This is a genomic window from Paraburkholderia lycopersici (assembly GCF_900096975.1).
Taxonomy (GTDB): domain Bacteria; phylum Pseudomonadota; class Gammaproteobacteria; order Burkholderiales; family Burkholderiaceae; genus Paraburkholderia; species Paraburkholderia lycopersici.
In genome coordinates, this window is record NZ_FMYQ01000016.1 from 55,562 (window position 1) to 111,604 (window position 56,043).

General features: G+C 68.7%; 53 protein-coding genes, 2 pseudogenes and 1 riboswitch (2 of these 56 only partly in view). Of the genes and pseudogenes, 19 read left to right on the forward strand and 36 right to left on the reverse strand.

The features are described 5' to 3' along the window. The 5 genes from metF to BLU17_RS18030 all read right to left on the reverse strand — a co-directional run. Positions 1-456 carry the 5' portion of a methylenetetrahydrofolate reductase [NAD(P)H] gene (gene metF / locus BLU17_RS18010; protein WP_091999105.1) on the reverse strand. The gene continues 375 nt to the left of window position 1, outside the view, so only the first 456 of its 831 coding nucleotides appear in the window; its start codon is at positions 454-456; its stop codon lies beyond the left edge, outside the window. Between the two features lie 31 nt (positions 457-487). Further along, complete coding sequence (locus tag BLU17_RS18015; protein WP_091999108.1) at positions 488-841, reverse strand: phage holin family protein; 354 nt, start codon at positions 839-841, stop codon at positions 488-490. Positions 842-977: 136 nt separating this feature from the next. Then, positions 978-2,396, reverse strand: coding sequence for an adenosylhomocysteinase (ahcY, locus tag BLU17_RS18020; RefSeq protein WP_091999110.1), 1,419 nt, complete (start codon positions 2,394-2,396; stop codon positions 978-980). Between the two features lie 33 nt (positions 2,397-2,429). Beyond that, positions 2,430-2,534, reverse strand: a riboswitch (S-adenosyl-L-homocysteine riboswitch). Positions 2,535-2,580: 46 nt separating this feature from the next. After that, a complete protein-coding gene (locus BLU17_RS18025) occupies positions 2,581-3,303 on the reverse strand; it encodes an LrgB family protein (protein ID WP_091999113.1) in 723 nt (240 codons plus the stop codon). Positions 3,304-3,337: 34 nt separating this feature from the next. After that, complete coding sequence (locus tag BLU17_RS18030; RefSeq protein WP_091999116.1) at positions 3,338-3,817, reverse strand: CidA/LrgA family protein; 480 nt, start codon at positions 3,815-3,817, stop codon at positions 3,338-3,340. A 153-nt stretch (positions 3,818-3,970) separates the two neighbouring features. Here BLU17_RS18030 and BLU17_RS18035 point away from each other — a divergent pair, with 153 nt between their 5' ends. Beyond that, the gene (locus BLU17_RS18035) at positions 3,971-4,918 is read left to right on the forward strand and encodes a LysR family transcriptional regulator (RefSeq protein WP_091999304.1); all 948 of its coding nucleotides are present in this window, start codon (positions 3,971-3,973) and stop codon (positions 4,916-4,918) included. Between the two features lie 144 nt (positions 4,919-5,062). Here BLU17_RS18035 and BLU17_RS18040 read toward each other — a convergent pair whose 3' ends face one another. Continuing rightward, entirely contained in the window at positions 5,063-6,691 is a 1,629-nt protein-coding gene (locus tag BLU17_RS18040; protein ID WP_091999307.1) for a GMC family oxidoreductase, read from the reverse strand. 390 nt (positions 6,692-7,081) lie between these two features. Between BLU17_RS18040 and BLU17_RS18045 the strand changes: the two genes are divergently transcribed. Continuing rightward, positions 7,082-8,854, forward strand: a complete 1,773-nt coding sequence (locus tag BLU17_RS18045) for an isovaleryl-CoA dehydrogenase (protein WP_091999119.1) — start codon at positions 7,082-7,084, stop codon at positions 8,852-8,854. Beyond that, the gene (locus BLU17_RS18050; protein WP_091999121.1) at positions 8,851-10,302 is read left to right on the forward strand and encodes a coniferyl aldehyde dehydrogenase; all 1,452 of its coding nucleotides are present in this window, start codon (positions 8,851-8,853) and stop codon (positions 10,300-10,302) included. The genes BLU17_RS18045 and BLU17_RS18050 overlap by 4 nt, the downstream gene beginning before the upstream one ends. Here BLU17_RS18050 and BLU17_RS18055 read toward each other — a convergent pair. From BLU17_RS18055 to fliE, 5 genes are all read right to left on the reverse strand, one after another. Further along, positions 10,280-10,693 (reverse strand): EscU/YscU/HrcU family type III secretion system export apparatus switch protein, encoded by a 414-nt coding sequence (locus tag BLU17_RS18055; RefSeq protein ID WP_091999124.1) that lies wholly within the window; start codon positions 10,691-10,693, stop codon positions 10,280-10,282. The two genes, BLU17_RS18050 and BLU17_RS18055, sit on opposite strands and share 23 nt — an antisense overlap. Then, complete coding sequence (fliK, locus tag BLU17_RS18060; protein ID WP_091999126.1) at positions 10,693-12,141, reverse strand: flagellar hook-length control protein FliK; 1,449 nt, start codon at positions 12,139-12,141, stop codon at positions 10,693-10,695. Before fliK ends, BLU17_RS18055 begins: the two co-directional genes overlap by 1 nt. Before the next feature lie 67 nt (positions 12,142-12,208). Continuing rightward, positions 12,209-12,541 (reverse strand): flagellar protein FliT, encoded by a 333-nt coding sequence (locus tag BLU17_RS18065; RefSeq protein WP_091999310.1) that lies wholly within the window; start codon positions 12,539-12,541, stop codon positions 12,209-12,211. After that, positions 12,538-12,984 (reverse strand): flagellar export chaperone FliS, encoded by a 447-nt coding sequence (fliS, locus tag BLU17_RS18070; protein ID WP_091999128.1) that lies wholly within the window; start codon positions 12,982-12,984, stop codon positions 12,538-12,540. Before fliS ends, BLU17_RS18065 begins: the two co-directional genes overlap by 4 nt. Before the next feature lie 144 nt (positions 12,985-13,128). Continuing rightward, positions 13,129-13,464: a flagellar hook-basal body complex protein FliE gene (fliE, locus tag BLU17_RS18075; protein ID WP_091999131.1), complete on the reverse strand. Its 336-nt coding sequence runs from the start codon at positions 13,462-13,464 to the stop codon at positions 13,129-13,131. A gap of 274 nt (positions 13,465-13,738) precedes the next feature. Between fliE and fliF the strand changes: the two genes are divergently transcribed. The 13 genes from fliF to fliR all read left to right on the forward strand — a co-directional run bounded on the left by fliF (position 13,739) and on the right by fliR (position 25,829). After that, positions 13,739-15,541, forward strand: a complete 1,803-nt coding sequence (gene fliF / locus BLU17_RS18080; protein ID WP_091999134.1) for a flagellar basal-body MS-ring/collar protein FliF — start codon at positions 13,739-13,741, stop codon at positions 15,539-15,541. Then, positions 15,531-16,526, forward strand: coding sequence for a flagellar motor switch protein FliG (gene fliG / locus BLU17_RS18085; RefSeq protein WP_091999136.1), 996 nt, complete (start codon positions 15,531-15,533; stop codon positions 16,524-16,526). Before fliF ends, fliG begins: the two co-directional genes overlap by 11 nt. Continuing rightward, positions 16,519-17,196: a flagellar assembly protein FliH gene (fliH, locus tag BLU17_RS18090; protein WP_091999139.1), complete on the forward strand. Its 678-nt coding sequence runs from the start codon at positions 16,519-16,521 to the stop codon at positions 17,194-17,196. The genes fliG and fliH overlap by 8 nt, the downstream gene beginning before the upstream one ends. After that, the gene (gene fliI / locus BLU17_RS18095) at positions 17,190-18,872 is read left to right on the forward strand and encodes a flagellar protein export ATPase FliI (RefSeq protein WP_091999142.1); all 1,683 of its coding nucleotides are present in this window, start codon (positions 17,190-17,192) and stop codon (positions 18,870-18,872) included. The genes fliH and fliI overlap by 7 nt, the downstream gene beginning before the upstream one ends. After that, positions 18,869-19,321 (forward strand): flagellar export protein FliJ, encoded by a 453-nt coding sequence (fliJ, locus tag BLU17_RS18100; RefSeq protein ID WP_091999146.1) that lies wholly within the window; start codon positions 18,869-18,871, stop codon positions 19,319-19,321. Before fliI ends, fliJ begins: the two co-directional genes overlap by 4 nt. Before the next feature lie 21 nt (positions 19,322-19,342). Beyond that, positions 19,343-20,869 carry a flagellar hook-length control protein FliK gene (locus tag BLU17_RS18105; protein WP_091999149.1) on the forward strand — a complete coding sequence of 509 codons (1,527 nt, stop codon included), beginning with the start codon at positions 19,343-19,345 and terminating at the stop codon, positions 20,867-20,869. A gap of 314 nt (positions 20,870-21,183) precedes the next feature. Then, positions 21,184-21,693 carry a flagellar basal body-associated protein FliL gene (fliL, locus tag BLU17_RS18110; RefSeq protein ID WP_091999153.1) on the forward strand — a complete coding sequence of 170 codons (510 nt, stop codon included), beginning with the start codon at positions 21,184-21,186 and terminating at the stop codon, positions 21,691-21,693. A gap of 76 nt (positions 21,694-21,769) precedes the next feature. Beyond that, positions 21,770-22,768, forward strand: a complete 999-nt coding sequence (gene fliM, locus BLU17_RS18115; RefSeq protein ID WP_091999313.1) for a flagellar motor switch protein FliM — start codon at positions 21,770-21,772, stop codon at positions 22,766-22,768. Next, positions 22,761-23,225: a flagellar motor switch protein FliN gene (fliN, locus tag BLU17_RS18120; protein ID WP_091999156.1), complete on the forward strand. Its 465-nt coding sequence runs from the start codon at positions 22,761-22,763 to the stop codon at positions 23,223-23,225. Before fliM ends, fliN begins: the two co-directional genes overlap by 8 nt. After that, positions 23,222-23,875, forward strand: a complete 654-nt coding sequence (gene fliO, locus BLU17_RS18125) for a flagellar biosynthetic protein FliO (RefSeq protein ID WP_176929128.1) — start codon at positions 23,222-23,224, stop codon at positions 23,873-23,875. The genes fliN and fliO overlap by 4 nt, the downstream gene beginning before the upstream one ends. A 102-nt stretch (positions 23,876-23,977) precedes the next feature. Next, complete coding sequence (gene fliP, locus BLU17_RS18130) at positions 23,978-24,721, forward strand: flagellar type III secretion system pore protein FliP (RefSeq protein ID WP_245746914.1); 744 nt, start codon at positions 23,978-23,980, stop codon at positions 24,719-24,721. 10 nt (positions 24,722-24,731) lie between these two features. Then, positions 24,732-25,001, forward strand: a complete 270-nt coding sequence (fliQ, locus tag BLU17_RS18135) for a flagellar biosynthesis protein FliQ (RefSeq protein ID WP_091999162.1) — start codon at positions 24,732-24,734, stop codon at positions 24,999-25,001. Between the two features lie 36 nt (positions 25,002-25,037). Next, complete coding sequence (gene fliR / locus BLU17_RS18140) at positions 25,038-25,829, forward strand: flagellar biosynthetic protein FliR (RefSeq protein WP_091999165.1); 792 nt, start codon at positions 25,038-25,040, stop codon at positions 25,827-25,829. A 100-nt stretch (positions 25,830-25,929) separates the two neighbouring features. Here fliR and flgL read toward each other — a convergent pair whose 3' ends face one another. From flgL to BLU17_RS18200, 12 genes are all read right to left on the reverse strand, one after another. Further along, on the reverse strand, positions 25,930-27,168 hold the full coding sequence (flgL, locus tag BLU17_RS18145; RefSeq protein ID WP_091999167.1) for a flagellar hook-associated protein FlgL: 1,239 nt from the start codon (positions 27,166-27,168) through the stop codon (positions 25,930-25,932). Between the two features lie 11 nt (positions 27,169-27,179). After that, positions 27,180-29,216: a flagellar hook-associated protein FlgK gene (gene flgK, locus BLU17_RS18150; RefSeq protein WP_091999170.1), complete on the reverse strand. Its 2,037-nt coding sequence runs from the start codon at positions 29,214-29,216 to the stop codon at positions 27,180-27,182. Between the two features lie 162 nt (positions 29,217-29,378). Beyond that, positions 29,379-30,140, reverse strand: coding sequence for a flagellar brake protein (locus tag BLU17_RS18155; RefSeq protein WP_091999172.1), 762 nt, complete (start codon positions 30,138-30,140; stop codon positions 29,379-29,381). Positions 30,141-30,370: 230 nt separating this feature from the next. Then, the gene (gene flgJ, locus BLU17_RS18160; RefSeq protein ID WP_091999174.1) at positions 30,371-31,360 is read right to left on the reverse strand and encodes a flagellar assembly peptidoglycan hydrolase FlgJ; all 990 of its coding nucleotides are present in this window, start codon (positions 31,358-31,360) and stop codon (positions 30,371-30,373) included. A gap of 10 nt (positions 31,361-31,370) precedes the next feature. After that, on the reverse strand, positions 31,371-32,531 hold the full coding sequence (locus BLU17_RS18165) for a flagellar basal body P-ring protein FlgI (RefSeq protein WP_091999319.1): 1,161 nt from the start codon (positions 32,529-32,531) through the stop codon (positions 31,371-31,373). A 32-nt stretch (positions 32,532-32,563) separates the two neighbouring features. Further along, positions 32,564-33,277: a flagellar basal body L-ring protein FlgH gene (locus BLU17_RS18170; RefSeq protein ID WP_091999176.1), complete on the reverse strand. Its 714-nt coding sequence runs from the start codon at positions 33,275-33,277 to the stop codon at positions 32,564-32,566. A gap of 35 nt (positions 33,278-33,312) precedes the next feature. After that, complete coding sequence (gene flgG / locus BLU17_RS18175) at positions 33,313-34,101, reverse strand: flagellar basal-body rod protein FlgG (RefSeq protein ID WP_091999178.1); 789 nt, start codon at positions 34,099-34,101, stop codon at positions 33,313-33,315. Positions 34,102-34,174: 73 nt separating this feature from the next. Continuing rightward, a complete protein-coding gene (flgF, locus tag BLU17_RS18180; RefSeq protein ID WP_091999180.1) occupies positions 34,175-34,933 on the reverse strand; it encodes a flagellar basal-body rod protein FlgF in 759 nt (252 codons plus the stop codon). Between the two features lie 27 nt (positions 34,934-34,960). Then, positions 34,961-36,214, reverse strand: a complete 1,254-nt coding sequence (gene flgE / locus BLU17_RS18185) for a flagellar hook protein FlgE (protein WP_091999182.1) — start codon at positions 36,212-36,214, stop codon at positions 34,961-34,963. A gap of 26 nt (positions 36,215-36,240) precedes the next feature. Next, positions 36,241-36,885: a flagellar hook assembly protein FlgD gene (locus BLU17_RS18190; RefSeq protein ID WP_091999323.1), complete on the reverse strand. Its 645-nt coding sequence runs from the start codon at positions 36,883-36,885 to the stop codon at positions 36,241-36,243. A 190-nt stretch (positions 36,886-37,075) separates the two neighbouring features. After that, positions 37,076-37,501, reverse strand: a complete 426-nt coding sequence (flgC, locus tag BLU17_RS18195) for a flagellar basal body rod protein FlgC (protein WP_091999186.1) — start codon at positions 37,499-37,501, stop codon at positions 37,076-37,078. Positions 37,502-37,575: 74 nt separating this feature from the next. After that, positions 37,576-38,094 carry a flagellar basal body protein gene (locus BLU17_RS18200; RefSeq protein WP_091999189.1) on the reverse strand — a complete coding sequence of 173 codons (519 nt, stop codon included), beginning with the start codon at positions 38,092-38,094 and terminating at the stop codon, positions 37,576-37,578. 246 nt (positions 38,095-38,340) lie between these two features. Between BLU17_RS18200 and flgA the strand changes: the two genes are divergently transcribed. The 3 genes from flgA (at position 38,341) to BLU17_RS18215 (ending at position 40,666) form a co-directional block, all read left to right on the forward strand. Continuing rightward, complete coding sequence (flgA, locus tag BLU17_RS18205) at positions 38,341-39,642, forward strand: flagellar basal body P-ring formation chaperone FlgA (RefSeq protein WP_176929129.1); 1,302 nt, start codon at positions 38,341-38,343, stop codon at positions 39,640-39,642. Between the two features lie 158 nt (positions 39,643-39,800). Then, positions 39,801-40,172, forward strand: coding sequence for a flagellar biosynthesis anti-sigma factor FlgM (gene flgM / locus BLU17_RS18210; protein ID WP_091999195.1), 372 nt, complete (start codon positions 39,801-39,803; stop codon positions 40,170-40,172). Positions 40,173-40,222: 50 nt separating this feature from the next. Next, a complete protein-coding gene (locus tag BLU17_RS18215; protein WP_091999198.1) occupies positions 40,223-40,666 on the forward strand; it encodes a flagella synthesis protein FlgN in 444 nt (147 codons plus the stop codon). A gap of 166 nt (positions 40,667-40,832) precedes the next feature. Here the strand turns inward: BLU17_RS18215 and BLU17_RS18220 are convergent, their stop codons facing one another. The 13 genes and pseudogenes from BLU17_RS18220 to BLU17_RS18280 form a co-directional block, all read right to left on the reverse strand. Beyond that, positions 40,833-41,564 (reverse strand): RNA polymerase sigma factor FliA, encoded by a 732-nt coding sequence (locus tag BLU17_RS18220; RefSeq protein WP_091999326.1) that lies wholly within the window; start codon positions 41,562-41,564, stop codon positions 40,833-40,835. Between the two features lie 367 nt (positions 41,565-41,931). After that, positions 41,932-42,714, reverse strand: a pseudogene (locus tag BLU17_RS18225) (MinD/ParA family ATP-binding protein); the annotation flags it as partial. Next, a complete protein-coding gene (gene flhF / locus BLU17_RS18230; RefSeq protein WP_091999201.1) occupies positions 42,707-44,779 on the reverse strand; it encodes a flagellar biosynthesis GTPase FlhF in 2,073 nt (690 codons plus the stop codon). The pseudogene BLU17_RS18225 and the gene flhF, both read right to left, overlap by 8 nt. Positions 44,780-45,124: 345 nt before the next feature. Next, on the reverse strand, positions 45,125-47,224 hold the full coding sequence (gene flhA, locus BLU17_RS18235; RefSeq protein ID WP_091999204.1) for a flagellar biosynthesis protein FlhA: 2,100 nt from the start codon (positions 47,222-47,224) through the stop codon (positions 45,125-45,127). A 128-nt stretch (positions 47,225-47,352) separates the two neighbouring features. Then, positions 47,353-48,546, reverse strand: a pseudogene (gene flhB / locus BLU17_RS18240) (flagellar biosynthesis protein FlhB); the annotation flags it as partial. Between the two features lie 271 nt (positions 48,547-48,817). Continuing rightward, positions 48,818-50,086: a DUF3443 domain-containing protein gene (locus BLU17_RS18245; RefSeq protein WP_245746912.1), complete on the reverse strand. Its 1,269-nt coding sequence runs from the start codon at positions 50,084-50,086 to the stop codon at positions 48,818-48,820. 16 nt (positions 50,087-50,102) lie between these two features. After that, entirely contained in the window at positions 50,103-50,594 is a 492-nt protein-coding gene (locus BLU17_RS18250) for a DUF2844 domain-containing protein (protein WP_245746915.1), read from the reverse strand. 314 nt (positions 50,595-50,908) lie between these two features. Then, complete coding sequence (gene cheZ / locus BLU17_RS18255) at positions 50,909-51,610, reverse strand: protein phosphatase CheZ (RefSeq protein WP_091999335.1); 702 nt, start codon at positions 51,608-51,610, stop codon at positions 50,909-50,911. Positions 51,611-51,713: 103 nt separating this feature from the next. After that, positions 51,714-52,109 carry a chemotaxis response regulator CheY gene (gene cheY / locus BLU17_RS18260; RefSeq protein ID WP_042268995.1) on the reverse strand — a complete coding sequence of 132 codons (396 nt, stop codon included), beginning with the start codon at positions 52,107-52,109 and terminating at the stop codon, positions 51,714-51,716. Between the two features lie 130 nt (positions 52,110-52,239). Then, positions 52,240-53,370, reverse strand: a complete 1,131-nt coding sequence (locus BLU17_RS18265; protein ID WP_091999209.1) for a protein-glutamate methylesterase/protein-glutamine glutaminase — start codon at positions 53,368-53,370, stop codon at positions 52,240-52,242. Beyond that, positions 53,367-54,167: a chemoreceptor glutamine deamidase CheD gene (cheD, locus tag BLU17_RS18270; RefSeq protein WP_091999212.1), complete on the reverse strand. Its 801-nt coding sequence runs from the start codon at positions 54,165-54,167 to the stop codon at positions 53,367-53,369. The genes BLU17_RS18265 and cheD overlap by 4 nt, the downstream gene beginning before the upstream one ends. Continuing rightward, entirely contained in the window at positions 54,164-55,111 is a 948-nt protein-coding gene (locus BLU17_RS18275; RefSeq protein ID WP_091999214.1) for a CheR family methyltransferase, read from the reverse strand. The genes cheD and BLU17_RS18275 overlap by 4 nt, the downstream gene beginning before the upstream one ends. Before the next feature lie 227 nt (positions 55,112-55,338). Then, positions 55,339-56,043, reverse strand: the 3' portion of a protein-coding gene (locus BLU17_RS18280) for a methyl-accepting chemotaxis protein (RefSeq protein ID WP_091999216.1). It continues 1,167 nt past the right edge of the window; 705 of the gene's 1,872 nt are visible here — the last part of the coding sequence; its start codon lies off the right edge, out of view; its stop codon occupies positions 55,339-55,341.

The following is a 56,043-nucleotide window of genomic DNA, read 5'->3' on the forward strand; positions in this document are numbered from 1 at the left end:
CGCTTCGAGGTCGTGGCGCGGCGAACGCGCCTGCGGGTGGTACTCGGGATACGCGGCCACTTCGATGTGGAACGCGTCGCCGGTTTCCTCGCGGATGAACGCGACGAGTTCGGACGCATAGCGCAGTTCGCCCACCTCGCCCATGCCCGAGGGCAGGTCGCCGCGCAGCGCGACGATGTGGCGGATGCCATGCGCGCGGTACGCCCCGAGGATCTCGCGCAGGCTCTCTTTCGAGGAGCCGATGCACGAGAGGTGCGGCGCGGCCTCGACGCCTTCCTTCGCGATGTCGAGGACCGTATCGAGCGTGCCTTGCTGCGTCGAGCCGCCCGCGCCGAACGTCACCGAGACGAACTTCGGCTTGAGCGTCGCGAGCTGGGCGCGCGTGGCGCGCAGCTTCTCGACGCCGTCCGGCGTCTTCGGCGGAAAGAATTCGAATGAGAGTTCGATCGGTTTCATGTTGATGAGGCCTCAACGGCCTTTGCCCGCGTCAGCCGAGGCTGCGGTTGCCGAAGATCAGCGCCGAGAGCAGCCACGACACGATGCTGTACAGGATCGAGCCGAAGAACGCCGACCAGAAGCCCGACACCTCGAAGCCCTTCAGCAGCGACGCGGCGAGCCAGAAGCACAGCGCGTTCACGACGAGGATGAAGAGGCCGAGCGTGAGGATCGTCACGGGCAGCGTGAACAGGATCAGCAACGGCCGCAGCACGGCGTTGATGAGGCCGAGCACGACCGCCACGATCAGCGCGGTGCCGAAGCTGCGGATGTGGATCGACGGAACGAGCCAGGTGATGATCAGGAGCGCGAGCGCGTTGATGAGCCAGGTCAGCAGCACGGTCATGGTTGTTGGTCCTCTTGCGTCGTTGATAGGCGGGCCGCCCGCGCGCGAAAAAACGCGCGGGCGTTCCCGCAGCATCGGGCTGATCGCTTAACTGCGGCTTAAAGCTTCAAGCCGCTTTGTATCTTCCTGTATCGGCTTAGTAACGATAGTGGTTCGGCTTGAACGGACCGTTCTTGTCGACGCCGATGTACGAAGCCTGGTCGTCGGACAGCACGGTCAGGTTCGCGCCGATGCGCGCGAGGTGCAGGCGCGCGACCTTCTCGTCGAGGTGCTTCGGCAGCACGTACACCTTGTTCTCGTACTTGTCGCCGCGCGTGAACAGTTCGATTTGCGCGAGCGTCTGGTTCGTGAACGAGTTCGACATCACGAACGACGGATGGCCCGTCGCGCAGCCGAGGTTCACGAGGCGGCCTTCGGCCAGCAGGATCACGCGCTTGCCGTCCGGGAAGATGATGTGGTCGACCTGCGGCTTGATGTTTTCCCACTGGTACTGGCGCGTGGAAGCAACGTCGATTTCCGAGTCGAAGTGGCCGATGTTGCAGACGATCGCGTTGTGGCGCATCGCCTTCATGTGGTCGTGGCCGATCACGTGGAAGTTGCCGGTGGCCGTCACGAAGATGTCGGCCTTGTCGGCGGCGTATTCCATCGTCACGACGCGGTAGCCTTCCATCGCGGCCTGCAGCGCGCAGATCGGATCGATTTCCGTGACCCACACGGTCGCGCCGAGGCCGCGCAGCGACTGCGCGCAGCCCTTGCCCACGTCGCCGTAGCCGGCCACGACGGCGATCTTGCCCGCGATCATCACGTCGGTCGCGCGCTTGATGCCGTCGACGAGCGACTCGCGGCAGCCGTACAGGTTGTCGAACTTCGACTTCGTGACCGAGTCGTTCACGTTGATGGCCGGGAACGGCAGGCGGCCGTCCTTTTCCATCTGGTACAGGCGGTGCACGCCGGTCGTGGTTTCCTCGGTCACGCCCTTGATCTGCGCGAGGCGCTTCGAGTACCACGCCGGGTCGATGTCGAGGTGCTCGCCGATCGACTTGTAGAGCGCGATTTCCTCTTCGTTGGTCGGCTTCGCGATGACCGAGCGGTCCTTCTCGGCCTTTGAGCCGAGGATCAGCAGCAGCGTGGCGTCGCCGCCGTCGTCGAGGATCATGTTGGCGAACTCGCCGTTCGGCCACTCGAAGATGCGGTGCGTGAAGGCCCAGTATTCGTCGAGCGATTCGCCCTTGAACGCGAACACGGGCGTGCCGCCCGCGGCGATCGCGGCGGCGGCGTGGTCCTGGGTCGAGAAGATGTTGCACGAGGCCCAGCGGACGTCGGCGCCGAGCGCCGTGAGCGTCTCGATCAGCACGGCGGTCTGGATCGTCATGTGCAGCGAGCCCGCGATGCGCGCGCCCTTGAGCGGCTGCTGCGCCTTGTACTCTTCGCGGATCTGCACGAGGCCGGGCATTTCGGTCTCGGCGATGTTCAGTTCCTTGCGGCCCCAGCCGGCAAGCGACAGATCGGCGACGACGAAATCCTGGGCTTGATCCTGCGGAATTGCGGCGTTCATCACGCCCTCCTTTCTAAAAGTGACTAGAAATTAAAGACGTGAGCGCCGTTTCAGTGCGATTGATTCAGTGGATTCAACCGGATTGAAGCGCCTTCGAGCCTGGCGGGCGTGAAGCCCGTCGCAACGCTCCTCGAAGACGAGGCGTGATTGTAGCAAATCGGGATGACGGCGGCGCGCGCGCACCTCAGATCGGCAGGAATCCCAGGGCGGGCGCGAGCAGGACCATCACCACGCCTGCGATCATCATCGTGAGGCTCGCCACCACGCCCTCTTCGCTGCCGAGTTCGCGGGCCTTCGCGGTGCCCACGCCGTGCGCGGCCGCGCCGAACAGCGCACCGCGCGCGAGCCGCGTGCGCAGCGGCACGAGCCCGAGCACAAGCTCGCCGAACAGCATGCCGCACACCCCCGTGGCGATCACGAAAAGCGCGGTGAGATCGCGCGGCGCGTGAATCTTGTCGGAGACGGCGAGCGCGAACGGCGTCGAGATCGACCGCGTCATCAGACAGCGCTGCAGGTCGGGCGAGAGGTGCAGCAGCTTCGCGAGCGCCAGCGACCCGCCCACCGCCACGACGATGCCGACCGTCACGCCCACCGCAAGCGAGATCCAGTGGCGCTTGAGCAGGTCGCGATATTCGTGGATCGGCACCGCGAACGCCACCGTGGCCGGCCCGAGCAGCCACATGAGCCAGCGCGTGTCCTGAAAATAGACGGGATACGGAATATGGAGCACCAGAACGATCGCGCCGAGCACCACCGGCACCGCGACGAGCGGCGTGAGCCACGGCGAGCGAAAGCGCGCGTACAGCGCCTTCGAGACGAAATAGAGCGCGACGGTGAGGATGAAGCAGCCCGCGGCGATGAGCCGCGCGGCGTCGTCGGCGAACAGGGACGAATAGAACGCGTTCATGACGGGATCATCCTCAGTGGGCAAATGCCGGGGACTACGCTCGCACCAGATGGCGCGCATGGCGCACGCGGCGCAGCGCGAGACGGCGCTCCAGCCGCGCGGCCTGCTCGACGGCGAACGCCACGGCCACCATCACCATGAGTGTGCCGCCCACCACGACGAGGACGAGACGCCAGCCGTCGGCGCGAAAGAGACCGCCGTAGTTGACCGCGGCCACGGCGGCCGGGATGAAGAACAGCAGCATGTCGGACAGCAGCCAGTCGGCGCCGGCTTTCACCCAGCGAGGCGTCACGCCGCCGCAAAAAAGCAGCGCGAGCAGCAGCACGAGGCCCACCACGCCGCCCGGCACGGGCAGGTGCGCGGCGCGTGCGAGGGCGTCGGCGGCATACCAGACACCTGCCAGCAGCGCCGATTGCGCCGCGATGCGGCCAATGCGCCGGCCGAGACCCGCCACGCTGCCCGTGCTGTGCGCGGCGCTTTCGGAAATTTTCGCGGGGGCGTTCGGAGCAGTCATGGCAAACCCTAAGTGACACTGGATTGGAACTCAGTATAGGGTTCAGCCGATTATAAGTATAATGACTTGGAATCATCTACTACATTCCATATTGGAATGCACCAGATCGGCATCCGCCGAACGCTTTTTCTGCCCAATTCTGGAGTCCCGATCGTGGAACTGCGCGCGCTTCGTTATTTCATCGAGGTGGTGCGGCAACAGAGCTTCACCGCCGCGGCCGAGAAACTGCACGTCACGCAGCCGACCATCAGCAAGATGGTGAAGGCGCTCGAAGACGAAACCGGCACCCAGCTATTGCTGCGCGACGCACGCCAGATGGTGCTCACCGACGCCGGCCGCATCGTCTATCAGCGCGGCCAGGACGTGCTCGCCGCGCAGGCGCAGTTGCAGGCCGAACTCGCCGATCTCGGCACGCTCGGGCGCGGCGAACTCACCATCGGCATTCCGCCGATGGGCGGCTCGCTCTTCACGCCCGCCATCGCGACCTTCCGCCAGCGCTATCCGAAGATCGAGCTCAAGCTCTTCGAGCAGGGCTCGCGCGCGATCGAGGCCGCGCTGATCTCGGGCGAGCTGGAGCTCGGCGGCGTGCTGCTGCCCGTGGACCCGGCGCTCATCGACGTGCTGCCTGTTTCGCACGAACTGCTTTGGCTCGTCGCGCGGCGCGGCTCGCGCTGGGACAACAAGCTCGCCGTGCCGCTCGCGGAGCTGGCCGGCGAGCCGTTCGTGTTCTACGGCGAAAGCCTCGCGCTCAACGACGTCGTGCTCAACGCGTGCCGTACCGCGGGCTTCGTGCCGCAGGTCGTGGGGCGCAGCGGCCACTGGGATCTGATGGCGGCGCTCGTGCTCGCGGGCGTGGGCATCGCGCTGCTGCCCGCGCCCTACGTGCGCCGCCTCGACGCCGGGCGTTTCACGTGCCTGCCCGTGAGCGAGCCGCAGATCACCTGGGACATGGCGATCGGCTGGAAGCGCAGCGGCTATCTCTCGCATGCGGCGCGCGCCTGGCTCGACGTCGCGCGCGCGGAGTACGGCAAGCCGGTCACGTTTCTCGACGACTTCGTGCTTCCTCCGGGGCTCGAGAAGCGGCCGGGCAAGCCGGAGTGAAGCGGCGCCCGCCGGACAACGGCGGGAATGCGCCGCGCTTTTGGCGCATGAGGAACGCTTCGCAACGAGCCGATGCGGCGGTCAGGGAAGCGGCCGCTTTCCGTGCCGACGCGAGAGCCACGCGGGGATGGACGAAGCAACGCGTCAGACGACGACGCGCTGTCGATCAGCATCGCGCGCGCGCCAGGTCTGGGCGATGAAGTCGGCCGCGCGCTCGCCGATCATCACGCTCGGCGCATTCGTGTTGCCGCCGATGAGCGTCGGCATGACCGAGGCGTCGGCCACGCGCAGACGCTCCACGCCGCGCACGCGCAATTGCGGATCGACGACCGAGCGCGCGTCGCCGCCCATGCGGCAGGTCGCGACGGGATGGTAGATCGTGTCGGCATGCCGGGCGATCGTCTCGCGCAGCTCGGCGTCGCTCTGGCCGGCATGCGTGTAGAGTTCGCGGCCGCCCAGCCGGGCGAGCGCGGGCGCGTCGAGTATGCGGCGCGCCATGCGGGTGCCCTCGACCAGCAGGTCGAGATCGCGCGCATCGGAAAGGAAGCGCGGGTCGATCACGGGCGCGACGCGCGCGTCGGCGCTCGCCAGCGTGACCGTGCCGCGGCTCGCCGGACGCAGCACGCACACATGCAGCGAATAACCGTGCCCCCAATGCAGGCGGCGGCTGTGATCGTCGACGAGCGCCGTGCAGAAGTGCAGTTGCAGGTCGGGGCGATCGAGTTCCGGCCGGCTCTTCAGAAAGCCGCCCGCCTCGGCGACATTGGTCGTCAGCATGCCGCGCCGCCGATGCAGGTAGCGTGCGAGGCCCGCCGCCATGTGCGCGGCGCCGCGCAGCGAATAACCGATGGTCTCGCTCGAATGCACGCGCTTGTTGAAGGTGAAATCGATATGGTCGAGCAGATTGCGGCCCACTTCGGGCGCGTCGTGACGCACCGTTATGCCGAGCGCGCGCAGCGCGTCTTCCGGACCGATGCCGGAGCACATGAGGAGCTGCGGCGAGTTGAACGCGCCCGCCGCGAGGATCACCTCGGCGCGCGCCTGCAGCGTCTCGATCGAGCCGCCGCGCGCAAGCTCCACGCCGCTCGCGCGCGCGCCGTCGAAGGTTACGCGCAGGACCGTCGCATCCGCGATCAGATGCAGGTTCGGCCTGCCGCGCTCATACACATAGGCGCGCGCCACCGTGCAGCGCTGGCCGCCGCGCTGCGTCACCTGATAGAAGCCGACGCCCTCCTGCTCCTCGCCATTGAAGTCGTCGTTCAGGCGAAAGCCCGCCTCGCGCGCAGCCGCGACGAAGCGCACGGCCACTGGATTGCGCTCGCGCAGATCGGCCACGCCGAGCGGGCCGCCCGCGCCGTGCCAGGCGTTGGCGCCGCGCTCGTTGTCCTCGGCGCGCAGGAAATACGGCAGCACGTCGCACCACGCCCAGCCCGTGCAGCCGAGCCGCGCCCATTCGTCGTAGTCGAGCGGATGGCCGCGCGTGTAGATCATCGCGTTGATCGCGCTCGATCCGCCGAAACCGCGCCCGCGCGGCTGGTAGCCGCGCCGGCCGGCGAGTCCCGGCTGCGGCACCGTCTCGTAGGCGTAGTTGTTTTTCGTGCGGAACGGCACGAGCGCCGCGACGCCGAGCGGCATGTTGACGAACGGATTGCGCGCCGTATGCGGGCCCGCCTCGACGAGCGCGATGCTCGCCGCGGGGCAGCGTTCGGCCAGACGCCCCGCCAGCGACGCGCCGCCCGAGCCGCCGCCTACGATGATGTAGTCGTATTGCATCGTCTCCCCCATCCGGAGCGCTCCACGCAAGCTATTTGCACGGTCGTTCGTTTCCGGTTTTAATGGCGCATTGTAGGAAGCGGCCGAAGGCTTGGGTTAGCTTTTATGTCAGAGCATCCCCTCTAAACGGGGAGCCGCGTGGCCGCCTATGATGGAAGCCGGTTCAGCCGCCAGCGCCGAAAGGGCCCAGCAAGAAGGGCAGGGAGCGCTGGAGCGTACATGCATGATCCACCTCACGGACGCTTCGATCGGGGCGGCCGCCGCGCACGCCGCTTCCCTGTCACGACAACGAACACAACACGAACGGCGCGCGTCGCCGCGCCTTGCATGGGACTGGACGAGCGCCGTAGCGCCCGCTCCGGTCGACAGCTTTGCACAGGAGACAGGCAGATGGACTCGACGGAAGTCACGCATCGCCCCGGCACGACCCACGAAGTCACGAACCAGGCGCCGCCGCTCGCCGGCTACAACCTCTTCACCACCGACGCCGCGCTAGGCGAGGCGCTGACGCGCGCCGGCGCCGACTGGCACCGCGAGACGCTGGCGCGCCATGGCGCCGAACTAGGCAAAGCCGAAACGCTGGCGCTCGCCGATCTCGCCAATCGCCACGAGCCCGAACTCCAGACGCACAGCCCGCGCGGCGAACGTATCGACGCGATCGAATTCCACCCGGCCTGGCATCGACTGCTGGCGTTGCTGCGCGAGCAAGGGCTGCACGCGCTGCCGTTTTCGGACCCGCGCCCCGGCGCGATGGCCGCGCGCTGCGCGGGCTACTTCCTGCACGCGCAACTGGAATCGGGGTCGCTGTGTCCGCTCACCATGACATTCGCGAGCATTCCCGTACTGCAGCGCGAGCCCGCGCTATTCGAGGCGCTGCGCGAGCCGCTCTACGCGCGCGAGCACGACCCGCGCGACGTGCCGTTCGCGCAAAAGCGTTCGATGATGATCGGCATGGGCATGACCGAGAAGCAGGGCGGCTCGGACGTGCGCAGCAACCGCACCGGGGCGCGTCCGGCGGGCGTCGAGACAGGCCGCGGCGCGGCGTATCTGCTCACCGGCCACAAGTGGTTCTTCTCCGCGCCGCAGTGCGACGCCCACCTCGTGCTCGCGCGCACCACGGAGCATGACGGTCTCTCGTGCTTCTTCGTGCCGCGCTACCGCCCCGACGGCGCGAAAAACGCCGTCCACGTGCAGCGCCTGAAGAACAAACTCGGCAACCGCTCGAACGCGAGCAGCGAAGTCGAGTTCTTCGACGCCTACGGCGTGATGGTCGGCGACGAGGGCCGCGGCGTGCCCACCATCATCGAGATGGCGAACTATACGCGGCTCGATTGCGTGATCGGCAGCGCGGCGCTCATGCGCGCGGCGCTCGTGCAGGCGATCCACCACGCGCGCCACCGCAGCGCATTCGGCCGCGTGCTTGCGGCGCAGCCGCTGATGCAGAACGTGCTCGCCGATCTCGCGCTCGAATCGGAGGCGGCGACGGCGCTCTTCATGCGTCTCGCGCGCGCGTTCGAGGACAGCGCCGATGCCGGGTCCGGCGACGCGGGCGCCAGCGACGCCGCCGCGCTCGAAGCGCGCGCCTGGCGGCGCATCGTCACGCCCGCGGCGAAGTTCTGGGTGTGCAAGCGCGCGCTTGCATTCACGGGCGAAGCGATGGAGGTCTGGGGCGGCAACGGCTACGTCGAAGACGGGCCGATGGCGCGCTTTTACCGCGAAGCGCCCGTCAACTCGATCTGGGAAGGCTCGGGCAACGTGATGTGCCTCGACGTGCTGCGCGCGCTGGAGCGCGAGGCCGACGCCGCGCAGGCGCTCTTTCTTGCGTGGCGGCGCGACGCGCAGACTCACCCCGTGCTGAACGCCGCGCTCGACCGCCTCTCGGTGCTGCTCAACGGCGCGCCGGGCACGCGCGAGACGAGCGCCCGGCGCATCGCGCAGCAGATCGTGCTGATCGCGCAAGCCATGCTGCTGCGCGAAGGTCCGCCGGAAATGGCGGACGCGTTCATCGCCACGCGTCTGGACGAACACGACGCCGACTGCGACCGCGTGTTCGGCACGCTGCCCGCGCGCTTCGACCACGCAGCGATCATCGAGCGGGCGTTTGCGTCGCGCCCGGAACCGCCCGACCGCCCCCGCGCCGAACTCCACGAGGACCGACCATGAAGCAGGACCTGCCCGACGCCCTCTCGCGCCCCGCGAGCACGCCGCCCGACGGCCCGCCCGCGGCGCTGGACGCCCTGCTCGCCGCGCAACGCGAAGCCTTTTTGCGCGACCCGTTTCCCGCCTGGGAAGCGCGCGCCCGCAACCTGAAGGCCCTGCGCGACGTGCTCTTCGCGCACCAGGACGCGCTCGCCGAGGCGATGAACGCCGACTTCGGCCAGCGCTCGAAGGCGGAGGTCGCCCTTGCGGAATTCGTCGTCCTGAAGCAGGAGATCGACGCCGCGCTCCGGCACGGCGCACGCTGGATGAAGCCGCGTCGGCGCCCGGTGGGCAAGTGGCTGCTGCCGGGCCGCGCGAAGGTGATGCCGCAGCCGCTCGGCGTGGCGGGCATCGTCGTGCCGTGGAACTATCCGCTGCTGCTCGGCGCGAGCCCGCTCGTGTGCGCGCTCGCGGCTGGCAACCGCGCCATGATCAAGATGTCGGAGCTCACGCCGCGGACCTCGGCGCTCTTCGAAGCGCTGATCGGCAAGACGTTCGCGCGCGACCATGTGGCGGTCGTGAGCGGCGACGCCGCCGTGGGCGCCGCCTTCAGCGCGCTGCCGTTCGACCATCTGCTCTTCACGGGCTCGACGCGCGTGGGGCACGAGGTCATGCGCGCGGCGGCCGCGAACCTCACGCCCGTCACGCTCGAACTGGGCGGCAAGTCGCCCGTCATCATCGGCGAGCACGCGCGCCTCGCCTATGCCGTCGACAGCCTGCTGCTCGGCAAGACGCTGAACGCGGGGCAAACCTGCATCGCGCCCGACTACGTGCTGCTGCCGCGCGGCCAGGAAGACGCTTTCATCGCGCGCGCCCGCACGCGCTTCGCGCAGCTTTATCCCGACTTCGCGAACAACCGCGACTACACGTCGATCATCTCGGCGCGCCACTTCGAACGCCTCACGCGCCTCGCCGACGAAGCGCAGGCAAGCGGCGCGCAACTGCACGCGCTCGGCGCGCACGACGCCGCCGCGCGGCGCTTCGCGCCCGTCATCGTGACGAATGCCGGTACGCAGACCGCGCTCATGCAGGAGGAGATCTTCGGGCCGCTCCTGCCGCTCGTGCCCTACGACACGCTCGACGAAGCCCTGCGCTACGTGAACGCGCGTCCTCGCCCGCTCTCGCTCTATCTGTACGCCGACGACGCGCCCACGGTCGAGCGCGTGACGCGCGAAACGGTGGCGGGCGGCATGTCGGTGAACGAAACGCTCATGCACATCGCCGCCGAGGGGCTGCCGTTCGGCGGCGTCGGCGCGAGCGGCATGGGCGCGTATCACGGCTACGAGGGCTTCGTCACGTTCTCGAAGATGAAGCCGGTCTTCACCCAGTCGCGCCTGAACGCGCGCGGACTCGTCGCCCCGCCCTACGGCAAGCGGTTCGGCCTGCTGATCAGGTTGATGTTGAAGGTTTGAACGGCAGCGCGGGGCGGCCGCGCCGCGCGCCGCCAATCGTGCGGATATCGCGGATATCGCGGCCAGATGCGGCGTCGCCCGGCCGGGCGTTGCGCGCTTCGGCGGCCTCTTTGGCTTTCGCTGCGTCGTCGGCTTCGAGCCGGTGCAGCCATGCAAGCAGCTCGGCCACCGCCTGGTAGAGCTGCGGTGGAATCTTCGCGTCCAGGTCCACGCGCATGAGCAAGGAGACCATCTCCGGCGCCTCGTGCACATAGAGGCCCGCTTCCTTCGCGCGCTGCACGATCATCTCCGCGACGAGGCCGTAGCCCTTCGCGACCACGCGCGGCGCGCCGTCTCCGTCCGGGGCGTCGTAGGCGAGCGCCGCGGCGCTCTGGCGGTGCGTGCGGCTCATCACAGCTCCCAGTCGTGATCGTTGGCTTCGGTGGCGGGCGCGGCAGGCGCGTCCGCCACGGCGTTCGCGCTCGCGGTTTGCGCAGCGTAGGCGCTCGCGGCCTTCGCCGCGTCGGCGGGGCTGGCCGCCGCGCCGCTGCCGATTTCGCGGATCGAGAGCCCCGCGAGCGTGAGCCCGAGCGCCTCGAGCCGCCCGCGCAACGCTTCGCTCTCCGCGGTGAGGCGCGCGGCGCCGCCCGTGCTTGCCTGCACGCGCACGGCGAGCGTCGAGCCCGTGAGCGTGAGTTCCGCATCGACGGTGCCGAGCTTCGGCAGCGCGAGCGTGAGGCGCGTGCGCCAGGGAAGGTCGCCGGCGTCAGCGCCGCCGGCGCCGTGGCGCGGATCGCGGGCGTCGTAGTCGTCCTGCTGGATGCTCCAGTCGACCCGCACGCCCGGCCACGCCTCGCCGTTCCAGCGAAACTCGCCGGTCGCGAGCAGGTCGAGCTGCTGGCGCACGAGCGGAACCACGGCCGGATGGACCGGCGAACCGTTGGCCTGCGCGGCCGCATCGTGCATGGCGGGCAGCAGCGTGTCGGCGAGCGCGGCGCCTGCACGCGCCGGGTTTTGGGGCTGGCCCATGGCGGCGTCGCCGGTCAGATCGGCTAACGCGGGGAACGCGCGCGCCCCGCCGGCGTTGGCGGCATTCGCGGCGCTGGAGTCGCCTCGGGCACCGCCGGGCGCGTCGGAAAACGCTTCGGTCCACTGCACGTCGTCGACGTCGTCCGCGGCGCGGCTCCAGTCCAGCGGGAGCTGCGAGCCCGACGCGAGCAGGCGGTTCTGCGGTTCCTCGGCAAGCTCGGCGGGCGAGCGCTGGCCGCGCAGCCACTCGGCAAGATGCGCTTCGTAGAAGAGCCCGCTCTCGCTCACGGTCTGCGCAAGCGAAGCGGCGAGCGCCGCGACCGGGCCGGCCTGGGCGGCTTGCGCCGCTTGAGCGGATGAGGTTTGCGCGGCCGCTGCGGCCTGCGTGCCGACGCCGGCCCCGGCCGGCGAGTCGCTCGCCGCGGCCTGGGCCGCGAGCGCCGGGTCCGCCAGCAGCGCGGCTTCCAGCGCCTCGCCTTCGGCGCCCGCGAGACCGGGCAGCGGCAGGCTGGCCGCGCCGCCCGGCGCCTCGGCCGAACCGCCGGCTCCGGGATCGGCCCAGAGCGGCGCGCGGCCCACCACGGCCGACGTCGCCTCCCCGCCCGATCGGATGATGGCGTCGAGCGCGAGCGCAACCGCCGAAAGAACGGTTTGCGTCGAGTCCTGCGTGCCGCCGGGGCTGGTGCCGGTGTCGGCGAGGGCTGTGCTGCCTGTCGCGAGCGCGGAAACGCCCGTTTGCGCCGCTCCGGCGGCGCCTTGCGGGCCGACCGGCGTGAGCGCCGCTATGCGGCTCGCGAGGAGCGCGGCGGCTCCGGTGTCGATTCCGTTCATGATTTTCCGGATCTGCGCACAGCGCTCACATGCCGCTCACAACGCGCCTCTCGCGCGGCGCACCGCGCTAGCGTGCGCCGTAGATTTCCTGCAGGACCCGCGCGGGCTGCACGGTGCCGTAAAAAAGCGCCGAAAGGCGCGCCATGCAAGGGCTTGCGAGGTCGCGAATGGCGGCGTCGTCGGCGAGGATCTGACGAATGAGTTCGTACTTGCGCGCCCGCTCGGCGACCGTGAGCAGTACGGCCGCCTCGCCGTCCTTCAAGGCGTCGACGAGGCTCCGGTATTCCTCCTGCAAGCCGATCAGATCGTTCCAGTGTGCATCGCGCGCCGCGCAGAGCATTTGCCCCGACACGGCCGCAATCGCTTCGTAGCGGGCGAAGTAGTCTGCTTTTGAACTCATCTCGTCCATGTGCCGGCTGCTGGCGCGGATGACTGTTCGGCCATCCGTGCCGCTTCCGGCGCAATCCCCAACCAGGCTTCTTCGAGCGTAGCCAGCAGTCCGTCGACCTCGACGAGCATGGTCTCGCTCTGATTGATATTGGCTTCCAGCAGGCGCCGCGCCATGTAGCTGTACAGCGCATTGAGGCGCTGGGCGATCTCGCCGCCCGCCTCCATGTTCAACGCGAGCTGGAGCCCGCTTTCGACAATGCGGATCGCCTTGGCGATCGCCTCGCAGCGTGGGCCGACGTTGCCGGCCTGCAAGTGCATACGTGCCTGCGCAATGGCTTGCCGCGCTCCCTGGTAGAGGAGTTCGATCAGCTTGTGCGGGCTTGCACCCATGACCCCCGTTTCGACGCCCACGCGTGCATAGGCGCTGGCTCCAGATTGGGCAGGGGAAAACATCGGCGCTCCTCCTCGAATGACGTTGGCTTGAATACGGTCGCCCGACATGCCGCGCATGTGCGGCGGCGGGCAGTTCTAGCCGGGTTATCGGAACGTAGGGGAGGAAGCTTTAGCGCGTTGCGCGGGCGAAGGCTTCGGCGGGCATCACACCTGGATCTGCATGATGTCGGTGTAGGCCGAAACGAGCTTGTTGCGCACCTGCAGGCCGAACTGGAAGCCGATGTTCGCTTTCTGCATGTCGACCATCACGTCGTTGAGCGACACGTTGTTCGCGCCCAGCTCGAACGCCTGCGACTCGCCCACGGCCTTCTGCTGGTCGTCGCTGATCTTGTCGAGCGACGCCTTGAGCGCCGCCGCGAACCCGCCGGCCGTCGCCGCCCCCGATGATTCGTCGGCTGCGGTGGGGCCGCCGGCCGCCTGCGCCGCCATCGACTGCATTTGCGCCAGGGCGGACGTGAGCGGAGATACTGGCACGGTCATGTTTGCTCCACGAAAAAGGGACACGCGAAGGTATTGCGGGGCCGAGCCCCTGGCCGGGCGGCGGGAAACCGCGGGGCCGGCCGGCACGGCGTGCTGACAGAACGCCGAGTCTGGGGGAGAGCATAGCAGCGGGTCTGTTCGGGCAGCCCCGAAACTAGGGGGAAAACCCGGCTCTATTCGCGCAATCGGCTTGCCAATGGCTGAGGATAATCCCTCACGTGAAAGTCTCCGCCGTGCGCGGCGAGACCTGGAAGCCCCCGGAGATACCCGTCGCATGGATTCGTCTGCCAACTCTTTGATCAACCCCGACGCCCGCATGGGCCTCGCCAGCTCTGGCGCGGGCGCCGCGCCCGGCGCCGGCGCAGGCGTTGGCCAGGGCGCCGCGGAAGACCTTGGCGGCGGCTTTGCGCAACGCCTCGGCTCGCTTTCGTCGCTGCGCAACGTGCGCGGCAACCCGCGCGCGCCCCTCATTTTCGCCGTGGCGGTACTCGTGGCCGTGGTCGCGGGCCTCGTGCTGTGGTCGCGCGCGCCCGACTACAAGGTTCTCTACAGCAATCTGTCGGACCGCGACGGCGGCGCCATCATCGCCGCGCTCCAGGCCGCAAACGTTCCCTACAAGCTCTCCGACGCCGGCGGCGCCATTCTCGTGCCCTCCGAGCAGGTCAACGAAATGCGCCTGCGCCTTGCCTCGCAGGGGTTGCCGAAGAACGGTTCGGTCGGCTTCGAGCTGATGGACAACCAGAAGTTCGGCATCAGCCAGTTCGCCGAGCAGATCAACTACCAGCGCGCGCTCGAAGGCGAGCTCGAGCAAACGATCCAGTCGATCGCGAGCGTGAAGTCGGCCCGCGTGCATCTCGCGATTCCGAAGCCGTCCGTGTTCGTGCGCGAGCGCGAGGCGCCCTCCGCCTCGGTGCTCGTGAACCTGTATCCGGGCCGCGTTCTCGACGACGGCCAGGTCGCCGCCGTCACGCACATGGTGGCGTCCGCCGTGCCGGACCTGCCGGTGCGCAACGTGACGGTGGTCGACCAGGACGGCAACCTGCTCACGCAAAGCGCCTCGGGCGTGGGCCTCGACGCGTCGCAGCTCAAGTACGTGCACCAGGTCGAGCACGACACCCAGGCGCGCATCGACGCGATCCTCGCGCCCCTGTTCGGCGCGGGCAACGCGCGCTCCCAGGTGAGCGCCGACCTCGACTTCTCGAAGCTCGAGCAGACCTCGGAGGCCTACGGCCCGAACGGCAATCCGCAGGCGGCCGCCGTCCGCAGCCAGCAGCAGAATATTTCCACGGAGATGCAGCAAGCCGGCCCCGGCGGCGTGCCCGGCGCGCTCACCAACCAGCCGCCGCAGCCGGCCTCGGCGCCCGTCAGCGCGCCGGCGGGCGCGAGCGGCGCCTCGGCCCCGGTGCCGGTCTCCGATCATCGCGACACCACCACGAACTACGAGCTCGACAAGACCGTGCGCCACTACAGCCAGGCGCCCGGCGACGTCAAGCGCCTCTCGGTGGCCGTGATCGTGAACTATCAGCCGAAGCTGGACGCCAAGGGCCACGCCACCATGCAGCCGCTCGACGCGCAGAAGCTCGCGCAGGTCGAGCAGCTCGTAAAGGACGCCATGGGCTACGACGCGAAGCGCGGCGACTCGGTGAACGTGGTGAACGCCGCGTTCCAGACCGAAGTCGATCCGAACGCGAACCTGCCGTGGTGGCGCCAGCCGGACATCCTCGCCCTTGCCAGACAGATCGCGACGTGGCTCGGCATTGGCGCGGTCGCCCTGTTCCTCTATTTCGTGATGGTGAAGCCGGCGCTGCGCCGCGCGTTCCCGCCGCCCGAGCCCGCCGCGCCCGCGCTGCCCGGCACGGCCGACGGCGAGCCGCTGCTGCTCGACGGCATCCCCGACGCCGTGCGCGCAGCCGCCGGCGAAGGCGAAGACAACGCGGACAACGAAGCTGCCCTGCTCGCCTTCGAAAACGAGAAGAACAAGTTCGAACGCAACCTGGAATACGCGCGAACCATCGCGCGCCAGGATCCGAAGATCGTCGCAACCGTCGTGAAGAGCTGGGTGAACGATGAACGCTGAAGGCGCTACCAAGAGCGCGCTGCTGCTCATGTCGATTGGCGAGGAAGAGGCCTCAGAGGTCTTCAAGTTCCTCGGTCCGCGCGAAGTGCAGAAAATCGGTGCCGCGATGGCGGCGCTCAGGAACGTCAGGCGCGAAGAGATCGAAGCGGTGCTGCAGGACTTCGTGAAGGAAGCCGAGCAGCACACGGCCTTCTCGCTCGACTCGAACGACTACATCCGCAACGTGCTCAACAAGGCGCTGGGCGAGGACAAGGCCGGCGCGATCATCGACCGCATTCTGCAAGGCGGCGACACGAGCGGCATCGAAGGCCTCAAGTGGATGGATTCGGGGTCGGTGGCCGAGCTCATCAAGAACGAGCACCCGCAGATCATCGCGACGATTCTCGTGCACCTCGACCGCGACCAGGCTTCCGAAATCGCCTCGTGCTTCGCCGAGCGGCTGCGCAACGACGTGCTGCTGCGCATCGCGACGCTCGACGGCATCCAGCCGCAGGCGCTGCGCGAGCTCGACGACGTGCTCACGAACCTGCTCTCGGGCAGCGACAACCTGAAGCGCAGCCCGATGGGCGGCATCCGCACGGCGGCCGAAATCCTCAACTTCATGACGAGCCAGCATGAGGAAGGCGTGCTCGAGAACGTGCGCCAGTACGACGCCGAGCTCGCGCAGAAGATCATCGACCAGATGTTCGTGTTCGAGAACCTGCTCGACCTCGAAGACCGCGCGATCCAGCTCCTGCTCAAGGAAGTCGAGTCGGAGTCGCTCATCATTTCGCTCAAGGGCGCGCCGCCCGCGCTGCGCACCAAGTTTCTCTCGAACATGTCGCAGCGCGCGGCCGAACTGCTCGCCGAGGATCTCGACGCGCGCGGTCCGGTGCGCGTGTCCGAGGTGGAGGCGCAGCAGCGCCGCATCCTGCAGATCGTGCGCAATCTTGCCGAAAGCGGTCAGATCGTGATCGGCGGCAAGGCGGAAGACGCTTATGTCTGACCCGAACGCCCCGAACCGCCATCGCTCGGCGTATCAACGCTGGGAGATGGCGTCGTTCGACCCGCCTCCTCCCCCGCCGCCGCCGCCCACGCCCGACGAGACGGCCGCCTTCGAGGCGGAGCTTCAGCGCCTGCGCGACGCGGCTCACCAGGAAGGCCTCAAGGCGGGGCATGTGGCGGGCCAGGCGCTCGGTTTTCAGGCGGGCCACGAACAAGGCCTGCGTAAGGGCTTCGAGCAAGGGCAGGCCGTGGCGCACGCCCAGGCCGCGCAGCTCGCGGCGCTCGCCAGCCGTTTCAGCGACGCGCTCGAAACGGTGCACGCCGGCGTGGCGCAAACGCTCGTCGAGCTCGCGCTCGACATCGCGCAGCAGGTGGTGCGCCAGCACGTCCAGCACGACCCGACGGCGCTCGTCGCGGTCGCGCGCGAAGTGCTCGCGGCCGAGCCGCAGCTCGCCGGCTCGCCGCAGCTCGTGGTAAGCCCGGCCGACCTGCCGATCGTCGAGGCCTACCTGATGGAAGACCTTCAGGCGCGCGGCTGGACCGTGCGCACCGACCCGGCCATCGAGCGCGGCGGCTGCCGCGCGCAGGCCGCGACGGGCGAAATCGATGCGAGCGTGCGCACGCGCTGGGAGCGCGTGACGGCGGCGCTCGACAAGGCCCGGCCATGGTGAATCCGCCGATCCACGCGAACCATCAGACGATCCACACGGGCGGCCTCACGCCGCTCGAGCAGGAACTGGCGCTCGCCTCGTTCGGCCCGCTCGCGCACGATGCAGCGCAAACCGGCGCGGTGCTCGTGGACGACACCGCGAGCGATCGCGAGGCGGGCGCCATCGACGCCATCGACGCCGCGCTCGCGGCAGAAGCAGCGGAAGCAGCAGAGGCGGCAGGCGAGCCGGAGCACGGTGCAGCGGTCGAGGCCGAACCCCAACCCGCGCCCGACACGCCGCCGCCGAACTACGACCCGGCCAACCCCCACCTCGTCTCCTGGAACGCGCACCTGCACGGCGTGCGCGAACGCAACGCGCTCGCGCTGCCGCTGCGCGGCTGCGGGCGTCTCACGCGCGCGGCGGGCCTCGTGCTCGAGGCGGTGGGCCTGCGCCTCGCCGTGGGCGCGGAGGTGATGATCGAGTTGCCGCAGGGCAGTTCGTTGCCGATGGCCGAAGCCGAAGTGGTCGGCTTCGCCGGCGACAAGCTCTTCCTGATGCCGACCACCGAAGTCGCGGGCCTCTTGCCCGGCGCGCGCGTCTGGCCGCGGGAAACCGCGCCGATCGCCGACCCGATGGCGGGCGCCAAACGCCTGCCCGTGGGCTGGGGCATGCTCGGCCGCGTGGTGGACGCCTCGGGCCGGCCGCTCGACGGCCTCGGGCCCCTCAATACCGAAGCCGACGCGCCGCTCACGGCGCCCGTCATCAACCCGTTGCACCGCGAGCCGATCCACAAGGTGCTCGATGTCGGCGTGCGCGCGATCAACGCGCTGCTCACGGTCGGGCGCGGCCAGCGCATGGGGCTCTTCGCGGGCTCGGGCGTGGGTAAATCCGTGTTGCTCGGCACGATGGCGCGCGCCACCAGCGCCGAGGTCATCGTGATCGGCCTGATCGGCGAGCGGGGCCGCGAAGTGAAGGAGTTCATCGAACAGATCCTGGGCGTTGACGGCCTCGCGCGCTCGGTCGTCGTGGCCGCGCCCGCCGACGTCTCGCCGCTCCTGCGCATGCAGGCCGCCGCGTACACCACGTCCCTCGCCGAATATTTCCGCGATCAGGGCAAGCACGTGCTGCTGCTCATGGACTCGCTCACGCGCTACGCCATGGCGCAGCGCGAGATCGCGCTCGCCATCGGCGAGCCGCCCGCGACCAAGGGCTATCCGCCTTCGGTGTTCGCGAAGCTGCCCGCGCTCGTCGAGCGCACCGGCAACGGCCCCGAGGGCGGCGGCTCGATCACGGCGTTCTACACCGTGCTCACCGAAGGCGACGACCAGCAGGACCCGATCGCCGACTCGGCGCGCGCGATTCTCGACGGCCACATCGTGCTCTCGCGCACGCTCGCCGAGGCGGGGCACTATCCGGCCATCGACATCGAGGCGTCGATCAGCCGCGCGATGACCGCGCTGATCGACGAGCAGCATCTGAACCAGACGCGCGCGTTCAAGCAGATGCTTTCGCGCTACCAGCGCAATCGCGACCTCATCAACGTGGGGGCGTACGTCGGCGGGCGCGACGCCGTGCTCGACCGGGCGATTGCGCTGTATCCGCGCATCGAGGCCTTTCTTCAGCAGGGATTTCGCGAAACCGCGAACTATGATCAGAGCGTCGAGATGCTCGGCCAGTTGATCGGAGCCAGGACATGACGAAACAGACCGCGCTGCAAACCTTGATCGGCCTCGCGCAAGACGACGTCGACGCCGCCACGCAGAAGCTAGGCCGCGTGCAGCGCGAGCGCGGCGAAGTCGAAAAGCAGCTGCAGGCGCTCATCACCTACCGCGACGAGTATCACGCGCGTTTCACCGAATCGGCGCGCAGCGGCATGGCTGCGGGCAATGTGCGCAACTTCCAGGCGTTCATCGACACGCTCGACGCCGCGATCGACCAGCAGCGGCGCATTCTCGAGCAGGCGACCGCGCGCGTGGAAGCGGCGAAGCCCGAGTGGCAGCGCAGCAAGCAGAAGCTCGGCTCGTACGAAGTCCTGCAGGCGCGCCACGACGAGGTGCAGGCCCGCAAGGACGCCCGCCGCGAACAGCGCGACGCCGACGAACACGCCGCGCGCGTGCTGCGCATGCGCACGTCGCAACACCCGTAAAACGACTTCGAGGCCGCCAGCATGTCGCTCCTCTCCACAGTCTCCTCGCTGCTCGGCGCCGCCGCCGACGCGGTGACGGGCAACGTCGCATCCAGCACCGCCAGCCAGGCCGACTCGTCGAGCCAGGATTTCGCGCAGACGCTGCAACAGCGCATCGCGCAGAACGCCCAGACCGCGGCGAGCACCGCGAGCGCGCAGTCCAGCCAGCGCGCCTCGTCTCAGCCGGCGCCGGGCGCGCAGTCGAACGCTGCTGCGCAGTCGAGCGCGAACGCGTCGGGCAGCAGCGGCGCCACGCAAACGGCACGCACGAGCTCGGGCCAGGGCTCGCAGCACACCTCGGGCGCCGATCATCGCGCCGACGCCGCGCGCGCCCAGCAAAAGCAGGCCGCCGACGCGGGCGCGCAGGCCGCCGCGGCCCAGGCGCAGCAAGCCCAGCAGGCGCAACAGTCCCAGCAGGCGCAGCAGACCAATGCGGGCACGGACGGCAGCAGCGGCCAGGCGAGCACCGACAGCACGCTCGCGGGCGTCGCCTCGGCGGCCGCGGCCGCAGCCGCCACGGCGGCCACGGCGGCCACGGGCACGGCGAGCGACGGTTCGGGCACGGGAAGCACCACGAACGGCGATCCGAAGTCGGTGCACGACGCACTGCAGGCCGCGCTCGCGACGCTGCGCGGCGGCGCGGGCGCGCTTTCCGCGCACGCAGTCAGCACAGCCGGCGCGGCGGCAAGCGGCGCGGCCGGCACGAATGCCGGCTCGGGCATCGCGAGCAGCTTCGCCTCGCACCTGAGCGTACACGCCCAGGACAAGGCGCTCGGCACGGCCGCCGGCAGCGGCGCGGACGCCGACGCGGCGAAGAGCGCCACGGCGAGCGCCGCCGATGCGGCGAAAACGGCCACCGACGCGCTCGCGGCCGCCGCACAGCAGCAAGCGGGCGCGGGCTCGCAGGCCGACGCGACGGCCAGCACCGCCACGACCGATGCGCTCGCCGCGACCCAGGCCGCCGCGGTCGCCGCCGCGACGGCGGCGCAGGCGCAGGCCGCGCAGGCGGCAAGCGCGACGGCGAATCCGGCCGCAGCCGCGGCGGCCGCGTCGCTCTCGCCGCAAGTGGGCACGGGCGACTGGGAAGACGCGCTCAGCCAGAAGGTGGTGTTCCTCTCGAGCGCGCACCAGCAGTCGGCGGAACTCACGCTCAACCCGAAGGACCTCGGGCCGCTGCAGGTCGTCCTGCAGGTCACGGAAAGCCACGCGCACGCGCTCTTCGTTTCGCAGCATCCGCAGGTACGCGAGGCCGTCGAGGCGGCCCTGCCGAAGCTGCGCGAAGCGATGGAGCAGAACGGCATCGGCCTTGGCAGCGCGAGCGTGAGCGACGGCTTCTCGCGGCAGATGAACCAGCAGGCGCAGCAGGACGGCAGCGGCTCGGGCCGCTCCGGCTCGTCGGGCTCGGGCTCGGGCTCCGGCGGCACGGTGAGCGCCGCGGCCGCCGACGACACGGTCGCCGCCGCGAGCGGCACGCAGCGCACCGTCGGGCTGATCGACACGTTCGCCTGAGCGCGCTCGCGCGCGCCGCCGTGCGCCCGGCGTTTCGCCCGACCTTTCGTCCCGCGAATGCGCGCGGCGGCCTCTCGCCCACCCAGCCTGCCCCGCGCATCCGGGCCGTGCCGGGCGCGCGCCCCAGGCTGCGCGCGCCTCGCGGGGTGTTCGCGGCGTTCGCGGCGGCGCGCAACAAAACCACGAGATAGCCGGAATTCCCCCGTCTATTCCTCCCATCGCCGAAAGGCAAAAGCCGGAACAATGCAAGCTGCCGGGACTGACCATCTGGTCGATCCTCCGGACCCTCGCAAGCATCCAGGCTCACTTTCGACATGGCGACCACCCCCGCATCCCAGCAAGCCGCGCCCCAGGGCGCGAAACCCGGACCGATGAAGCGCATTCTGGTAATCGCGCTCATTGCGATCCTCGCCGCCGCTGCGGCGGGCGGCGCGACGTGGTTCTTCATGTCGCGCCATGCCGCAAGCGCCCCCGCCGCGCCCGCCGCCGCAGCGGCGCCGCCCGCTGTGCCCGTGTACTACGCGCTTGAGCCGATGACCGTCAACCTGCAGTCCGACGACGGCGAGCAGCACTACCTGCGCATCGGCCTCACGCTCAAGCTCGACAGCCAGGCCACCCAGGACGCGCTCGTCGCACGCATGCCCGAGATCCGCAGCCGCGTGCTGCTCGCGCTCTCGAACAAGCACCCGTCCGATCTCGCGCCGCTCGACGGCAAGCGTGCGCTCGCCACCGAGCTCGCCGTGCTGATCTCGCAGCCCGCGAACGCGAGCGAAAAGTCGGTGCGCGTCGACGACGTGCTGTTCACCGAATTCGTCGTCCAGTGAGCGTGGCCGACATGAGCACCACGATGACCGCGCGCGCGCGCCGCTCGGCTAGCCAGGAGGGCCAGTCATCATGACGATGGGTCACGACGAGTTCATGTCCCAGGAGGAGGTCGATGCCCTCCTCAAGGGCGTCACCGGCGAAGTCGACTCGGACCCGAGCCAGTCCGAGAACAAGGGTGTCCGCCCCTACAACATCGCGACGCAGGAACGCATCGTCCGCGGCCGCATGCCGGGCCTCGAAATCATCAACGAGCGGTTTGCGCGCCTGTTGCGCGTCGGCGTCTTCAATTTCATGCGCCGCACCGCCGAAATCTCGGTGGGTCCGGTGCGCGTGCAGAAGTACAGCGAGTTCACCCGCAACCTGCCGATCCCGACGAACCTGAACCTCGTGCACGTCAAGCCGCTGCGCGGCACGTCGCTGTTCGTGTTCGACCCGAACCTCGTGTTCTTCGTCGTGGACAACCTGTTCGGCGGCGACGGGCGTTTTCACACGCGCGTGGAAGGCCGCGACTTCACGCAGACCGAGCAGCGCATCATCGCCAAGCTGCTCAATCTCGTGTTCGAGCACTACACGAGCGCCTGGAAGAGCGTGCGGCCGCTGCAGTTCGAGTTCGTGCGCTCCGAAATGCATACGCAGTTCGCAAACGTTGCCACGCCTAACGAGATCGTGATCGTCACGCAGTTCTCGATCGAATTCGGCCCGACGGGCGGCACGCTGCACATCTGCATGCCGTACTCGATGATCGAGCCGATCCGCGACGTGCTGTCCTCGCCGCTGCAGGGCGAGGTGCTCGACGTCGACCGCCGCTGGGTGCGCGTGCTCTCGCAGCAGGTGCAGGCCGCCGAAGTCGAGCTCACGGCCGACCTCGCGCACGTTCCGGTCACGTTCGAGCAGATCCTGAACATGAAGAAGGGCGACGTGCTGCCCATGAACATCGCGGAGCACATCGTCGCCAAGGTGGACGGCGTGCCGGTGATGGAATGCGGCTACGGAATTTTCAATGGTCAATACGCGTTGCGGGTCCAGAAGATGATCAGCGCAGCCGACACGATGAAGGAAGGTGGATATGAGTGACGTAAACGGCACGAGCGCAGACGAGCCGGTGCTCGACCCGGGCTTCGATGCCGCGGCGCAGACCGCTGGCGCCGACGCGATGGACGACTGGGCAAGCGCACTCGCCGAACAGAACGGCAATGAGCTGAGCGCCGCGGCGCCCTCGACGGCCGGCGTGTTCCAGCCGCTCTCGAAGGTCGATTCGACGAAAACGGCCAACGACATCGACATGATTCTGGACATTCCCGTCCAGATGACCGTGGAGCTCGGCCGCACCAAGATCGCCATCCGCAACCTGCTGCAGCTCGCGCAGGGCTCGGTGGTGGAGCTCGACGGCATGGCCGGCGAGCCGATGGACGTGCTCGTGAACGGCTGCCTCATCGCCCAGGGCGAAGTGGTGGTCGTGAACGACAAGTTCGGCATTCGACTCACCGACATCATCACGCCGTCCGAGCGGATCCGGAAGCTGAACCGATGAACCCCGAGGCTGTTGCCGGCGCCGCGCGCACGCGGGCTGCCCGGCGGGTTGCTCCGTGCGTGCGCGAGTCGCGCGGCGCGCGGACACCGCGATTCTCATGGCGCCTCGCGGCGCGCCACGCGCTCGCCGGCGCCGCTGTTTTCGCCGTCATGGGCGCGCGCGCCGCCGATCTGCAGGCGGTCAACCAGGCGACGCGCGCGGCATCCGCGGCGTCGGGCGTCGCGCTCGGCAGCGCCGTGCCCGCGCTCGGTTTCGGCGCCGTCGTGCAGACGGTGCTCGGCCTCGCGCTCGTGATCGGCGTGGTGTTCGGCTGCGCCTGGCTCGCGCGGCGTCTCGGCCTGCAAGGCGGTGCGAAGAGCGCGCTCGTGAAGACCGTGGGCGGCGCTTCGCTCGGCGGCAAGGAACGCGTGGCCGTGGTCGAGATCGGCGACACCTGGCTCGTGCTCGGCGCGGCGCCCGGCAACGTGCGGCTCCTGCACACCATGCCCGCGGGCGAACTCCCGGCGGGCGCCGCGGCGGCGCCGGCAAACAGTCCCGCAGGCCCCGCCCTCCCAGGCACCTTCGCACAGCGCTTTCGTGACGCGCTGAAAAGCGAGGCGGACAAACGCTTCAAGACGCGTTTCACACGTCACAACGGCGGAGCGCAGTAAATGCACGGTAGTTCCCTTCAAGCGGCGCCCGCAGGCGGCGACGCCCGCGCGCGCGCGGATTCCCTCGCAAAGATCGCCAGAGCCGCGCTCCCGTTCGCGCTGATGCTCGGCGCGGGCGCCCTCGCCCTCGCGCTGCCGCATCTGGCGCATGCGCAAAGCGCGGGCGGCCCGCAGGGCCTGCCTGCCTTCAACACGAGCCCGGGCCCGAACGGCGGCACGACCTACTCGCTGAGCGTGCAGACGATGCTGCTGCTCACGATGCTGTCGTTCCTGCCGGCGATGGTGCTGATGATGACGAGCTTCACGCGCATCATCATCGTGCTTTCGCTGCTGCGCCAGGCGATCGGCACGACGACCACGCCGCCCAACCAGGTGCTCGTGGGCCTGGCGCTCTTTCTCACGCTGTTCGTGATGTCGCCGGTGCTCGACAAGGCCTACAACGACGGCTACAAGCCGTTTGCGGCCGGCGCGATCTCGATGGACGACGCCGTGACGCGCGGCGTGGCGCCCTTCAAGACCTTCATGCTGCGCCAGACGCGCGAGTCGGACCTCGCGCTCTTCGCGCGCATCTCGCACGCCGCGCCCATGCAGGGGCCCGAAGACGTACCGCTCACGCTGCTCGTGCCCTCGTTCGTCACGAGCGAGCTGAAGACCGGCTTCCAGATCGGCTTCACGATCTTCATTCCGTTTCTCATCATCGACATGGTGGTGGCGAGCGTGCTGATGTCGATGGGTATGATGATGGTCTCGCCCGCGACCATTTCGCTGCCGTTCAAGCTCATGCTGTTCGTGCTCGTGGACGGCTGGCAGCTGCTGATCGGCTCGCTCGCGCAGAGCTTCACCTGAGGACACCGACATGACGCCCGAAATGGTCATGACGCTCGCCCACGAGGCGATGTACGTCGCGCTCCTGATGGCCGCGCCGCTGCTGCTCGTCTCGCTCGTCGTGGGTCTCGTGGTGAGCCTTTTCCAGGCCGCCACGCAGATCAACGAATCCACGCTCTCGTTCATCCCGAAGCTGATCGCCATTGCGGTGACGCTCGTGATCGCCGGGCCGTGGATGCTCACGACGATGCTCGACTACATGCACCGCATGTTCACGAGCATTCCGCAGCTCGCGGGCTAGGCGCGCCGCCTCGCCGCAAGCGCCTTCAGGCACGCGATGTTTACGCTCACCTACGCGCAGCTCAATGCCTGGCTCACGGCGTTCCTCTGGCCGTTCACGCGCATTCTCGCGCTCGTCGCGGTCGCGCCCGTGGTGGGCAACCGTTCGGTGCCCACGCGCGTGAAGATCGGCCTCGCCGGCTTCATCACGCTGATCGTCGCGCCCACCATCGGCGCCATGCCGCAGGTGACGGTGTTCTCTGCCGAAGGCGTGTGGATTCTCGTCAACCAGTTCCTGATCGGCGTCGCGCTCGGCTTCACGATGCAACTCGTGTTCGCGGTCGTGACCGCGGCGAGCGACATGATGAGCCTCGGCATGGGCCTCGGCTTCGCGAGCTTCTTCGACCCGCAGACCAACGCCACCACGCCCGCGCTCTCCACGTGGCTCAACATGATGGCGATGCTCGCGTTCCTCGCGTTCGACGGCCATCTGCAGATGATCGCCGCGCTCGTCGCCACGTTCCAGTCGGTGCCGGTCACGGCGAGCGTGCTCGGCGCGGCGGGCTGGCGTCTGCTCGCCGGCTACGGCGCGACGATCCTCTCCTCGGGCCTGCTGCTCTCGCTGCCCGTGGTCGTCGCCCTCCTCATCACCAATCTCTCGCTCGGCATTCTGAACCGCGCGGCCCCGCAGATCGGCATTTTCCAGGTCGGCTTCGCGCTCACGATGCTCGTGGGGCTTCTGCTCATCCAGCTCATGATGCCGGACCTGATTCCCTACTTCGCGCGGCTCTTCGACAGCGGCATCGAGGAGATGGGGCGCGTGGCGCAGGCGCTGCGGCCGCCGGGGTGACGCCGCCGGGGGAAGAACCCGTACCGCGGCGCAGGCAAGGCAATGAAAAAAAGCGGACCGAGGTCCGCTTTTTTTTCCTGGACCGCCGAACCGCGTGCGATCAGGGATTGATGTACTGGAACAGCGAGAGGTTCTGCGTCGCGGCAAAGCTCTTCTGCGAGGCCGTGAGCGCATTCGAAAGCTGCTCGTACTGGCTGATCGCCGCCACCGTGTCGGTGCTCGTGAGGTCGTCGAGGTTCGAGGTGATCTGCAGCGAGTTCGTCGACGTGATCGTTTGCAGCGCCTTCACTTCCTGCTCGCGGCCGCCCACCGAGGCCTGCACCGTAATCACGTTCGAGAGCGAATTGCCGATCTGCGTGAGCCCCGTATTCAACGCGTTGTTGAGATTCGCGACCGCGGCGGGGGAACCGCTCGTGGGCGTGTTCAGCGCGCTGATGATGCTGTCGATGGTGGCGAACACGTCGGTGTTCTGCGAGGCCGTGGCGGGCGTGACCGTGAACGAGTCCTGGCCCGCGGTGGGGGTGCCCGTGATCGTCACGTTCATGCCCGAGCCGAGCGGGATGGCGTCGCCTGCCGTGAAGTCGACGGGCGTCGAGGGCGAGCCCGAGCCGTCGGTCACGGTATAGCCGAGATTGCCGGTCGCCGGATTGGTGACGAAGTTGATCGTGTAGCTGTCGTTGTTGGTCGTCTGGGTCGGGTCCGTCACGGTCACCGCGCTGATTACGCCCGTGCCCGTGTTCGAGGCGCTGCCCGAGGGCACGATGTCCGAGCCCACGGCCTGCACGCTCTGGAACACCGCGGCGCCCGTGTCGCCCACCGGGATCGTGCGCGTGCCGGCCACCTGCATCACGCGCTGGCCCGCATCGCCGTTGTAGGTCACGCCGCCGCCCGACTTGTTCGAGAACACCTGCGAGGTGCTCTGAAAGCCCGAAAAAATATAGTTGCCCGCGCCGTCCGTGGTGTTGGCGAGCGTGAGAAGCTGGTCGCGGTCGCCTTGCATCTGCTGGGCGATGGCCTGGCGGGCGCTGTCGGTGAGCGAGCCGTTCTGGGCTTCGATGATGAGCGAATTGATGCTCTGCATCGTGGTCGTCACGCTCGTGAGCGTCGTGTCCTCGAGCTGCAGCGCGGTGAGCGCCGTGGTCTGGTTCGACGCGTACTGCGAGAGCGTCGCGCTGGTGGCGGAAAGCGTCACGGCCTGCGCGGCGCCTAGCGGGTTGTCGGCCGGGTTCGAGATCGCCACGCCGGTCGAGATCTGCTGCTGGACTTGCAGGATCTGGGCCTGCTGGTTCTCCATCGTCGCCACGCTGGAGGAATAAATCTGGGAAGTCGCGATACGCATGTGTCAGCGCCTCACTGGAAAATGCCGAGCAGGGTCTGGAACAGCGACGCGGCCGTCTGGATCACCTTGCTGTTGGCCTGATAGAGCTGCTGGTACTGCAGCAGGTTAGCCGCTTCTTCGTCGAGGTTCACGCCCTGCACGGACTGCTGCTGCGAGGTGAGCTGCGTCACGAGCGATTGCTGCGAGGTGTTCGAAGCCTTGAGCTGGCTCGCCGTGTTGCCGATCGAATTGACGTAGTTCGCATAGGCCGAAGTGAGCGTGACCGAGCCCGTGTACGCCGTGCTCGACGTGAGGTTCGCGAGCGCGAGCGCGTTGCGCCCGTCCTGCGTGCCGCTCGTGTTCGCCGCAACGGCGAAGCTATCGCCGTTCGAAGGCGTGCCCGTCACCGTGAAGCTCAGGCTGGTCGCGACGCCGTTCGCGCCGGTGGAGTCGGTGAGATTCGTGATCGTGTACGTCGCGCCCGTGGTCGGGTCGTAGTCGAGACCGGTCACCGGGGGCGTCGCGGTGCTGTCGATCGTCACGCTCGTGCTCGACGTCGATCCCGGCGTCGTGATCGTCACGGTCGTGCCGTCGGGCAGGCCGGTCAAGGTGCCCGTCGTCGAATCGTAGGTCAGCGTGACGGGCAGGTTGGCGTTCGAACTGACCGAATAGCCCGTGCCGACCGTGCCCTGCGTCACCGTGGCCGTGCCGGCGTTCGTCGTGGACGCCGAAACGACCACCGGCGTGGCCGCCGCGATGGCGGCGGGGTCGCTGGTGGCGACCGCGAAGCTCGCGAGCGCGCCGGCCGTGGGCTGGATCGTGAACGAGTCGCCCGCGCTCACCGTGCCCGAAGGCGTGATCGAGAAGCCGCCGATCGTGATCGGCGCGGTGCCGTTCGGCTGGCTGTCGACCACCTTGTTCGTCGTCGTGTCGGTGAGGTTCCAGTTGCTGCCGTCGTAGCTGAGCGAGTAGTTGTCGGTGAGCGGCTGCGTGTCGTTCGCGAGCGTCGCGCTCACCGTGGTCGTCGGGTCGGGGTTGCCGGAACTGGCCGCGACGGCCGGATTGCCGACCGTGAACAGCGCGCCACCGGGGCCGCCCGAGAGCGTGAGGCCGAGCGCGTTCTGGCTGTTCACCTGCGCGGCGAAGCTCGTCACGATCGCGCCCAGTTGCGATTCGGCGGGATCGAGCGTGTTCTGCACGAACGAGACGAGACCGCCCACGGTGCCGCCTTGCAGCGCCGCCTGGGACAGCACCTGCGGCGCGCCGAGCGACGCGGCGCTCGCGCCGTTCAGGCCTACCCACGTGACCGCCAGCTCGGACGCGTTCGAGCTCGACGGCTGGGTGCCGAGGTTGTAGCTCTGGTTGCTCACCACGAGCGGCTGGCCGTTGCCGAGGAAGACGCTGTAGCCGCTGCTGCCCTGCACGACCTGCACGCCGACGAGCTGCGAGAGATTCGCGACCGCCTGGTCGCGCTGGTCGAGCAACTGGTTGGGCTGCTGGCCGCTCGCGCTCGCCGACTGGATCTGCGCGTTGAGGTTCGCGATCTGCTGCGTGTAGCTGTTGATCTGCGTGACGGCGCTCGTGAGCTGCGTGTTCACGCTCTGGCGCATCGAGTCGTACTGCTGGCCCGCGGCGTTGATCTGGCTGGCGAGCGTTTGCGCGTCGGACAGCACGGTCTGGCGCGCGGCGGTGTCCGAAGGCGAATTCGAGACGTTCTGCAGGCTCGAGAAGAAGTTCGTGATGGCGGTGGCGATGCCCGAGGTCGGGCTCCCCACGAGGTTCGAGAGCTGCGTGGCGAGGTTGTACGAGGCCGTGTACGCGCTGCTCGTGGACTGCGCGTTGTTGAGCGCCGTCGTGAGGTACTGGCTGTAGGCGCGCTGCACGGTCGCCGTGGTCACGCCGCCGCCGATGTAGCCACTGCTCGTGTACTGGCCCGCCGACTCCTGGGACACCGGTGTTTCGACGGTATAGCCCGCGGTCGTCGAGTTGCTGATGTTCTCGCCGGTGGTCGAGATGCCAATCTGGGCCGCCTGCAGGCCGCTCAGACCGATCGAGAAGATGTTGGACATGCGTGATCCTCGAAAACGGCCTGCCCCTGGCAAACCGCGTGGGTGAACTCACGGTATAACGGCAGCGCGCCACGAAAATTGAGCACGCGGCGAGGCGAAAACGTTGGCGCAAACGCGCCCGCGCTCATGCCCCGAGCAGGTGCGGCGACCCGGGGTTGCGCCTCAGGCGCGCGAGAGCGCGCGGCGCTTCATTTCGAGCTGCGTGATGTAGCGCTGCAGCGTGTTTTCCGCGGCGCCGGGCAGCGTCTCGAAGCGAAAGCCCAGGTGATAGCGGCGGTCGCCGTTGGGCAGGTCGATGAAGCGCAGCACGACGAGCGCGAGATCCACGCGCAGCTTGCCGTGCGCGCGCAGGTCGAGTTCGACGTCCGCAAGGCGCAGGCCCATGTCTAGCGCCGCGACGCGCTCGTCGGTCGTGCGCAGCCCGAGACCGCCGAGCGAGAGGTCGTGCACCTCGTAGGCGAAGCGGTCGCCGCCGGCCGGCAGGTCGCCGCGGCAAATGCAAGGCTCGAGCACGGGCGTATCGACGCGGAAATACTCGCGCCGCTGCACGTAAAACAGCACTTCGGGGAAATTGGCTTCGAATGCGGGATGCCCTTCGAACTCGGTGCGCCGCGGCGTGGTGGTGACGAACTCCACGCGCACGCCGTCGGGCGACGCGTGGAACTGGCACTCGGACGCGGCGAGCACGCCCGCGTTCTGTTCGGGCAGCGCGCCCCAGTCGAACACGAAGGTGCGCTCGCGCCCGTTGACGGCGAGAATGCGCGTGACGAGTTGTCCCCCGCGATACTGCAGGGTCAGGAAGTCGCCGCGATTGACGAGGTTGCGTAGCTGGACGCCGATCTCAAGCGGATTGCGGCGCCCAAAATCGTGGACGCCATCCGCGCCCTCGCCTGCTTCCTGTGGATTCGACTGAACGGTATTCATCGGCCTGCCGGAAATTCGTGAACGTGCTGGCGCGCCGCGGACCTTTCCGCGCACGCCGTTCGGGCGTGCCTGCCGCCCGGATTGCTTTTCCATCTCGCCTGCATTAGCGGCAGGCCGTTCAAAAAATTTAGGGATTAGGCGTAAAAAAAAAGTGCCCTTTTCCTACATGAAAGACGTCCGCGAGGCATCTTCCGGCAACTGCGCCGAGGCAACGTTTGCAACGGCGCTTCTTACGCCATCCGCTGCATGATCGTCAGCAGTTTTTTTGCGTAGTGCGGGTCGGTAGCGTAGCCCGCGCGCTGCATGCCGTGCGCAAAGCCCTCGGCGCTCTTCGAGCCGTTGATTACCGACGCATAGCGCGGATTGTTCTTGAGCAGCGTGGCGTAGTCGGTCATCGCGTCCTCGTACGAGTCGTAGGCGCGGAACTTCTCCACCACGCGATGCGGCTGGCCGTCCACGTACTCGGTCGTGACCGTCGAGACCGTTTTGCCGGTCCAGTCCTTCGACGCCTTGATGCCGAATACGTTATGGCTCGTCGAGCCGTCCGCGTTCTTGATCTCGCGCTTGCCCCAGCCCGACTCGAGCGCGGCCTGGCCGAGAATGAAGCGGGCCGGAATGCCCGTGCTCGAGCTCGCCTGCTGCGCGGCGTTGGCGAGCTTGTCGACGAAGGCGTCCACGGAGGCGTCGCCGTTGCCCTTGACGGGCGGCGTGAGCGCGCTGTTGCCGCTGTAGCCCGCGCCGCTGCCGAGCGCGCCGTTGGCCGCCGCGTTGCCGTAGGCGCGGCCGAGCGCGTTGAGCATCGCGAGATTGCCTTCGTTGGCGTCCGAGCCCGAAAGGCCGGCGATCGCGCCCGCCACGCCGTTTCCGCCGCCCGCGCCGTCGGCGCCCGCCGCGCCGCCCATGCTGCGCATGAGCTGCTTGATCATCGCGTTCGCCACGCCGATGCCCTTGTTCGACATCTGCTGCGAGAGCTGCTGGTCGAGCATCGAGGTGAACTGCTTGCTGTCGTTGGAATCGAGCGGGCTGTCGTCGGGCGTCGCGTCGCGCATGCTCTTGAGCATCATCTGCGTGAACACCGCGTCGAACTGCCTGGCGGCCATCTTCACGCCCTGCTGGGGCGAGGCGTTCGCGGCGGCGCGCATCGAGTCGAAACCCTGCACGTCGAGCGCGAAGCGATTGGTCAGGTCGAGGCTGCCGCCGATGTTCTTCGTGTTATCCAAGTTCCACCCCTTAGATGATCTCGAGGTCGGCGCGCAGTGCGCCCGCCGCCTTCATCGCCTGCAGGATCGACATGAGGTCCGCCGGCGTCGCGCCGAGCGCGTTGAGCGCCTTCACGACCTCGGCGAGATTGGCGCCCGCCGTCACGAGCTTGAGCGATCCGTTGTCCTGCTTCAACTGGATCTGCGACTGGCGTGCCGCCACCGTTTGCCCGTTCGAGAACGCGCCGGGCTGGCTCACGGCCGTCTGCGTGTTCACGACGACCGAGAGATTGCCGTGCGCGACCGCGCAGCTCTCCAGCGTCACCATCTGGTTCATCACGATCGAGCCGGTGCGCGCGTTGAGGATCACCTTCGCGGCCGGCTGGGCCGGGTTCACGTTGAGATCCTGGATCTGCGCGATGAAGCCCACCTGCGCCGACGGATCGGCCGGGCCGCGCACCTGGATCGTGCGGCCGTCGAGCGGTACGGCCGTGCCCGCGCCGAACATGTTGTTGACCGCCGCGACGATGCGCTGCGTCGTGTCGTAGTCCATGTCGTTGACGGTCATCGTGAGGAGGCCGCCTTGCTGCGAAACCGGCGAGACCACCGCGCGCTCGACGATCGCGCCGCCCGCGATGCGGCCTGCGGCGAGCTGGTTCACCTGCACCCTGCTGCCGTTGGCGGAGGCGCCCGCGCCGCCCACGGCCACGTTGCCCTGGGCGAGCGCGTAGACCTGGCCGTCGGCGCCCTTGAGCGGCGTGAGCAGCAACGTGCCGCCACGAATGCTCTTCGCGTTGGCGAGCGAGGAAACCGTCACGTCGATCTGCTCGCCGGGCCGCGCGAACGGCGGCAGCACGGCCGTCACCATCACCGCGGCGACGTTCTTCAACTGCATGTTGTTGAGCGTCGACGAGGAGCCCGAGGCCGTCGACGTGTTGTTGATCGAGATGCCGAGGTTCGCGAGCATGTTCGCGAGCGTCTGCGTCGTGAACGGCGCCTGGGTGGTCTGGTCGCCGGTGCCGTCGAGGCCCACCACGAGGCCATAGCCGATGAGCGGGTTGTCGCGCACGCCCTGGAACGCCGCGAGATCCTTCACGCGCTCGGCGCGCGCCGGCGTCGCGTAGGCGGCGAGCGCACCGCAGGCGAGGACGAACCCGAAGGCCACGCCGAGCGTGGCGAGCACGTCCTTCATGCGCGAACGGCGCGTGCGATGGAAGCGGATCTTCACCATGGCGCGATGTTCAGGAAGAAGCGTTGCAGCCAGCCCATCGTCTCGGCTTCGTCGATCACGCCCTTGGCGGAGTATTCGATCTTCGCGTCGGCGACGTCGGTCGAGAGCACGGAGTTGTCTCCGGCGACGGTATTCGGATTGACGACGCCGGAAAAGCGCACGTATTCATTGCCCTGGTTGATGAGCATCTGCTTCTCGCCGGACACGACGAGATTGCCGTTGGGCAGCACGTTCGTCACCGTCACGGTGATGACGCCCGTGAACGTGTTCGAAGCGTTCGCGCCGCCCGTGGCGTCGAACTGGTTCGCGCCCTGCGAATTCAGGTTCGCGCGGTTGAACAAGCCCGGCAGGAAGTTCGCGGTCCCCGAGAAGCTGGTGGCGCTGCCGCGCTTGGTGTTCGCGCCCGAGGACTTGGTCGCGTTGATGTTTTCCGAGATGACGATCGTGAGAATGTCGCCGATGTTGCGCGGACGCTGGTCCTCGAAAAGCGGCCGCCCCGCGTAGCCGGGGTTGAAGATCGCGCCCGGCGAGCTGTTGACGGGCGGCGCGGGCGGCACCGCCGTCATGGGCTGCTGCGTGATCGGCTCCTTCTTCGGGATGTAGGCGCAGCCCGCCAGCAACGCGAGCGCCACGCCCGCCACGAGCGCGCGGCCGTCGGCCGTGCGCGCTGCGCGGATGCGAGGAAGGTTTCGAACGGACTGCGACATGCGGATCACCAACTCGTTTAACTAAGGACCGGTCCTCAGACCTGCATCTGGCTGAGGGTTTGCAGCATCTGGTCGGAAGTGGTGACCGCCTTGCTGTTGATTTCGTATGCGCGCTGCGTCTCGATCATGTTCACGAGCTCCTGCACCACGTTCACGTTCGACGCTTCCACATAGCCCTGGTTGAGCGTGCCCGAGCCGTTCTGGCCCGGCGTGGAAATCGTGGGCACACCCGACGAAGCCGTTTCCGAAAGCAGGTTCTGCCCGTTCGACTGGAGACCGGCCGGGTTGATGAACATCGCGAGCTGCAGCGAACCGATGGTCGTGTTGCTGCTCGAACCCGGCGTCGTGACCGTGACCACGCCGTCGCTGCCGACGGTGAGCGAAGTGGCATTGGCGGGCACCGTGATCGCCGGGATCACCTGGTAGCCGCTAGCGGTCACGAGCTGGCCCTGCGAGTTGGTCTGGAACGAGCCGTCGCGCGTGTAGGCCGTCGTGCCGTCGGGCATCTGCACCTGGAAGAAGCCCGCGCCGTTGATCGCCACGTCCTTCGAGTTGCCGGTCTGCTGCAGGTTGCCTTGCGTGTAGAGGCGCTCGGTCGCGATCTGCTGCACGCCGGTGCCCACCTGGCTGCCCGAGGGCAGCTCGGTTTCCTGGGTCGAATTCGCACCCGGCTGGCGCAGCGTCTGGTACATGAGGTCCTCGAACACGGCGCGCGAGCCCTTGAAGCCATTGGTGCTCACGTTCGCGAGATTGTTCGAGATCACGTCCATTTGCGCCTGCTGGGCGTTCATGCCGGTGGCGGCGATGTAGAGCGATCGGTTCACGGTGTCTTTCTCCCGGCCCGGCTCGCGCGGCGCATCATGCGGCGCGCGGCGGCCTTCATTTGCCTGAGTTTGCTTAGCTGAAGTTGAGCAGCTGGTTCGCGCTCTGCTCGTTCTGGTCCGCGTTCTGCAAGAGCTTGGTCTGCATCTGGAACTGGCGCGCGTTGGTAATCATCGAGACCATCGCCGCTACGGGGTTCACGTTGCTGCCTTCGAGCGACTCGGTCGCGATCTGCACGGTCTGGTCCGCGTCGGCGGGATTGCCGTCCGCCGTGCGAAAGAGGCCGTCGTCGCCGCGCGTGAGCGAGCCCGCGGGCGGATTGACGAACTTGATCTGGTCGATCATGGCGATCGCGTTGGGGGGGCTGCCCGGCGCAATGGCCGAAACCGTGCCGTCCTTGCCGATCGTGACCGCCGAGCCCGGCGGCACCCCGATCGGGCCGCCGCCGCCGATCACCTGCTGGTTCGCGGCGGTGACGAGCTGGCCGTTTTCGTCGACGTGCAGGTTGCCCGCGCGCGTGTACGCTTCGTTGCCGTCGGCCGTCTGCACGGCAATGAAGCCCGCGCCCTGGATCGCGATGTCGAGCGGGTTGCCGGTGCGCGAGATCGCGCCGGGCGTCATGTCCGACCCAGGCGTCGCCGACAGCACATAGGTGCGCGTGGTCTGGTCGTCGACCGTCGAGCCGTCGCCGAACGACATCGGCACGGCGCGAAAGTTGGCGAGCTGCGCGCGAAAGCCCGTGGTCGAAACGTTCGCGAGATTGTTCGCGACGACGGCCTGCTGTTCGAGCGCCTGGCTCGCGCCCGTCATCGCGGTATAGATCAGTCGGTCCATGATGTGCCCGGTACGTGGTCAGGCGCGTTACATCTGCAGCAGCGTCTGGTCGACGGTCTGCTGCGTCTTGATGGTCTGCGCGTTCGCCTGGTAGTTGCGCTGGGCCGTGATGAGGTCCACGAGCTGGTTGGTCAGGTCGACGTTCGAGGCTTCGAGCGCGCCGCCCGTGAGCGTGCCGTGGTTCGTGCTGCCCGGCGTCGAGACCTGCGCGACGCCCGATGCCGCCGTTTCCTGGAACTGGTTGCCGCCAAGGTTCAGCAGGCCGTTCGGGTTGTTGAAGTCGGCGAGCACGATCTGGCCGAGCGACATGGTCTGGCCGTTCGAGTAGTTGCCGGTGAGGGTGCCGTCCGCGCCGATCGAGAAGTTCGAAAGCGTGCCGCTCGCGTAGCCGTCCTGGGCGAGGTTGTTCACGCCGTTGGCGCTGCCGTATTGCGTCGTGCCCGAGAAGTCGAGCGTGATGGCCATGGCGTTCGAGCCGTCGGCGAGCGTCGAACCGGGCGTGCCCACGTCGACCGTCATCTTGCCGTTGTTTGCGGTTTGCGTGCCGGTCACGTCGGTCGAGGCCGTGAGGTTGCCGCTCGCATCGAACGTCATCGTGCCGACCGACGAAACGTTCCCCGGCGTGCCCGCGTAGACGTCCCACTGGCCGGCGTTGGTCGCGTCCTTCACGAAGTACATGTTGATCGTCTGCGTGCCGCCGAGCGAATCGTACGTCGTGACCGAGGTCGAGTAGTTATAGCTCGTCGAATCGGACGCGTTGAACGTCGTGGTCGTCGGCGTCGCGGCCTGCGCGTTCAGGTTCAGCTGCGCCGTGATGTTCTGCGTGGTCTGCGGCGCGATGTTGGTCGTCGGCACCCTCAGCGGCACGGTTTGCGCCGTGTTGATCACGCCCGTCGAGTCGGAGGCGTAGCCCATCAGGTCATTGCCCTGCGCGTCGGTGATATAGCCGTTCTTGTCGAGCTGGAACACGCCGTTGCGCGAGTACGTGACCGCGCCGTTGTTCGACATCTGGAAGAAGCCGTTGCCGTTGATGGCGACGTTCAGCGCCTGGCCCGTCGTGCTGATCGTGCCCTGCGAGAAGTCCTGCTGCACGGTCGAGAGCGCGGCGCCGAGGCCGATCTGGTTGCCCACAGACGTCGCGATGGTGTTGGCGTAGACGTCGGCGAACTGCGCCGTGCTTTCCTTGAAGCCAGTGGTGTTCGCGTTCGCGATGTTGTTGCCGATCACGTCGAGGTCGTTCGACGCCGCGGCGAGGCCGCTCAATCCTTGCTGGTAGCCCATGTTCGTCTACTCCGCGTTTATCGTGTTCAGAGAATGGCCGCGACGCCCGAAAGCGCGACCGTCTTGCCGTTGGCGAGCGAGAGGCTCGCGGTGCCGTCCGCCTGCTGGACCACGCCCTGCACCTGGCTCGCGACGAGCGCCGTCGCCGTGGCGGACTGGCCGTTGGTCGTCGCCGTGGCGCTGATCGTGTAGGTCCCGTCGGCGACCGTGTTGCCCGAGCTGTCCTTGCCGTTCCAGGTGACCGGCACGGTGCCCGCCGACTGCGCGCCGAGGTCGAGCGTGTTGACGACCTGGCCTGCCGAGTTGGTGATCGTGAGCTTCACGTCCGAAACCGCCGAAGGCAGCGACACGCCGAGCTGCGGCGCGGAGCCGCCCGACACCGCGGCGCTGCTGCCCGCCGCGAGCACGGTCGAGCCGATCAGCAGCGCGGCCTGCGCGTTCTGCCCCGCCGAAAGTTGCGTGGAGAGCGACGAGAGCGACGTGTTGAGCTGCTGGATGCCCGAAACCGTGTTGATCTCGGCGAGCTGCGAGGTCATCTGCGAGCTGTCCATCGGATTGGTCGGATCCTGGTTCTGCAACTGCGCGACGAGCAGTTGCAGGAAGGTGGTCTGCAGGTCGTTCGCGCTCGTGCCGCTCGTCGACGAGGACGAACCCGAGCTCGTGCCGTTCATGGTGTCGAGCAGTTGCTGCGACACGGTGGCGGTGCTGCCACCGATGGTTGTGCTGCTGGAACTCAACGCGTTCTCCTCGATTGCGCTTCGTGCTTGGCGTGTGGTGGTGACGGGCGGCGTGCGCCCGCCGGTCTCTATATTGACTGCGGGTTCGGTGCCGGAGCGTTGCCGTGCTTCGCTTCGGGCACGTTCAGGTGCCGATCGTCAGCGTCTTGAGCATCAACTGCTTGGCCGTATTCAGCGTCTCGACGTTGGCCTGGTACGAGCGCGACGCCGAGATCATGTTCACCATCTCCTGCACGGGATCGACGTTGGGCATCGTCACGTAGCCGTCCGCGTTGGCGGCGGGATTGTCGGGATCGTAGGTCTGCTTCATGGGCGTGGGGTCGTCCACCACCCCGGTCACCTTCACGCCGCCCACCTGCTGGCCCGAGGCCGTGCGCGCGCCGCCGAGCGGATTGACCGCGAACACGACCTGCTTGGCCTTGTACGGCTGGCCGTCTGGGCCGGTCGTGCTGTCGGCGTTGGCCAGATTGGACGCCGTCACGTTCAGGCGCTGCGATTCCGCCGTCATGGCGGAACCGGCAACGCTGAAGATGTTCATCAGGGATGGCATGGTTTCGTTGACCTCACATCAGGTGCGCGTCGCGCGCGTTGGTCGCTGGTTCGTCTTTGGCTTGCAGGCGGCTATCAGCCGCTCGAGCCCGAGGTGATCGCGGACAGCATCGTCTTGATCTGCTGCGAGACCACCGTCATGCCCGACTCGAAGTGCAGCGCGTTGTCGGCGAACTGCACGCGCTCGGTGTCGAGATCGACCGTGTTGCCGTCCAGCGCGGGCTGCACCGGCACGCGGTACATGAGCTGGCTCTTGTAGGCGTCGGTCGGGCCGCCGGTCGGGATCAGCTTCGCGTCGCCCGCCATGTGCCCCGCTTCCGTCGCCGCCATCTGCATGCCGCCCGTCACGCCCGCCGGCTGCGCCATCGCGAGCGGCTGGGCGTTCCCGCCCGCTGGCGCCGCCATGCCGGCGGTCCCCGCGGCGCCCGACTGCCGGAGCGCGCCCGCGAGCGAAGCCGCGAAGTCCACGTCACGCGCCTGATAGCCGGGCGTGTCGGCGTTCGCGATGTTCGACGAGATCAACGCCTGCCGCGTGGCGCGCACGTCGAGCGCTTCGCGCCCAAAGGCGAATTCGGCATCGAGTTTGTCCAGCATCGGGCGTTCTCCGTGACACGAAAGAGGGTTCGGCGTGAGCGCGGCGGACCCGTCATGGGCGGGAAAACCGGCGCAAACGTTAGGCGCGCGGCCCGCAAGCCTTTGCGCATGGAGTGGAATCTTAGGCGCGGCGCGCAAGAACCAATCGGACGAATAGCCGGGAAAGCGCCCCTCTATTCGACGCAAGCGCGCGGGGGGCGCCGCCTAGAATGCGAGGCGTGTCAATGCATTCGATGGAGAACGACGATGCCGCAGACTGCCTCTTTCCGCGGGCCGCGCGCCGGCCGGGCGCGGCGCGCGCGGGCGCTGTCGTGGGCGTCGTCGTGGACGTGCGTGCTCGCCTGCGCCCTGGGCGGCGCGGCCGCGCAGGCGCAAGGCCAGCCGCAGGACGCGGGCGGCCAGATCTATATTGCGGGCAACGGCGACCGCGCCGGCTCCGACGCCGCGCAGATGAACGCGCTGCTCGCCGCCAACGCGAAGCCGGCCGCGCCCGCCGCGAGTGCGCCCGCCGATGTTTCCGCCAATGGGTCCACGCCGCTGCGCGCGGCGAGCTATGCCGATCTCAATGCGCGCGGCGTACCCGAAGATGCGCGCGCGGGCGTCGATTCGAACGGCATGATTACGATTCCCGGTCCCGGCGAGCGCGCGCAGCAGGGCGAAGCGCCGCGCATCGTCACGATTCCCGCGCCGGGCACGAGTGCGCAGCCCCTGCGCGCGCCGGCCGCCAACTCAAGCCAGGCCGGCGGCACGGGGGCGCTCCAGCGCGTGAACGTGGCGAGCGCCGCGAACCGCGTGGCGTCCGTGGTCATCGACGCGCCTGCGGCGAGCGCGGCGGCGCCCGGCGCGAAGCCGGTCGCGGGCGCAAACATCACCGTCAACGCGAGCGCGAGCGCCGTCGCCGCGAACACCCAGGCCACGCCGCCCGGCCAGCAGGACGGCGAATCGATCCGCGCCGCGGCGCTCGCCTTCCTGCAGCAGCAGTCGGCGGGCTTGCCGGGCCGCGTGAGCATCACGGTCAATCCGGTGTTCCCGCGCGGCCTCGCGGCTTGCGCTTCGCTCGAGCCGTTCATGCCGCCCGGCGCGCGCACGTTCGGCCGCACGAGCGTCGGCGTGCGCTGCATCGGCGCGAAGCCGTGGACGCTCTACGTGGGCGCGCGCATTGCCGTGGACATCACGTACTACGTGGCCGCGCGCCAGATCGCAGCGGGCGAAGCGCTCTCCGCAGCCGACTTCACGCCGCGCTCGGGCGACCTCGCGAGCCTGCCGCAGACCGTCATCACCGATCCCAACCAGGCGACGGGCGCCGTGGCGCTCGCGCGCATCAGCGCCGGGCTGCCGCTGCGCACCGACATGCTGCGCAGCGCCGCCTCGGTGGTCATCGGGCAGACCGTCAAGGTCATCGCGGTGGGCACCAACTTCACGATCTCCGCCGAAGGCAGCGCGCTCAACACCGCGGAACCGGGCCAGCAGGTGCGCGTGCGCACGAGCGGGGGGCAGATCATCTCCGGCGTGGTCAAGGACGCCGGCACCGTGCAGGTGCAGATCTAGGGCCGGCGCGCGGCTCGAGCCCGCCAGCCGCCCCGGCTGCCGCCGCGTGCGGGCTGTGTGCGCCAGCACACGTAACAGCATGTAACCGTGGGACTTTCGCCTAAAGTTCGGCTGGACCTATGCCGTTATCAAGGTCAAATCGATCAGGAAAGCCCATCGTGAAAGTTGATCCCTCCACCCGCAATGATCCGCGCGCGCTGCAGGATGGCCTCGCGCGTTCGCAAGGCGATTCGACCGGCGCCGTGGGCGCCGCGAATGCCGGTACTGCCGCCACGTCCGGCGCGGCAGGCGGCGCTGGCGCCGCAAGCACGTCCGGCGCCTCGCAAGGTGACGCGAACGTGAGCCTGTCCTCCCTCTCCTCGACGATGCGCTCGCTCGCGGCGAGCGGCGCCGCCGACATCGACGTGGCCCACGTGCAGTCGATCAAGGACGCGATCCGCAACGGCACGTTGCAGATCGACGCCAGCAAGATCGCCGACGGCGTGATCCAAACCGCGCGCGACCTCCTGAAGCCGACGGCGGCCAACTGACGTTCGACGCAAGAGCGCTGCGCAATCACTGATTTTTCCGGTGCCCCGCAATGAAAGATGCCCTGTTAGCCACACTGATCGACGAACACGCCACGGTCGAGGCGTTCGCGTCGTTGCTCGCCTACGAAGAGAAGGCGCTCGTGTCGGCCGACGGCATCGAGGCGCTGCCGCAGATCGTCGAGCAGAAGACGACGCTCACGCAGCGTCTCGCCGGCCTCGAAAAAGCCCGCGACGCGCAACTGGCGGGCCTCGGTCTGCCGGGCGGCCGCAAGGGCATCGAGATGGCCTGCGACGGCGACTCCCGTCTTGCCAGCCAATGGGCGCTGCTCAAGGGCTCGACCGAACGCGCGCGCCGCAAGAACCTCACGATCGGCATGATGATCCGCACGCGCATGGAGCATAACCGCCGCGCGCTGGCCATCCTGCGCGGCGAAACGGGCAACGGCGCGATGCTGTACGGTCCCGATGGACGTCTGCCGGCGTTCGGGCTATAGCCGCAGCGCAGCTCATACGCGGTTCGAAAAAACAAAGGCCGAAGCGGTTGCGCTTCGGCTTTCTTGTTTTCGCGAGCCGCGCCGACAAAAAAAGCCGGAGCGCTCGCGCACCCCGGCTTTTCCACTGCACCCGGCCCGCCCGCACAGGCGCGAACCGTCTACCGCCTCAATTCTCCGTACCCGCCCACGACATCTCGCGCAGCCGCGTGCGCAGACGCGCCACCGCCTGGCTGTGCAGCTGGCACACGCGCGACTCGCTCACTTCCATCACCGCGCCGATCTCGCGCAGGTTCATGCCGCGCTCGTAGTAGAGCGACATCAGCAGCTTCTCGCGCTCGGGCAGCCGCTCGATCGCCTCGACGAGCGCGCCGCGCAGGCTGTCGTCGAGCAGCGCCGAAAGCGGGTCCGAATGGTCGACGCAATAGCGGTCGAGAAACGGCTCGTCCTCGGCGGACCGGTCGAAGTCTTCGTAGTAGATGAGCTGGCTGCCGTGCAGGTCCTGCAGCATCGTCTGGTATTCGTCGAGCGGCATGTTCAGGTGCTGGGCGATCTCGGTTTCGCTCGCCGAGCGGCCAAGACGCTGCTCTACCTGGTGCACCGCGCTCTCGACTTCGCGCGACGTGCGGCGCAGGCTGCGCGGCAGCCAGTCGTTGCTGCGCAGCTCGTCGAGCATCGCGCCGCGAATGCGCTGGCTCGCGTAGGTTTCGAACTGCGCGCCCTGGTCTTCCTTGTAGCGGTTCGCCGCGTCGAGCAGGCCGATCATGCCGGCCTGAATCAGGTCGTCGAGGTCCACGCTCGCCGGCATCTTGGCGACGAGCTGCAACCCCAGCCGCCTCACGAGCGGTGCGTATTTCGCGAGCACGTCGGCCTGCGAAATTTTTCCTTGAGCGTTATACATCGTGCTCTCCAGCTTCTCTTTGCCTTGCGGCGTCATCGTCGGGCGCATGTCAGACATGCCTCGGCGACGTCCGCTGCGCGGGCGTGTCGGTCCGCCAGCCCACATGGGCCGGCGCGGACGCGGATGGTGCGTTGGGTGCGGTATGCACACCCGTCACGGCCGCGACGAACGAGTCGGCGTTCGCCGCGAGCGTGGTGTGTGCGGCGTGTGCAGCGTGTGACTGGCCGGCGGCTTGCGACGCGCCGTCCAGGTCGTCGGCATCATGCAGCGCATGCGCCTCGGACGCGGGCTGACCGGCGCCTGCTTCGCGCGCCGTTTCGTACCTGTCCAGGGCGCGCGCCGTCGCCGGCGAACGCGCCGAAACGGCGGGACGCATCGGCCAGTGCGGCAGCTCCGCGGCGAGGTGCCGGAAGTCGCGCGCGGCAGCCGTCGAAGGAAACGCATCGACGATGCAACGCGCGAGTCTCAGTGCCTGCGCCATGTGCTGATCGGCGGCGACGTAACCGGCGCTTTCGAGCGACACGCTCAGGTAGCGGCCCGCCACGCCCGCGAGATTCTCGATCGCGGCCTGCGCGTCGGGCGCGTTCGCCACGTGGTTCGCGAGCACGCGGAACTGTGCGATTGCGTGCGCGAAGTGCAGCCGCTTCATGCACGCATAGGCGTCCGTGATCGCCTGCGCGCCGATGCGCATCACGATCAGCACGTCGTGCGCGTGCATGGCGAGCGGCGAGAGCGCGCCTTCGGCGTCGAGCTGCGCGTCGATCAGCACGATGTCGGCAGGCCCCGAAATCACCTTTTGCAGTTGCGCGCTCGTGTACTGGGCGCGGTTGTCGCGCGAGGCGACGAGCACGCCGAAACCGAGCACATGGCGGCCGACGGCCTCCTCGAGCGTGCGCTCGCCGCGCATCACGGCGGCGAAGCTGCCCGCGCCGCGCACGCCGCCCACGAGCGTGCACACCGAGCGCGGCCCGAGGCACTCGTCGATCACGAGCACGTCCTTGCCTTGCGCCGTGAGCGCCGCCGCAAGATTGACCACGGTGGTGGTGCGCCCGGGCGAGCCGCCGCCGCCCGTTACCGCGACCACGCGCGAGCCTTCGCGCGCAAGCAGACGCCGCAGCCCCTCGGCCTGATCGATCACGAACTTATCCAAACCGCACCTCGGGAGCCTGCGAACCCGAACGCACCGACAGCGCCGACAGCAGGGCCGGGATGTCGTCCTCGTGCGGCACGAATGGCGAGCGGTCGCGCGGAATGCAGAAGGCGCTGCGGATCAGGAAGCGCCGCGTCGCCACGTAAAGGTTCTCGGGCACTTTCTGGCCCGTCGAGACGTAATGCACCGGCAGCTTGTAGCGCAGCACGGTGTCGAGCGCACTGCCGAGGTTGGTCGCCTCGTCGAGCTTCGTGAGGATGCAGCCTGTGAGCGGCGCGTTCTCCGGCCCGCTCTGGTAGGCCTGCACGACTTCGTTGAGCGTGTCGCCGTGGTTCGTGGCCGAAAGCAGCAGCAGACGCTGCACCGGGCGGCCCGCGCCGCACAGCATGGCGATCTGGTCGGCCACCGCGCGGTCGCGCTGGCTCATGCCGATCGTGTCGATCATGACGATGTGCTTGTTCTTCAGCTCGGCGAGCGCGAGCTGCAGGTCCGCGCCGTCGCGCACCGCGTGCACCGAAACGCCGAGAATCTTGCCGAAGATGCGCAGTTGCTCATGGCCGCCGATACGGTAGCTGTCGGTCGTGAGGAGCGCGATCTTGCTCGCGCCGAAGCGCATCACGCAGCGCGCGGCGAGCTTTGCCGTGGTCGTGGTCTTGCCCACGCCCGTCGGCCCCATCAGCGCGAACACGCCGCCGCGCTCCATGAGCGCTTCTTCGTCTTCGAGCACCGGCAGGTTCGATTCGAGCACCGACTGGATCCACTCCATGCCGGCTTCTTCAGTCTCCACCTCGGGCAGGCGGTCGATCATCATCTTCACGAGCTGGGCGGAGAAGCCCGCCGCGAAAAGCTGCTTCGTAAGCGCGCCCTGCAGCGGGCTGCGGCGCTGGCGCTCGCCCCACAGCAGGCCCGCGAACTGCTCTTCCATCATGCCGCGCATGGAGGCGAGTTCGTTCATCACGGTCTCGTTCACGACCTGCTCGATGCGCGCGCGGATCGCTTCGCTCACGGTATGCGCGGCGTTCGGCGCGCCGCCGGGCGCCGCGCCTTGCGGGTTGCGGCCGCCGGGCGCGGGTGGCGGACCGGCGGCGTCCGGGCTGTGGCCGAGGCGCTGCGCCGCGCGCCGCGCGGCGATGTGAGCGGCTTCGAGCGCCCAGTCGGGCGTGGTCGCCTCGACGTCGTGCGGAAGGACCGGATCGGCCACGTTGCCAAGGCCCCTGGCGGCGGCCGCCGCCGGCGTCATGCCCGGCTCGCGCACGCCGTTTTGCTGACTCACGATGCGGCGGGCGTGGTCGATCAGCCAGGGATTCGACTCGGCCATCGTGCGCGGGGCGTCGCCCGGCTGCTGCGCGGCGGCCTGTTCGAGCCGCGCCGCGGCTTCGCGTGCGGCGGCCGGGGCGCCTGCGCCGTTGGCGGCCGGCGCGTACGGCGGCGCAAAAGCCGCTGCGGCGTACGGCTCGGCCACGCCCTGAAGCGGCGCGCGCGCATTCGGCGCGACTTGCGGCGCCGGCGGCCGGGCAGCCTGCATGGCGGATTGCAACGCCGGCGGCATCGCCGATTGCGCAGCCTGCTGGCTCGCCGTAGCGCGCGAGGCGGCGGAAGAAGCCGGAGCCGGCGAGGCATCCTGGCCGAGCGAAACGGCGGCGTGGCCGCCGTCCGTGTCGGCGTCGTCGCTCGCGTCGTCTTCGGCGCCCACTTCCGGGCTCGCGCCGAATACCGACGAGAACACGTCCGGCATGCCGCTGGCATAGGGGTTCGCCCCCGCGCCAGCCGACGCTGCCGCGGCGCGCGGCGTGCGCGGCATCTGCGTCATCGCGGCGGACGGCTGCGCGAACGGGCCGGGCTGACCGCCCTGGGCGCCCTGACCACCCGAGCCACCGAGGCCTTGCGCCGCAGCGCCATCGGCCGGCGCGATCGCCGCGAGGTCGCGGTCCGCGAGCGCGACGATTTCGACGCTGCCGTCGTCGAGCGTGCGGTTCGACAGGACGACGGCGTCCGCGCCCAGCGCTTCGCGTACGAGCCGTAACGCGTCGCGGCTGGTGCCACCGATGAATTTGCGAATGTTCAAGCTGGGCCCCTGATGAGGTGAGCGGCTTGCGCCGCCGCTGGACGTCTGTTGCCGGAATGGCGCGGGATTGCTGCCGGCCGCGCGTCGCGCAAAGCCTTTTCCGATGTTGGAATTATTTCGAAGGCGAGTCCCCGATGATCGATGGATCAAGGCGGAGAAATGTGGGTAATTCGCGGGATCGGCGCAGCGGCGGCGCGCCACGGAGCGGAGCAAGCCGCGCCGCCGTTCCGGGCGGCGAGACGGTCTTGCGGCAAGTCAAAAGACTGAACGGAAGACCGGAAAATAAGGCATGGCCGCCGGTTCGACGCCCTCGAACAGGCGGCGAGAAGCCGGCGGCAGCGCGCGCTAGCTCGCGCCGATCACGTTCACGACCTTCACGTTGCGCGTGTCCGGCACCTCGGCGTAGGACAGCACCTTCAACTGCGGCAGGCTGCGGCGCAGGAAACGGGAAAGCATCGGCCGCAGCGCGTGCTGCACGAGCATCACGGGCGCGAGACCGAGCGCCTGCTGACGCCCTATCGCCTGCTCGGTCTGCGTGAGCAGCGTGTGCGCGAGACCCGGTTCGAGGCCGGGGTTCGGGCCCGAGGTGAGCGTCTGCGAAAGCACGCGTTCGAGGTTGGCGTCGAGGCCCATCACCTGCATGTCGGCGTTGCCGGGGAACCACTGCTGCGTGATCGCGCGGCCAAGCGATATGCGCACCGCCGCCGTGAGATCGTGCGCGTCGGTCATGCGTGGCGCGTGTTCCGCGAGCGATTCCATGATCGTGCGCATGTCGCGAATCGGCACGCCTTCTTCCAGCAGGTTCTGCAGCACCTTCTGCAGCGTCGTGACCGGCAGCACCTTCGGCACGAGGTCGTCCACGAGCGAAGGCGTGTCCTTCTGCACCCGTTCGAGCAGCGCCTGCACCTCGCGGCGCCCAAGCAGCTCGGCCGCGTGCATCACGACGAGGTGGTTCAGGTGCGTCGCGACGACCGTGCTCGAATCGACCACCGTGTAGCCGAACACCTGTGCCTGCTCGCGCGCGTTCGCATCGATCCAGATCGCGGGCAGGCCGAACGCCGGGTCCGTGGTCGGCGTGCCCGGCAGCACCGCGCTTACCTGCCCCGGATTGATCGCGAGCCACTGGCCCGGATAGGCCTCGCCCGTGCCCACTTCCACACCCTTGAGCGCGATGCGGTAGGCGTTCGGGCGCAGCTCCAGGTTGTCGCGGATATGCACGACCGGCGGCAGGAAGCCGATTTCCTGCGCGAACTTCTTGCGGATGCTCTTGATGCGCTTGAGCAGCTCGCCGTCGGTGTTCTTGTCGACGAGCGGAATGATGCGGTAGCCCACTTCGAGGCCGAGCGTGTCGATGAGCGCGACGTCGTCCCAGGTCGCCTCGGCGTTTTCGGCAGGCGTGAGCGCGGCGGGCACGGTGTCGGCGATCGCGGCGCTCGCCTTCTTCGCTTCGGCGTTCTTCTTCATCACGCGGCCGAGCTGGATCGCGCCGCCGCCGAGCAGCAGAAACGCGAAGTGCGGCATGCCCGGAATCAGGCCCATCACGCCGATGATCGTGCCCGTGATCATCAGCACGCGCGGGTTCGTGAAGAGCTGGCCGGTGAGCTGGGTGCCGATGTCCTCGTTGGTCCCGACGCGAGAGACGATCACGCCGGCCGCGGTCGAAATGACGAGCGACGGAATCTGCGCGACGAGGCCGTCGCCGATCGTGAGCAGCGTATAGGTCTCGCCCGCCGCGGCGAGCGGCATGCTGTGCTGCACGACGCCCACGATCAGGCCGCCCACGATGTTGATCGCCATGATGATGAGACCCGCGATCGCGTCGCCGCGCACGAACTTGCTCGCGCCGTCCATCGAGCCGTAGAACTCGGCTTCCTGGGCAATCTCGCTGCGGCGCTTGCGCGCCGCTTCTTCGTTGATGAGGCCCGCGTTGAGGTCGGCGTCGATCGCCATCTGCTTGCCGGGCATTGCGTCGAGCGTGAAGCGCGCCGCCACTTCGGCGATCCGGCCCGCGCCCTTGGTAATCACCATGAAGTTGATGACCATGAGGATCACGAACACCACGATACCCACGGCGAAGTTGCCGCCCACGAGGAAATGGCCGAACGACTCGATCACCTTGCCCGCGGCGGCGGGGCCCGTGTGCCCTTCGAGCAGCACGATCCGCGTGGAGGCCACGTTCAGCGAAAGGCGCAGCAGCGTGGAGAACAGCAGCACGCTCGGGAACGCGGCGAAGTCGAGCGGCTTCATCGTGTACATGCTGACGAGCAGCACCATCACCGAAAGCGCGATGTTGAAGGTGAACAGCAGATCGAGCAGGAACGGCGGCAACGGCAGGATCATCATGCCGAGGATCATGCAGATCAGGATCGGTCCCGCCAGCGCGCGCAGATTCGTGCCTTGCAGCATCTCCGGGCGCCGCGCGAGGAAACCGGTGCGGGCGTTCATTCTGTTGCTCCTTCAGTGCCGCCGCGCTTTGCGCCTGGGTTGGCGCCCTGATCTGCGCGGCCGGCGGTGTTCGATGCGGTGTTGCCCGCGTTCGCGGCATTCGTGCGGTTGGCCGCCTCCGCGGCGACCGCGGCGCGCTCCTCGGGCGTGAGGGCGTCGTCGGCTTCCTCGGCCGCGTCCTCGTCGCTCACCGTGCCCTTGTCGAGTTCGGGTGGCACGTCGAGGTCGGTCGGCGCCATCGGCACGTCGCCGCCATGCTCGCGAAAGCGCTTGAGCTGATAGACCCACGCGAGCACCTGCGCGACCGCGCCGTAGAGCGGCCCCGGAATCTCGCGGTTGAGGTCGACGTTGTAGTAAAGCGCGCGGGCCAGCGGCGGCGCTTCGAGCAGCGGCACGTTGTGCTCGGCCGCGACCTCGCGAATGCGCGCGGCCACGAGATTCACGCCCTTGGCGACCACCTTCGGCGCGCGCATCTCGCCATCGGCGTACTTCAGCGCGACGGCGAAGTGCGTCGGATTGGTCACGACCACGTCGGCCTTGGGCACCTGCGTCATCATGCGGCGGCGCGCAATGGCGCGCTGCTGCTGGCGTATGCGCCCCTTCACATGCGGATCGCCTTCGTTCTCGCGATGCTCGCGCTTGACCTCTTCCTTGGTCATGCGCAGCTTGCGGTGATACGACCAGATCTGGTACGGCACGTCGAACGCGGCCACCACGAACATGCCGGCGACGGTCATGCCACAGCACACGCCGATCAGATGCATCGCGTCGGCGAACGCGCGCGGCGCGGGCTGCATGGCGAGCCCCAGGATCTCGTCGCGCCGGTTCCACAGCGCCGAGCCGCCGATCAGGCCCACCATGAGCGTCTTCACGAACGACATGCCGAGCTGGATCGGCCCGTTCACGGAAAAAATCCGCCCGAGTCCCGACATCGGGTTGAGGCGGCCGAAGTTCGGCTCGAGGGATTTCGTCGAGATGAGCCAGCCGCCAAGCGCCAGGGGCGCTATCAGCGCGGCGACCCCGGTGAGCGCGAGCACCGGCAGGAGCGCCATCAACCCCTCGCGCGCGGCCACGCCGGCGCCGATGAGCATGCGCCGCGTTTCGAACGCGCTCGCATGGTTGAACGTGAACGCGCCGCGCATCATGGCCTGCAGGTGCTCGCCGATCGTGCCCGAGAGCATCCACGTGCCAAAGAAGCCCGCCGAGAGCAGCGCGAACGTGGCCAGCTCCCGGGAACGCGGAACCTGCCCCTGCTCCCGCGCCTGCTCCATGCGCTTGGGAGTGGCGGATTCGGTTTTCTCGAGGTCGCTGTCCTCAGCCACACATGCTCCAGTCGCGGGCGCGCGCCGCTCGTCGCGGCTGCGCGGCTGACGCGCGCCCTTTTTCAGTGACAGCGATTATTGCCGCCGGAGGCAAGCACCGATTGACGGAGTAAGGTGGGGAAACCGGGGTATTTCGGACGATGGAAATGGGGCGCCATCTTCAATCGGACGACGGCACCCGCCGCGCGAACGGGCCAGCGGACGCGGCCAGCGGCAGCCAGCACCGGCAGTGAGCCCCGGTAGCCGCCGCCCTCGCTGCCCGCACCGGGCGCTAGAACGCGACGAACGGCGCCTTGCCGCCGCTCGCGGTCATGTCCATGCCGTAGTAGACGTAGCGGCCATAGAAGAACGGCAGGCCCAGGTCGAGATCCAACGAGGAACCGAACTGCCCGCCGAGATTGTTGGCCGCATAGTTCGTGCCGTTGCCGAGCAGCGTGCTGGCGTTCGCGACATTGAACGTCGCGGTGCCCGACGAAGCGCCGGCGCCGTTGGCAATGAGCGCGGCGCTGAACGCCTGCGTGGCGGATGGGCAATAGAACGTGCCGAGATTGCCGCCGCATTCCGGCAGATTGCCGTCGACGAAGAAGAGCCCGTTCGAACCCGAGTCGAGGAAAGTCTGGAGCGTGCGGCCGTTGAACGTGGCGCTGAGCCGGCCCCACTGGTCGGTGGCGAAGCTTTGCGAGGCGTTCATCGCGTTGTTCGACTGCGTGCCAATACCGAATACGAGCGTACCCGTCGCGCTCGGGGCGCCGCTGTCCGGCACGGGCGCCATTTCCAGGATCACGCCGTTGTTGTCCGCGAAATGCGGCACGGGGTTGGCCACCTGCTGCGTTTGCGCGACCGACGTGGCACTGCAGTTCGTGTTGCCCGGACACGCGTAGTAGCTGCCGATGCTGTCGTAGGGCGCGACGCCGATGCCGAGAATGCCGTTCGCGCCGAGATCCTGGACCGTGTCCTGCGCGGGGCCGATGCCCGAGCATTCCGGCGGCACCGTGCCGGACGGCAGGTCGCCGATCAGCTGGATCGGGATATTGGCCGCCGTTTCGCCGCCGAGCTTGACGTCGGCGGGACGCACGGTGCCCCACGTGTAGCCGTCCGCGAAGGCCGTGCATTCGGCGAGCGTGCCGTTGCCGGCGGTGACGGCAGGCAGCGCGCCCACGAACGACGCCGGAAGCGCCGAGGCGAGCAGGCGCAGGCCAAACGACGCCGTGTCCACCTGGACGTTGTCGACGGTCTGGCAGTTGCTCGTGCCCGCCACGCAAATCTTCACGCTCACGGTGGGAATGTTGGGCAGCGTGCCGGTCGGCCCACGGTTCACGGTCACGCTGACCGTGTTCGCGGCCGTGGCCGCGACGGGCTGCTGACCGGGACTGGAGGACGATGCACCCCCGCTGCCGCCTGTGCCGCTGGGAGTGCCACCGCCGCCACCCCCGCCCCCGCAGGCGGCGACGAGCGAAACGAGCGACACCAGGGCGGCGACGCAAACGAGACGGAAAGGGCGCAGCGGGCAGGCGCTGCGCGGGTTGCGTGATGTCAGCACGTTCGGCCTCTGCTCGTCACTGGATGTCGGAGGCGCTGACACCGTCAGGCAACGCCTGCGGCAGCCACGCCTGTCCGGAGAAGGCGCCCATGTGGCCGCCCGAATGCACGACGAGTCCCGAGCCCTCGACCACGCCCGGCCCGCGCACGAGGCCGGCGGCGTGGCTCGCCTTCACCCCGGCCACGTATTGCGGAAAGTACCCGCCGAGCAGCGTGGCGAGATTGGGCGGCTGCGGGCCATTCCAGGCGACGCCGAACACGGTGCCGGCCGCCGAGAGATACTCGCGCACGACCGTGCCGTTGGCGAGCGTGGTTTGCTGGACGGTGTAGGCGGAGGTCGCGGCAGCGCCGGAAGCCGCGCCTTGCACGGCCTGGCGCGCGACCACAGAGGCGTTGCCCGGCGTTGCAGCCGCGGCGGCGGCCGGGCTCAGCGTGCTGACGCTCGCGCCCGAAGGAGTAGGCATCGGCGCACCGCCGAGCGCGGCGCTGACCTGCCGCGCGGCGAACAGCGCGCAAAGGAGTGCCGCGCGGAACGCGTAGCGGAGTACGGCGCGGCGCGCGAATGCGCGCCCGGCCTTGCCAGTGAACGGTGGATACGGATACAAGACTGCCCCTCCCTCTTTCGGCGGCGCGTCGCGCCATGCGCTGTCGGGCCGCGCGGGAACGTCGCGGCGGGGCGAAGCAGCGGGACGGGCAACGGCCCGGTATGCTTCGATGCACCGCCGCCACGCTCGCTGCGGCGGTACACGAAGGAATGAGCACTAGTATGCCCGCCCTGGATTACAGGCGGCAGTTAGCTGAATGGCCAGCCGCTCGTGCGCGCTCAGAAGCCGAGGCTCGCGAGCAGGTCGTCGACCTGCGCCTGGTCCTGCACGACGTCGGTCTTGCCTTCCGGATTGATCTGCGGGCCGTTGAGCAGGCTTTCGGGGCTCCCCGTGCTGCTCTGGGTTTCGGCGAGCGCCGCCGCCGTCGCCGCGAACTGCTCGCGCCGCTCCGGCGCGATGTTCTCGACCAGCACGGTCAGCAACTGCTGCTCGATCAGATAGACCACATCCATGATCTTCTTGATTACCTGGCCCGTCAGGTCCTGGAAGTCCTGCGCGAGCATGATTTCGAGCAGTTGCTGGTTGGTCGCCGCCGTGACTTGCGGCACGCCGTCGAGGAAGGTGCGCGTATCGCCCATCAACTGGCGCACTTCCTCGCGGCCGATTGGCGCGTCGTACCAGGTCGACCAGCGGTTCGCCAGCTCCTTCGCGTCGCGCTCGAGCGTTTCCTGCAGCGGCTTGGCGATGTCGATCGACGTAAGCACGCGCTCCGCGGCCTGCTCGGTCATGTTCGCGACATAGCGCAGCCGGTCGCGCGCGTCGGGCACGGCCTCGGCGGCGCGCTCGACGTGCTTGTCGAGGCCGAGCTCGCGCATCGAGTCGCGCAGGCTGCGCGTAAGCTGGCCGATGCGCGCGAGGATGCGGTCCGTCGCGAGTTCGCCGGCCTCGCCCGCGGCCGGCGCGGCGGCATCGAACGGCACGGGCGGCGTGAACTCGGGCGGCTGGGCGAGCGGCGCGGCGCTTTCGCTTTCCGGCCATTCGCCGCACGGCGCGCCGGACTGCGCACTGATGGGCTCGTTCACGTCAGCTCCCCGTCTTGGCCATCTTCTCGAGAATCTTGTTGAGCTTCTCGTCGAGCGTCGCCGCCGTGAACGGCTTCACCACGTAGCCGCTCGCGCCAGCCTGCGCCGCCGCGATGATGTTCTCCTTCTTCGACTCGGCCGTGACCATCAGCACGGGCAGATGCGAGAGATTCGCGTCGGCGCGGATCTCCTTGAGCATCGCGAGGCCGTCGAGGTTCGGCATGTTCCAGTCGGAGATCACGAACTCGTAGCTGCCGCCGCGCAGGCGCGCGAGGCCCGCGGCGCCGTCCTCGGCCTCGTCGACGTTCGAGTAGCCCAGTTCCTTGAGCAGGTTGCGGACGATCCGGCGCATCGTCGGAAAGTCGTCCACCACCAGAATCTTCATTCCCTTATCCATCTCGTTCCATTCCTCCAGGCGAAAACCCGGGCAATTATCCAGAGAAGCGCACTGCCTATCCAGATAAATTAATCGCGAGCGATCGTGCAAGCGCGAGCCGCCGGCACGACATCCCGATATTGGTCGTCAATCAAACGCGCTGGACCCGGTCGCCCATCGAGGCGAGGCGGGCCATCACGCGCCGGCTCATGTCCGGGAGCGAGGCGATCTCGTCGGCGGCGCCGAGCGCAATCGCCTCGCGCGGCATGCCGAACACGATGCAGCTCGCCTCGTCCTGCGCGAGCGTGTACGCACCGGCCTGGCGCATTTCGAGCAGCCCGGCCGCGCCGTCGCGGCCCATGCCCGTGAGAATCACGCCGATGGCGTTCTTGCCTGCGTGCAGCGCCGCCGAGTGAAACAGCACGTCGACCGACGGACGATGCCGGTTCACCGGCGGGTCGTCGGACAGATGCGCGATGTAGTTCGCCCCGCTTCGAGCGAGCAAGAGGTGTGCGTGGCCCGGCGCGATGTAGGCGTGGCCGGGCAGCACGCGCTCGCCGTGTTCCGCTTCCTTGACGGCGATGCGGCACAGCCCGTTCAGGCGCTGCGCGAACGACTTCGTGAAACCGGGCGGCATGTGCTGCGCGATGAGCACCGCGGGCGCGTCGGGCGGCAGCGGCTGCAGCACTTCGCGAATCGCCTCGGTGCCGCCCGTCGACGCGCCGATGATGACCAGCTTCTCGGTCGAGACGAGCGGATTGTTGAGCATCGGCGCCGGGTTCGCGGCGGGCGCGGCGGCATGGCCGTGCGCGCCGTGTGCGTGGCCGGCCGCGCCCCCCGCCGGAGCGACCGGCGCATGGTGGGCGCGCACGCGGGCGCGCGCGGCGGCGCGCACCTTGTCGGCTAGCTTTTCCGAGTATTCGAGCATGCCGTCGCGAATGCCGACTTTGGGCTTCGTCACGAAGTCGACGGCGCCCAGTTCGAGCGCGCGCAGCGTGATTTCGTTGCCGCGCTCGGTCAGCGACGACACCATCACGACCGGCATGGGCCGCAGGCGCATGAGCTTCTCGAGGAAGTCGAGGCCGTCCATGCGCGGCATTTCCACGTCGAGCGTGAGCACGTCGGGGTTGTGCTGCTTGATGAGCTCGCGCGCGACGAGCGGATCGGGCGCGGTGGCGACGACCGTCATGTCGGGCTGGCTGTTGATGATTTCCGTCATCAGACTGCGGATCAGCGCCGAATCGTCGACGCAGAGAACCTTGATTTTTTGCACAGCGTTCACGCCTCCTCTACTGTCCTGGCGTTGTCTTGACCGGGTGGGCGCAGCGCGGACGGCACGCTCGAACCGAACAGCTCGATGCGGCCGCGCGCGGGCTGCGGCTGGGATTGGGAAATCTGGGCCGCCTGGGCGGGCTGCGCCGCCGCGCCGGAGCGCGCCGCGCTGCCGAGCCCGAACAGCTCGACGCGCGCCCGCGCCCGCGCGAGCCGTTCGGCGCGCGCTTCGGCCGTTTGCGCGGCGAGCTGGCGCTCGCGCTCCGCCACGCTCGCGTCCTGGGAAAGGCGCAGCTTCTTCACCATGACCTGGCCCGTGCGCGGCAGGAACGCCACCTTGCGCGGATGCGAACCCTGCAGGTCCTCCGCCACGATGCGGATGTTTTCCGTCGCGAGGTAGCGGCGCACGAACGCCGCGTTGCGGTCGCCGATGTTCATCGTCGTCATGCCCGCGAGCACCGCCGCGCCGCCGAACACCTTGGCCTCGAAGCGCTCGCGGCGCCCGCCCGCCTTGATGAGCTCGTTGATGAGCACTTCCATCGCGTAGGCGCCGTAGCGCATCGAGTCGGAAGTGGCGGCGAGCGCATGGGACGAGTCCGCGCCGTCGTCGGGCAGCATGAAGTGATTCATGCCGCCGATGCCGGCCGCGCGGTCCTGGATGCAGGCGGCCACGCACGAGCCGAGCACGGTCATGAGCACCATGTCCTCGCTCGTCGTGTAGAACTCGTTGGGCAGGAGCTTCACGCCGGGGCGCTGGAAATACGTGTCGAAGTAGAGATTCGTCGCGATCGGGAGGCGTGCGCTCATGCCGGCACTCCGATTGCGTCGCCGGCGCGGCGCGGCGCCTGGCCCGCGCCGCCGCCGCGCACGAGTTCGTACACGGTCTGGCCGCGCAGCCGGAAGGCCTGCGTGACGTAGGTGAAGTTCTCCGAATGGCCCGCGAAGAGCAGGCCGTCCGGCTTCAGCAGCGGCTCGAAGCGCGTGAGGACCTGCGACTGGGTCGGCTTGTCGAAGTAGATCATCACGTTGCGGCAGAAGATCGCGTCGAAGGTCGTGCGCAATCCGTAGTCCGCGTCGGTCAGGTTGAGCTGCTCGAACTTGACCATCGCGCGCAGCTCCGGGCGCACCTTCACGAGCCCGGCGTGCGAGCCTGTGCCCTTGAAAAAGAAGCGCTTGAGGCGCTCGGGCGACAGGTGCTTCACCTGATCGAACGCGTAGACGCCCGCGTCGGCCTTGGCGAGCACCTGCGTGTCGAGGTCCGTGGCGAGCACGCGCGCTTCGCGCGCGGCGCGCTCGCCGAGCGCTTCGACGAGCGTCATCGCGATCGAATACGGCTCCTCGCCTGTCGAAGCGGCCGAGCACCACACCGAAACCGGCTGTGGGCGGCCCTTCACGAAGTCCGCGAGGATCGGGAAGTGATGCGCCTCGCGGAAAAACGCCGTGAGGTTCGTGGTGAGCGCGTTCGTGAACGCTTCCCACTCGCTCGCGTCGTGGCTTGCTTCGAGCTGGTCGAGATATTCGCGAAAGCTGTCGAGGCCGAGCGCGCGCAGCCGCCGCGCGAGGCGGCTGTACGCCATGTCGCGCTTGTGGTCCGAGAGCGAGATGCCCGCGCGGCGGTAAATGAGCGCGCGAATGCGCTCGAAGTCCGCCGACGTGAACTCGAAGTCGCGGCTGGATTCCCCACCCCCGCCCGCCGCCGCGCCGCGCGCCGCGTCGTCGGCGTCGTGGCGCGAAAGTCGCAGCGCTTTCATGCCGGTGCTCCTTCGCCTTGCGCGCCGCTCGCTGCATGGGCGGCCCGGACGCCGTTCGCGCGTGCGCCGTGCCTGCCCGCGTGCAATGCGTGCGGCGCACGGACGACCCGGGCGCGCGCCGCCCCGAGGGCGGCGCGCGGCGGATCATGCCGTTGGGTTGCGCTCATGTGCATTGCCGTTGCTCGTCGTGTTCAGTGCTTCACTGTGCGTCAGTTCGCTGCCGCCGATCAGAACGTTTCCCAGTCCGAATCATCGGAAGCGGAAGCAACCGGACCCGGATGCGATTCGGCGCGCGCAGGCGCCGCCGCGGGCTTCGCCGCCGGCTTGGCCGGCGCCTTGGCTACAGGCTTGGCCGGCGGTTGCGCGGCAGCCTCCGCCGACGCCGCGGGCGAAGCCACCGGGACCGCCTTCGCCGACGACGCCACCGACGCCACCGACGCCACCGACGCCGACGGCATCGTGCGCTTCGCGGCCGCCGGCGCGCCGGCCGGCGTCACACGCGCCGCGCTTGCGGGCGCCGCGGCGCTCGCGCCGCGCATCTGCGCGCCGCCCGTGCGCCACGTGCCGAGCACGCTCTGCAGCTGGCGCGTCTGCTCTTCGAGCGATGCCGCCGCGGCGGCCGCCTGCTCCACGAGCGCCGCGTTTTGCTGCGTGACGGTGTCCATCTGCGTGACCGCGCGGTTGACCTGCTCGATGCCGCCCGACTGCTCCTCGGACGCCGCGCTGATCTCGCCCATGATGTCGGTCACGCGGCGCACGGCCTGGAGGATATCCTCCATCGTCGTGCCGGCGCGGCCAACGAGTTGCGAGCCGCTTTGCACCTTCCCGGCCGCGTCGTTGATGAGCTCCTTGATTTCCTTTGCCGCGCTCGCGCTGCGTTGCGCGAGGCTGCGCACCTCGCCCGCCACCACGGCGAAGCCGCGGCCCTGCTC

Coding starts and splice junctions, on each gene's coding strand:
- BLU17_RS18045 (WP_091999119.1), top strand. CDS start 7,082: ATGGACTCGACGGAAGTCACGCATCGCCCCGGCACGACCCACGAAGTC.
- BLU17_RS18165 (WP_091999319.1), bottom strand. CDS start 32,531: ATGAAGGACGTGCTCGCCACGCTCGGCGTGGCCTTCGGGTTCGTCCTC.
- fliE (WP_091999131.1), bottom strand. CDS start 13,464: ATGACCGTGCCAGTATCTCCGCTCACGTCCGCCCTGGCGCAAATGCAG.
- fliI (WP_091999142.1), top strand. CDS start 17,190: ATGGTGAATCCGCCGATCCACGCGAACCATCAGACGATCCACACGGGC.
- flgA (WP_176929129.1), top strand. CDS start 38,341: ATGCCGCAGACTGCCTCTTTCCGCGGGCCGCGCGCCGGCCGGGCGCGG.
- BLU17_RS18030 (WP_091999116.1), bottom strand. CDS start 3,817: ATGACTGCTCCGAACGCCCCCGCGAAAATTTCCGAAAGCGCCGCGCAC.
- fliP (WP_245746914.1), top strand. CDS start 23,978: ATGCTCGGCGCGGGCGCCCTCGCCCTCGCGCTGCCGCATCTGGCGCAT.
- flhA (WP_091999204.1), bottom strand. CDS start 47,224: ATGAACGCCCGCACCGGTTTCCTCGCGCGGCGCCCGGAGATGCTGCAA.
- BLU17_RS18040 (WP_091999307.1), bottom strand. CDS start 6,691: ATGCAATACGACTACATCATCGTAGGCGGCGGCTCGGGCGGCGCGTCG.
- fliK (WP_091999126.1), bottom strand. CDS start 12,141: ATGAACGGAATCGACACCGGAGCCGCCGCGCTCCTCGCGAGCCGCATA.
- BLU17_RS18170 (WP_091999176.1), bottom strand. CDS start 33,277: ATGTCGCAGTCCGTTCGAAACCTTCCTCGCATCCGCGCAGCGCGCACG.
- BLU17_RS18275 (WP_091999214.1), bottom strand. CDS start 55,111: ATGAAAGCGCTGCGACTTTCGCGCCACGACGCCGACGACGCGGCGCGC.
- BLU17_RS18050 (WP_091999121.1), top strand. CDS start 8,851: ATGAAGCAGGACCTGCCCGACGCCCTCTCGCGCCCCGCGAGCACGCCG.
- BLU17_RS18015 (WP_091999108.1), bottom strand. CDS start 841: ATGACCGTGCTGCTGACCTGGCTCATCAACGCGCTCGCGCTCCTGATC.
- fliG (WP_091999136.1), top strand. CDS start 15,531: ATGAACGCTGAAGGCGCTACCAAGAGCGCGCTGCTGCTCATGTCGATT.
- fliM (WP_091999313.1), top strand. CDS start 21,770: ATGGGTCACGACGAGTTCATGTCCCAGGAGGAGGTCGATGCCCTCCTC.
- BLU17_RS18220 (WP_091999326.1), bottom strand. CDS start 41,564: ATGTATAACGCTCAAGGAAAAATTTCGCAGGCCGACGTGCTCGCGAAA.
- BLU17_RS18215 (WP_091999198.1), top strand. CDS start 40,223: ATGAAAGATGCCCTGTTAGCCACACTGATCGACGAACACGCCACGGTC.
- fliO (WP_176929128.1), top strand. CDS start 23,222: ATGAACCCCGAGGCTGTTGCCGGCGCCGCGCGCACGCGGGCTGCCCGG.
- flgC (WP_091999186.1), bottom strand. CDS start 37,501: ATGCCATCCCTGATGAACATCTTCAGCGTTGCCGGTTCCGCCATGACG.
- fliQ (WP_091999162.1), top strand. CDS start 24,732: ATGACGCCCGAAATGGTCATGACGCTCGCCCACGAGGCGATGTACGTC.
- fliR (WP_091999165.1), top strand. CDS start 25,038: ATGTTTACGCTCACCTACGCGCAGCTCAATGCCTGGCTCACGGCGTTC.
- fliN (WP_091999156.1), top strand. CDS start 22,761: ATGAGTGACGTAAACGGCACGAGCGCAGACGAGCCGGTGCTCGACCCG.
- BLU17_RS18155 (WP_091999172.1), bottom strand. CDS start 30,140: ATGAATACCGTTCAGTCGAATCCACAGGAAGCAGGCGAGGGCGCGGAT.
- BLU17_RS18200 (WP_091999189.1), bottom strand. CDS start 38,094: ATGCTGGACAAACTCGATGCCGAATTCGCCTTTGGGCGCGAAGCGCTC.
- flgK (WP_091999170.1), bottom strand. CDS start 29,216: ATGTCCAACATCTTCTCGATCGGTCTGAGCGGCCTGCAGGCGGCCCAG.
- flgE (WP_091999182.1), bottom strand. CDS start 36,214: ATGGGCTACCAGCAAGGATTGAGCGGCCTCGCCGCGGCGTCGAACGAC.
- fliJ (WP_091999146.1), top strand. CDS start 18,869: ATGACGAAACAGACCGCGCTGCAAACCTTGATCGGCCTCGCGCAAGAC.
- BLU17_RS18065 (WP_091999310.1), bottom strand. CDS start 12,541: ATGAGTTCAAAAGCAGACTACTTCGCCCGCTACGAAGCGATTGCGGCC.
- BLU17_RS18105 (WP_091999149.1), top strand. CDS start 19,343: ATGTCGCTCCTCTCCACAGTCTCCTCGCTGCTCGGCGCCGCCGCCGAC.
- BLU17_RS18055 (WP_091999124.1), bottom strand. CDS start 10,693: ATGAGCCGCACGCACCGCCAGAGCGCCGCGGCGCTCGCCTACGACGCC.
- ahcY (WP_091999110.1), bottom strand. CDS start 2,396: ATGAACGCCGCAATTCCGCAGGATCAAGCCCAGGATTTCGTCGTCGCC.
- fliL (WP_091999153.1), top strand. CDS start 21,184: ATGGCGACCACCCCCGCATCCCAGCAAGCCGCGCCCCAGGGCGCGAAA.
- BLU17_RS18190 (WP_091999323.1), bottom strand. CDS start 36,885: ATGAACGGCACGAGCTCGGGTTCGTCCTCGTCGACGAGCGGCACGAGC.
- cheY (WP_042268995.1), bottom strand. CDS start 52,109: ATGGATAAGGGAATGAAGATTCTGGTGGTGGACGACTTTCCGACGATG.
- flgF (WP_091999180.1), bottom strand. CDS start 34,933: ATGGACCGACTGATCTATACCGCGATGACGGGCGCGAGCCAGGCGCTC.
- fliS (WP_091999128.1), bottom strand. CDS start 12,984: ATGTTTTCCCCTGCCCAATCTGGAGCCAGCGCCTATGCACGCGTGGGC.
- BLU17_RS18025 (WP_091999113.1), bottom strand. CDS start 3,303: ATGAACGCGTTCTATTCGTCCCTGTTCGCCGACGACGCCGCGCGGCTC.
- fliF (WP_091999134.1), top strand. CDS start 13,739: ATGGATTCGTCTGCCAACTCTTTGATCAACCCCGACGCCCGCATGGGC.
- cheD (WP_091999212.1), bottom strand. CDS start 54,167: ATGAGCGCACGCCTCCCGATCGCGACGAATCTCTACTTCGACACGTAT.
- fliH (WP_091999139.1), top strand. CDS start 16,519: ATGTCTGACCCGAACGCCCCGAACCGCCATCGCTCGGCGTATCAACGC.
- flgL (WP_091999167.1), bottom strand. CDS start 27,168: ATGCGTATCGCGACTTCCCAGATTTATTCCTCCAGCGTGGCGACGATG.